This window comes from Microbulbifer maximicatervae (SeqCode) (genome assembly GCF_052467815.1).
In genome coordinates, this window is the sequence record NZ_CP174326.1 from 4,858,969 (window position 1) to 4,916,639 (window position 57,671).

Annotated in this window: 46 protein-coding genes and 3 tRNA genes (2 of these 49 only partly in view); 17 read left to right on the top strand and 32 right to left on the bottom strand. The window is 51.7% G+C overall.

Features of this window, described 5'->3' with window-relative positions; translation table 11 throughout:
• From thrS to uvrB, 3 genes are all read right to left on the bottom strand, one after another.
• Positions 1-1,851, bottom strand: the 5' portion of a protein-coding gene (thrS, locus tag ACJJIW_RS21035) for a threonine--tRNA ligase (RefSeq protein ID WP_108733842.1). 78 nt of this gene lie to the left of the window's left edge; 1,851 of the gene's 1,929 nt are visible here — the first part of the coding sequence; its start codon is at positions 1,849-1,851; its stop codon lies off the left edge, out of view.
• Positions 1,852-1,961: 110 nt separating this feature from the next.
• Positions 1,962-2,038: transfer RNA gene (locus ACJJIW_RS21040), tRNA-Val, on the bottom strand.
• Positions 2,039-2,214: 176 nt separating this feature from the next.
• Positions 2,215-4,224: an excinuclease ABC subunit UvrB gene (gene uvrB, locus ACJJIW_RS21045; RefSeq protein WP_444936270.1), complete on the bottom strand. Its 2,010-nt coding sequence runs from the start codon at positions 4,222-4,224 to the stop codon at positions 2,215-2,217.
• A 241-nt stretch (positions 4,225-4,465) separates the two neighbouring features.
• Between uvrB and ACJJIW_RS21050 the strand changes: the two genes are divergently transcribed.
• Positions 4,466-4,541, top strand: a tRNA-Asn gene (locus tag ACJJIW_RS21050).
• A 46-nt stretch (positions 4,542-4,587) separates the two neighbouring features.
• A tRNA-Asn gene (locus tag ACJJIW_RS21055) sits at positions 4,588-4,663 on the top strand.
• A gap of 121 nt (positions 4,664-4,784) precedes the next feature.
• On the opposite strand, the gene ACJJIW_RS21060 is transcribed toward ACJJIW_RS21055, so the two are convergent.
• From ACJJIW_RS21060 to gyrA, 13 genes are all read right to left on the bottom strand, one after another.
• Positions 4,785-6,737, bottom strand: a complete 1,953-nt coding sequence (locus tag ACJJIW_RS21060) for a polysaccharide biosynthesis protein (protein ID WP_444936271.1) — start codon at positions 6,735-6,737, stop codon at positions 4,785-4,787.
• Positions 6,738-6,790: 53 nt separating this feature from the next.
• Complete coding sequence (locus tag ACJJIW_RS21065) at positions 6,791-7,672, bottom strand: MraY family glycosyltransferase (protein ID WP_444937378.1); 882 nt, start codon at positions 7,670-7,672, stop codon at positions 6,791-6,793.
• A 357-nt stretch (positions 7,673-8,029) separates the two neighbouring features.
• Positions 8,030-8,338 (bottom strand): ComEA family DNA-binding protein, encoded by a 309-nt coding sequence (locus tag ACJJIW_RS21070; RefSeq protein WP_444907759.1) that lies wholly within the window; start codon positions 8,336-8,338, stop codon positions 8,030-8,032.
• Positions 8,339-8,479: 141 nt separating this feature from the next.
• A complete protein-coding gene (gene pyrF / locus ACJJIW_RS21075; RefSeq protein WP_444936272.1) occupies positions 8,480-9,187 on the bottom strand; it encodes an orotidine-5'-phosphate decarboxylase in 708 nt (235 codons plus the stop codon).
• Between the two features lie 70 nt (positions 9,188-9,257).
• Positions 9,258-10,451, bottom strand: a complete 1,194-nt coding sequence (lapB, locus tag ACJJIW_RS21080) for a lipopolysaccharide assembly protein LapB (RefSeq protein ID WP_282932046.1) — start codon at positions 10,449-10,451, stop codon at positions 9,258-9,260.
• Position 10,452: 1 nt separating this feature from the next.
• The gene (locus ACJJIW_RS21085) at positions 10,453-10,761 is read right to left on the bottom strand and encodes a lipopolysaccharide assembly protein LapA domain-containing protein (RefSeq protein WP_282932045.1); all 309 of its coding nucleotides are present in this window, start codon (positions 10,759-10,761) and stop codon (positions 10,453-10,455) included.
• 92 nt (positions 10,762-10,853) lie between these two features.
• Positions 10,854-11,162 carry an integration host factor subunit beta gene (ihfB, locus tag ACJJIW_RS21090; protein WP_282932044.1) on the bottom strand — a complete coding sequence of 103 codons (309 nt, stop codon included), beginning with the start codon at positions 11,160-11,162 and terminating at the stop codon, positions 10,854-10,856.
• A 141-nt stretch (positions 11,163-11,303) separates the two neighbouring features.
• On the bottom strand, positions 11,304-12,983 hold the full coding sequence (gene rpsA, locus ACJJIW_RS21095; RefSeq protein WP_108733850.1) for a 30S ribosomal protein S1: 1,680 nt from the start codon (positions 12,981-12,983) through the stop codon (positions 11,304-11,306).
• A gap of 168 nt (positions 12,984-13,151) precedes the next feature.
• Positions 13,152-13,841, bottom strand: coding sequence for a (d)CMP kinase (cmk, locus tag ACJJIW_RS21100; protein ID WP_444936273.1), 690 nt, complete (start codon positions 13,839-13,841; stop codon positions 13,152-13,154).
• Between the two features lie 74 nt (positions 13,842-13,915).
• A complete protein-coding gene (locus tag ACJJIW_RS21105; protein ID WP_444936274.1) occupies positions 13,916-16,147 on the bottom strand; it encodes a bifunctional prephenate dehydrogenase/3-phosphoshikimate 1-carboxyvinyltransferase in 2,232 nt (743 codons plus the stop codon).
• On the bottom strand, positions 16,147-17,250 hold the full coding sequence (gene pheA, locus ACJJIW_RS21110) for a prephenate dehydratase (protein ID WP_444936275.1): 1,104 nt from the start codon (positions 17,248-17,250) through the stop codon (positions 16,147-16,149). The genes ACJJIW_RS21105 and pheA overlap by 1 nt, the downstream gene beginning before the upstream one ends.
• A gap of 46 nt (positions 17,251-17,296) precedes the next feature.
• Positions 17,297-18,376: a 3-phosphoserine/phosphohydroxythreonine transaminase gene (gene serC / locus ACJJIW_RS21115; protein WP_444893288.1), complete on the bottom strand. Its 1,080-nt coding sequence runs from the start codon at positions 18,374-18,376 to the stop codon at positions 17,297-17,299.
• A 167-nt stretch (positions 18,377-18,543) separates the two neighbouring features.
• Entirely contained in the window at positions 18,544-21,105 is a 2,562-nt protein-coding gene (gyrA, locus tag ACJJIW_RS21120; RefSeq protein WP_444936276.1) for a DNA gyrase subunit A, read from the bottom strand.
• A 192-nt stretch (positions 21,106-21,297) separates the two neighbouring features.
• On the opposite strand from gyrA, the gene ACJJIW_RS21125 reads away from it, so the two are divergent.
• From ACJJIW_RS21125 to ACJJIW_RS21140, 4 genes are all read left to right on the top strand, one after another.
• Positions 21,298-22,623, top strand: a complete 1,326-nt coding sequence (locus ACJJIW_RS21125) for a TRZ/ATZ family hydrolase (protein ID WP_444936277.1) — start codon at positions 21,298-21,300, stop codon at positions 22,621-22,623.
• Between the two features lie 66 nt (positions 22,624-22,689).
• Complete coding sequence (ubiG, locus tag ACJJIW_RS21130) at positions 22,690-23,391, top strand: bifunctional 2-polyprenyl-6-hydroxyphenol methylase/3-demethylubiquinol 3-O-methyltransferase UbiG (protein ID WP_444893285.1); 702 nt, start codon at positions 22,690-22,692, stop codon at positions 23,389-23,391.
• A gap of 12 nt (positions 23,392-23,403) precedes the next feature.
• Positions 23,404-24,063: an HAD family hydrolase gene (locus tag ACJJIW_RS21135; RefSeq protein WP_413662676.1), complete on the top strand. Its 660-nt coding sequence runs from the start codon at positions 23,404-23,406 to the stop codon at positions 24,061-24,063.
• Positions 24,064-24,115: 52 nt separating this feature from the next.
• Positions 24,116-24,874 carry a YciK family oxidoreductase gene (locus ACJJIW_RS21140; protein WP_444936278.1) on the top strand — a complete coding sequence of 253 codons (759 nt, stop codon included), beginning with the start codon at positions 24,116-24,118 and terminating at the stop codon, positions 24,872-24,874.
• Positions 24,875-24,965: 91 nt separating this feature from the next.
• Here the strand turns inward: ACJJIW_RS21140 and ACJJIW_RS21145 are convergent, their stop codons facing one another.
• The gene (locus ACJJIW_RS21145) at positions 24,966-25,274 is read right to left on the bottom strand and encodes a hypothetical protein (RefSeq protein WP_282932038.1); all 309 of its coding nucleotides are present in this window, start codon (positions 25,272-25,274) and stop codon (positions 24,966-24,968) included.
• Between the two features lie 280 nt (positions 25,275-25,554).
• Here ACJJIW_RS21145 and ACJJIW_RS21150 point away from each other — a divergent pair, with 280 nt between their 5' ends.
• The 3 genes from ACJJIW_RS21150 to ACJJIW_RS21160 all read left to right on the top strand — a co-directional run bounded on the left by ACJJIW_RS21150 (position 25,555) and on the right by ACJJIW_RS21160 (position 28,003).
• The gene (locus ACJJIW_RS21150; protein WP_282932037.1) at positions 25,555-25,977 is read left to right on the top strand and encodes a hypothetical protein; all 423 of its coding nucleotides are present in this window, start codon (positions 25,555-25,557) and stop codon (positions 25,975-25,977) included.
• A gap of 193 nt (positions 25,978-26,170) precedes the next feature.
• Positions 26,171-27,319, top strand: a complete 1,149-nt coding sequence (locus ACJJIW_RS21155; RefSeq protein WP_282932036.1) for a sigma-70 family RNA polymerase sigma factor — start codon at positions 26,171-26,173, stop codon at positions 27,317-27,319.
• Between the two features lie 111 nt (positions 27,320-27,430).
• The gene (locus tag ACJJIW_RS21160; protein ID WP_444936279.1) at positions 27,431-28,003 is read left to right on the top strand and encodes an acyloxyacyl hydrolase; all 573 of its coding nucleotides are present in this window, start codon (positions 27,431-27,433) and stop codon (positions 28,001-28,003) included.
• Between the two features lie 48 nt (positions 28,004-28,051).
• Here ACJJIW_RS21160 and ACJJIW_RS21165 read toward each other — a convergent pair whose 3' ends face one another.
• On the bottom strand, positions 28,052-29,149 hold the full coding sequence (locus tag ACJJIW_RS21165; protein WP_282932035.1) for a glycosyltransferase: 1,098 nt from the start codon (positions 29,147-29,149) through the stop codon (positions 28,052-28,054).
• A gap of 171 nt (positions 29,150-29,320) precedes the next feature.
• Here ACJJIW_RS21165 and ACJJIW_RS21170 point away from each other — a divergent pair, with 171 nt between their 5' ends.
• Both ACJJIW_RS21170 and ACJJIW_RS21175 read left to right on the top strand, forming a co-directional pair.
• Entirely contained in the window at positions 29,321-30,211 is an 891-nt protein-coding gene (locus ACJJIW_RS21170) for a TraB/GumN family protein (RefSeq protein ID WP_444936280.1), read from the top strand.
• 139 nt (positions 30,212-30,350) lie between these two features.
• On the top strand, positions 30,351-31,625 hold the full coding sequence (locus ACJJIW_RS21175) for an OprO/OprP family phosphate-selective porin (RefSeq protein WP_444936281.1): 1,275 nt from the start codon (positions 30,351-30,353) through the stop codon (positions 31,623-31,625).
• 54 nt (positions 31,626-31,679) lie between these two features.
• Here the strand turns inward: ACJJIW_RS21175 and ACJJIW_RS21180 are convergent, their stop codons facing one another.
• Entirely contained in the window at positions 31,680-35,237 is a 3,558-nt protein-coding gene (locus ACJJIW_RS21180; RefSeq protein ID WP_444936282.1) for an indolepyruvate ferredoxin oxidoreductase family protein, read from the bottom strand.
• Positions 35,238-35,514: 277 nt separating this feature from the next.
• On the opposite strand from ACJJIW_RS21180, the gene ACJJIW_RS21185 reads away from it, so the two are divergent.
• Positions 35,515-35,985, top strand: a complete 471-nt coding sequence (locus ACJJIW_RS21185; protein ID WP_020413378.1) for an Lrp/AsnC family transcriptional regulator — start codon at positions 35,515-35,517, stop codon at positions 35,983-35,985.
• Between the two features lie 63 nt (positions 35,986-36,048).
• Here the strand turns inward: ACJJIW_RS21185 and ACJJIW_RS21190 are convergent, their stop codons facing one another.
• Positions 36,049-36,564, bottom strand: coding sequence for a shikimate kinase (locus ACJJIW_RS21190; protein ID WP_444936283.1), 516 nt, complete (start codon positions 36,562-36,564; stop codon positions 36,049-36,051).
• 19 nt (positions 36,565-36,583) lie between these two features.
• The gene (locus tag ACJJIW_RS21195) at positions 36,584-37,306 is read right to left on the bottom strand and encodes an acyltransferase (protein ID WP_444936284.1); all 723 of its coding nucleotides are present in this window, start codon (positions 37,304-37,306) and stop codon (positions 36,584-36,586) included.
• A gap of 116 nt (positions 37,307-37,422) precedes the next feature.
• Here ACJJIW_RS21195 and ACJJIW_RS21200 point away from each other — a divergent pair, with 116 nt between their 5' ends.
• A complete protein-coding gene (locus ACJJIW_RS21200) occupies positions 37,423-38,040 on the top strand; it encodes a class I SAM-dependent methyltransferase (RefSeq protein ID WP_282932028.1) in 618 nt (205 codons plus the stop codon).
• Here the strand turns inward: ACJJIW_RS21200 and ACJJIW_RS21205 are convergent.
• The 8 genes from ACJJIW_RS21205 to ACJJIW_RS21240 all read right to left on the bottom strand — a co-directional run bounded on the left by ACJJIW_RS21205 (position 37,969) and on the right by ACJJIW_RS21240 (position 47,009).
• Positions 37,969-39,081 (bottom strand): prenyltransferase/squalene oxidase repeat-containing protein, encoded by a 1,113-nt coding sequence (locus tag ACJJIW_RS21205; protein WP_444936285.1) that lies wholly within the window; start codon positions 39,079-39,081, stop codon positions 37,969-37,971. The genes ACJJIW_RS21200 and ACJJIW_RS21205 overlap by 72 nt on opposite strands.
• Positions 39,078-39,839, bottom strand: coding sequence for a class I SAM-dependent methyltransferase (locus ACJJIW_RS21210; RefSeq protein ID WP_444936286.1), 762 nt, complete (start codon positions 39,837-39,839; stop codon positions 39,078-39,080). The genes ACJJIW_RS21205 and ACJJIW_RS21210 overlap by 4 nt, the downstream gene beginning before the upstream one ends.
• Complete coding sequence (locus ACJJIW_RS21215; RefSeq protein WP_444936287.1) at positions 39,839-41,215, bottom strand: glycosyltransferase family 4 protein; 1,377 nt, start codon at positions 41,213-41,215, stop codon at positions 39,839-39,841. Before ACJJIW_RS21215 ends, ACJJIW_RS21210 begins: the two co-directional genes overlap by 1 nt.
• Positions 41,216-41,678: 463 nt before the next feature.
• Positions 41,679-43,064 carry a glutamine synthetase family protein gene (locus ACJJIW_RS21220; RefSeq protein WP_444936288.1) on the bottom strand — a complete coding sequence of 462 codons (1,386 nt, stop codon included), beginning with the start codon at positions 43,062-43,064 and terminating at the stop codon, positions 41,679-41,681.
• 116 nt (positions 43,065-43,180) lie between these two features.
• Complete coding sequence (locus ACJJIW_RS21225) at positions 43,181-44,530, bottom strand: aspartate aminotransferase family protein (RefSeq protein WP_282932024.1); 1,350 nt, start codon at positions 44,528-44,530, stop codon at positions 43,181-43,183.
• A gap of 210 nt (positions 44,531-44,740) precedes the next feature.
• Entirely contained in the window at positions 44,741-45,406 is a 666-nt protein-coding gene (locus ACJJIW_RS21230) for a GntR family transcriptional regulator (protein WP_282932023.1), read from the bottom strand.
• Between the two features lie 2 nt (positions 45,407-45,408).
• Entirely contained in the window at positions 45,409-46,512 is a 1,104-nt protein-coding gene (locus ACJJIW_RS21235; protein WP_444936289.1) for a hypothetical protein, read from the bottom strand.
• Positions 46,513-46,568: 56 nt separating this feature from the next.
• The gene (locus tag ACJJIW_RS21240; RefSeq protein WP_444893272.1) at positions 46,569-47,009 is read right to left on the bottom strand and encodes a VOC family protein; all 441 of its coding nucleotides are present in this window, start codon (positions 47,007-47,009) and stop codon (positions 46,569-46,571) included.
• A gap of 75 nt (positions 47,010-47,084) precedes the next feature.
• Between ACJJIW_RS21240 and ACJJIW_RS21245 the strand changes: the two genes are divergently transcribed.
• Entirely contained in the window at positions 47,085-48,251 is a 1,167-nt protein-coding gene (locus tag ACJJIW_RS21245) for an aminotransferase class V-fold PLP-dependent enzyme (protein ID WP_444936290.1), read from the top strand.
• A gap of 161 nt (positions 48,252-48,412) precedes the next feature.
• Positions 48,413-49,123, top strand: coding sequence for an SIMPL domain-containing protein (locus ACJJIW_RS21250; protein ID WP_444936291.1), 711 nt, complete (start codon positions 48,413-48,415; stop codon positions 49,121-49,123).
• Positions 49,124-49,307: 184 nt separating this feature from the next.
• On the opposite strand, the gene ACJJIW_RS21255 is transcribed toward ACJJIW_RS21250, so the two are convergent.
• Positions 49,308-50,672 (bottom strand): metal-dependent hydrolase family protein, encoded by a 1,365-nt coding sequence (locus tag ACJJIW_RS21255; protein WP_282932018.1) that lies wholly within the window; start codon positions 50,670-50,672, stop codon positions 49,308-49,310.
• 90 nt (positions 50,673-50,762) lie between these two features.
• Between ACJJIW_RS21255 and ACJJIW_RS21260 the strand changes: the two genes are divergently transcribed.
• A complete protein-coding gene (locus tag ACJJIW_RS21260; protein ID WP_282932017.1) occupies positions 50,763-51,374 on the top strand; it encodes a glutathione S-transferase family protein in 612 nt (203 codons plus the stop codon).
• Between the two features lie 42 nt (positions 51,375-51,416).
• Here ACJJIW_RS21260 and ACJJIW_RS21265 read toward each other — a convergent pair whose 3' ends face one another.
• Together ACJJIW_RS21265 and ACJJIW_RS21270 are read right to left on the bottom strand one after the other, a co-directional pair.
• A complete protein-coding gene (locus ACJJIW_RS21265) occupies positions 51,417-54,233 on the bottom strand; it encodes a M16 family metallopeptidase (protein ID WP_444936292.1) in 2,817 nt (938 codons plus the stop codon).
• A gap of 218 nt (positions 54,234-54,451) precedes the next feature.
• Positions 54,452-55,540, bottom strand: a complete 1,089-nt coding sequence (locus ACJJIW_RS21270) for a Glu/Leu/Phe/Val dehydrogenase dimerization domain-containing protein (protein ID WP_444936293.1) — start codon at positions 55,538-55,540, stop codon at positions 54,452-54,454.
• A gap of 519 nt (positions 55,541-56,059) precedes the next feature.
• Between ACJJIW_RS21270 and ACJJIW_RS21275 the strand changes: the two genes are divergently transcribed.
• Positions 56,060-57,671: the 5' portion of a VacB/RNase II family 3'-5' exoribonuclease gene (locus ACJJIW_RS21275; protein WP_444936294.1), read on the top strand. Its footprint extends 356 nt past the window's final position; 1,612 of the gene's 1,968 nt are visible here — the first part of the coding sequence; it begins with the start codon at positions 56,060-56,062; its stop codon lies beyond the right edge, outside the window.

The window sequence follows — 57,671 nt, forward strand, 5'->3', positions numbered from 1 at the left end:
TGTACCAAGATCTTCACCGCTACGGGTACGTACTGCCACGGTTTGACTTTCTACTTCCTTATCGCCAATTACCAATAGATAAGGAACACGCTGAAGCGTGTGCTCGCGGATTTTAAAGCCGATCTTCTCGTTTCTCAAGTCAGCTGTGGCGCGGTATTGCAGCTCACCCAAACGATCTTGCAAATTGCGACAATATTCAGCCTGGCGATCGGTGATATTCATGATCGCCACCTGCTGCGGCGCGAGCCAGGTGGGGAACGCGCCTTCGTAGTGCTCGATCAGGATTCCGATAAAGCGCTCGAAGGAACCCAGGGCTGCGCGGTGCAGCATTACCGGGGACTGGCGCGAGCCATCTTCTGCCACAAATTGGGCATCCAGGCGGCCCGGCATGGAGAAATCCACCTGAATGGTACCGCACTGCCATACGCGGCCGAGACAGTCTTTCAGGGAGAATTCGATCTTCGGTCCGTAGAAGGCGCCTTCACCCGGCAGCTCTTCCCACGGCAGGCCAGCGGCATCCAGAGCGTCGGCCAGGGCTTTTTCAGCCTTATCCCAGCTCTCATCGGAACCTACGCGCTTCTCCGGGCGAGTGGAGAGACGGTAGATAACGTCCTGGAAGCCGAAATCCTTATAAACGGAGTGCAGCAGATCCATAAAGTCAGAAACCTCTGACTGGATCTGATCTTCGCTACAGAAGATATGGCCGTCATCCTGCACAAAGCCGCGCACGCGCATCAGGCCGTGCAGGGAACCGGAGGGCTCGCTGCGGTGACAGGAGCCAAACTCCGCCAGACGCAACGGCAGGTCGCGGTAGCTGCGCAGGCCCTGATTGAATACCTGTACGTGACAAGGACAGTTCATAGGTTTAATGGCGAACTGACGTTCTTCACTGGTCAGGGTGAACATGTCATCGCCGAACTTATCGGCGTGACCGGACTTGCGCCACAGGCTGAAATCTACCAGCTGTGGAGTCTTGATTTCTTTGTAGCCGAATTCGCGCTGGCGGCGACGCATGTACTGCTCGATAGTGCTGTAAATGGTCCAGCCGTTCGGGTGCCAGAACACCATACCGGGCGCCTCTTCCTGAATATGGAAAAGGTCAAATTTCTTCGCCAGCTTGCGGTGATCGCGCTTCTCTGCCTCTTCGATGCGACGCAGGTAAGCTTTCAGTTCTTTTTTGTTGGCCCAGGCAGTGCCGTAAACACGGGTCAACATTTCATTGTTGGAGTCACCGCGCCAGTAGGCACCGGCCACTTTAGTCAGCTTGAACGCTTTCAATCTGCCGGTGGAAGGTACGTGGGGACCGCGACACAGGTCTTCAAAGTCGCCCTGGCGGTAGAGAGAAATATCTTCATCGCTGGGGATGCTGTCGATAATCTCAGCCTTGTACTCTTCGCCCATTTCGCGGAAGTACTTAACCGCTTCTTTGCGCGGCATCAGGCGGCGACTGACAGTGATGTCTTCTTTGGCCAGCACTTCCATACGCTCTTCGATCTTCTCGAGATCTTCTGGCGTAAACTGGCGCTCGTAGGCGAAATCGTAATAGAAGCCGTTTTCTATAACCGGGCCAATGGTGACCTGGGCTGTCGGGTACAGCTGCTTAACTGCTTGTGCCAGCAAGTGCGCTGTGGAGTGACGGATCACTTCCAAGCCTTCGGGCTGACGATCAGTAATAATTGCCAGATTTACGTCGGTATCAATAACGTAACTGGTATCGACTTCCTTGCCGTCTACAACGCCAGCAAGTGCGGCTTTTGCCAAACCTGGGCCGATATCAGCGGCTACATCGTGTACAGAAACCGGAGCAGAAAATTCTCGACGGGAACCATCGGGGAGAGTAACAACGGGCATTGTTTATCCTTTGTTCTCAGTGGCGATCCCTACCAAAGACCGCATGAAACTATCCATGAATTTTTTCATGGAACTCTTGATCGGGATGGGCAATCCATCCTTTTGAAAGGTGGTAGACCCGGGCGGATTTGAACCGCCGACCTCTGCCATGTCAAGGCAGCGCTCTAACCAACTGAGCTACGGGTCTAAAGCTCTACAGCGGGGGAACCCTGTGCTGTGAAGAGCGCGAACTTTAGCACCGCTTTTCAGTGTTTTCAACAACTTACTGAACTTTTGTGTGAATTTTTTTAAGAGCGACCAAGCACCAACAAGGCAGTGCGGGACTATCAAAATGTAGATCCAAGTCCCGCCCTTCAGCAAGGATTATTCCACACCTTTTAAGTGGGTAATCTCATCGCGCAATTTTGCTGCCGCTTCAAATTCCAGGTTCTTCGCATGCTGGTACATTTGCTCTTCCAGCTCGGCAATTCGGGCCCAGCGCTGCTTATCGGTAAGGGCCTCAACATCTACCTTATATTCACCCTTGCCCTCGGCAATCTTGCGGCGCCCTTTCTTCGGCACGCCTGGAGCCACTGCTCCTTCCAGAATATCCGCCACACTCTTGCGGATACCTTTGGGAGTAATACCGTGCTCCTCATTAAAGGCCATTTGTTTCTCGCGGCGACGACGGGTTTCTTCGAGTGCGCGCTCCATAGAACCGGTAACTTTATCCGCATAGAGAATCGCCCTCCCCTCCAGGTTTCGCGCAGCCCGTCCGATGGTCTGGATCAGCGAGCGATCGGAGCGGAGGAAGCCTTCTTTATCGGCATCAAAAATTGCAACCAGGGCAACTTCAGGCATATCCAGGCCTTCTCGAAGCAAGTTAATACCAACTAGCACGTCAAACTCACCGATACGGAGATCCCGGATAATCTCTACCCGCTCAACGGTATCAATATCGGAGTGCAGGTAGCGGACACGAACACCACTCTCGGAGAGGTATTCAGTAAGATCCTCTGCCATCCGCTTAGTCAATACGGTAATCAGTACTCGCTGGTCTGCATCCACGCACTGGTGAATTTCAGATAAGGCATCATCCACCTGGGTCAATGCCGGGCGAACTTCAACTTCCGGGTCCACCAGGCCGGTCGGGCGAACCACCTGCTCAACCACCTGCCCCGCATTCTCCTGCTCGTAAGGGCCAGGCGTTGCAGAGACAAAGACCGTCTGGGGCGCCAAGCCTTCCCACTCCTCAAATTTGAGGGGGCGATTATCCAGGGCCGATGGAAGGCGGAAGCCATACTCCACCAGGGTTTCCTTGCGCGATCGGTCTCCGCGATACATTCCGCCGATTTGCGGCACCGTTACATGGCTTTCATCGATAAACAGCAACGCATCGCTGGGCAAGTAATCGAATAGCGTGGGCGGCGGCTGGCCAGATTCACGACCAGAGAGATAGCGGGAATAGTTCTCCACCCCGTTGCAGTAACCCAACTCCTGCATCATTTCCACATCGTAGCGGGTGCGCTGATCCAACCTTTGCGCTTCGACCAGCTTGTTGTTGCCACGCAGTTGCTCGAGTCGCCCTCGCAGCTCATCTTTGATTTCATCGATGGCACTGACGATGGTCTCTCGCGGCGTCACATAGTGGCTCTTGGGGAAGATGGTCACCCGGGGCACCTTCCTGAGCTGCTCTCCGGTGAGCGGGTCAAATATGGTGATCTCTTCGATCTCTTCATCAAAAAGAGACAAGCGCACCGCTTCCAAATCGGAGTCTGCCGGGTAGATATCGATAATATCGCCGCGCACCCGGTAAGTAGCGCGACGGAAATCTGCATCATTGCGGGTGTATTGCAGTTCAGCCAGGCGCCTGAGGATAGTGCGTTGGTCAACGAGATCGCCGCGATCCAGATGCAGGACCATCTTCAAATATTTGTCGGGGTCACCCAAACCGTAAATTGCCGAAACTGTGGCGACCACAACCACATCGCGCCGCTCAATAAGTGCCTTGGTGGCCGAGAGGCGCATCTGCTCGATATGCTCGTTTACGGATGCATCCTTTTCGATAAAGGTGTCCGAAGAGGGAACGTAAGCTTCTGGCTGGTAGTAGTCGTAGTAAGAGACAAAATACTCCACCGAATTCTTCGGGAAAAACTCTTTAAATTCCCCGTAGAGCTGGGCCGCCAGCGTCTTATTGTGAGCCATCACAATGGCCGGCCGCTGCAAGCGCTCAATAATATTCGCCATAGTAAAGGTCTTACCCGAGCCGGTAACACCCAGCAGTGTTTGATGACTCAGGCCATCATCAATTCCCTCTGACAGCTGCTCTATCGCCAGCGGCTGATCGCCCGCTGGCTGATACTTGGATTCCACCTTAAAAGGTCGCGACTCCATACACTTCCCCCAACCGCTTAATCATTCATGCAACACAGGATTGTAGGCTGTCGTCATACGACCCACAATTACAAGAGAATAGCGTCCTACCCTTCCCAACTCTGACCTGCGGCATTTTGCGCATGACCCCAAAAAATAATTTCCTGACAAATCAATTAGTTAAAGATGAAAAAAGGGGTTGACCTGTTCGGAAGTGCTCTATAATATACGCGCCATCTCAACGGCACAGCCGAAAAGATATTCCGCCTTAGCTCAGTTGGTAGAGCAAATGACTGTTAATCATTGGGTCGCTGGTTCGAGCCCAGCAGGCGGAGCCAAATTTCAAAGCGCAGCTTAATTTGCGCTCTATAAATTAGATTAAATTCCGCCTTAGCTCAGTTGGTAGAGCAAATGACTGTTAATCATTGGGTCGCTGGTTCGAGCCCAGCAGGCGGAGCCAAACAAAAGCCCGGATAGATTCCATCTATCCGGGCTTTTTCTTTTCTGCTCAATTTTATTAATCCACATAGGGACCGGGAAATAGCGACCAACCCGTATTGGTTAGCCGCCCAAAACATGCACTAGCGGGAGCCAACCTCCCCAGCTAAAGGCAACCTCTCCACAGTCGCCCCTCCACTCGCTTTACGTACCTGCCCCTGCCTCGACCAGACAACATCGACCAATCCCTGCTTGGGTGAGTAGCCTTTTACAGCCCTACATAGAATCCTGCGGACCTGCTCGCAATCATGAGAGCCGCACGCATCCCTGAGCTCCGAAACCAGAAGTTGCAAAGCCTCACTGTCGAGACGCTCCTCTTCGGCGCGCATAATCATTGGGTGGTCCGTGCCTAGCACGTTATCCCCCAACAACAATTCTTCGTACAATTTCTCCCCAGGGCGCAATCCAGTGAGCTGGATTTCAATATCGCCATCAGGGTTTTCTTCATCCCTTACTGTGTGCCCCATCAAGCGAATCAAGCGCTCAGCCAGATCGTAGATGCGTACAGGCTCACCCATATCGAGAACAAATACATCCCCATTGCGCCCCATACTCCCAGCCTGCAATACCAGCTGAGCCGCCTCGGGGATAGTCATAAAATAACGGGTTACTTTTGAGTGGGTTACAGTTACCGGACCACCGGCATTGATCTGATCCGTGAACAGGGGAATTACTGAACCGGAAGAGCCGATAACATTGCCAAACCTGACCATGCATACGCGCATTTTATTAAAACGGCGACCAAAATCCTGGCAAATCAGCTCAGCAAATCTTTTGGTGGCACCCATAACATTGGTTGGCCGGACAGCCTTATCGGTAGAGATAAGCACAAACTGCTCAACTCTATGCTGCTCTGCGGCCTCAAGTACGGAAAGGGTGCCCAGGACATTATTCTCGGCACCAATAACAACATTCTGCTCAACCAAAGGCACATGCTTGTATGCGGCCGCATGGTAAATTGTATGCACGGAGAAACCCTGGATGATTTCCGCCATACGCTCAGTGTTACGCACATCGCCTAGCAGCGCGGTTACTTCAAACTGGACCCCATCATCCTGGTGCTGCTGTCGCAGCTCGCGCTCTATCTGATAAAGGGCATATTCAGAGGACTCAACAACAACCAGCCTGGCAGGCTTCCATTGCGATATCTGCCTGCACAATTCTGATCCTATGGACCCGCCAGCACCAGTAACCAAAACCACCTTGCCGCTGATGGAGCCAGAAACGAGCTCCTTCTGCGGCTCAACAGGAGCACGCCCCAGGATATTTTCATAGGTCTGTGAAACATCCTCTGCCCGCCCCACACCGTCGAGCAGCTCCTCCACTCCAGGAATCGCCTTTACCACCAGACCTCGTTCTCTGAGTGCCTTGGTTATCTCCCTGCGGCGACGCCTAGGTACTCCGGGCATAGCCAAAATAACTTCTGCTATATCTTTACCTGCAACCACTTCAAGAATATCTGCAGGGTTATACACCAACAACCCATCGATAAATGTCTTTTGCTTGGAGGCGTTATCATCAAAAAAAGCAACGGGCTTATATAGCTGCCCGTGAACCAACGCCTTATACATTTGCAAACCCGCAGTACCAGCACCATAAATGGCCACCCGGGTTTTATGAATTTCAAGCGCTGTCTGATAGTAAAGGCGGACCAACCAGCGGGACCCACCCACGGCAATAAATGCAAAGCACCAATAGATCACAGGGACAGAACGAGGAACCCCTGCAGTAGTCAAGTAGGAAAAGAGTGCCAGCATCACTGCAGAAAGGGTTACCCCTTGCAGAACCGCAATAATAGCTTTTTGCCCCATGTACCGGATAATTGTCCGGTACAAACCTAGCCGAAGAAAAATAAAACTAGTAGCGACTAACGTTAACCCCAGGCAGGCAAACATTCGCCACTCAAGAAATTGTGCGACACCATTGAGCCGGATTGCCATAGCCAGCAGAAAGGCCAAACTTAACATCAGCATATCAAATGCCAACATCAATACAGGCTTTTGGATTCTCTTTACGCCTCGCCAAACCCTTGTCACATGACTCCCCGGAATCTACCTACAAACAAAAAACCATCCTCTACAGAGGCTACTCAGACCTTCTCAAATACAGCAACTGCTAATGCCGCTGAAGAGAAGAGCAACATCACGCCCAACTGCACAACGAGCGCTTTTTTTGCTCCAACCCGAATCGCATATCTTTGGTAAAAGTGCTCGCGATGGGCCTCCCACCAACGCTGACCGCCCAACATTCGCTTTAATAACGTGTAAGTAGCATCCAGCCAAAAAGGTGCAAATATTAGCACCGGCATCCAAAGCTCAAACGCTCCCCGTTGCCAGCCATACAAACTGACAGCAACCACCGCCAAACCTATACCTGTTGAACCGGCATCACCCAAAAAAATCTTCGCCGAAGGCCAATTGAAGACCAAAAAAACAGACGCACATACAGCCAGCAGTGCACAGAGCCAAGCTAGCTCAGCGTCCCCATTTAAAGCGCAAACTAACCCCAGAGAAGAAAAGCCGATAAGCGTCATTGACCCCGCCAAGCCATCCATCCCATCCATAAAGTTATAGAGGTTGATAGCCCAGGCTCCAGCCAAAATGAATATTGGGTAGAGCCACCAGTCCAACCCTCCCGGTAGCGCAATTAACAGCAAGGCTACCGCCAGAAGATGAGCTGAAAAGCGAAAATGTATAGCCACACTCCTCAAGTCATCCAGGGCGGACACAGCTAACAGTAACGCAAACGCCCCCAAAACCAGCGGGGACAAATCAAGTGGGCTAGCAACTACCGCGACCAAGCAGCCAAGCAGGAAAGCCCACCCACCTGTACGAGGAACCGGCACCGAGTGCATCGAGCGATTATTTGGTATGTCGAGCGCAAAATTGCGCATTCTTACAATAAACACCGATGTAGCGCCATAGCTTGTAACCACAGCAAGCAACAGTGGAATTACCCACTCCCAAGCCACACTACTCAACCAACCAACCCCTTATCACTTTCACGCAAGCCAATCCCTCCAGCCACTCTTAACACAGACAAATATTTGCACCGCAAGCAATTACAACTTTCTACACACCCCTAAAGGAAAACCCTAGAGGTCGTCCAAGCAGAGAACATTCGCTAATGATTAAAGGAAGATCAGAGCGGGGGACAGAACACAATAAATTACGAAGCTTTGTGACTAATGTAATCCAAGAATTACATCTTACCGGGGGAAGCAGTTGAACGGTACCAAGGGGGCTCATCTATCGCGACTCTCTTGTCTATCAACTCAAAACCCCGACCGGAGGCAACTATGGACCTACCAGTCGGGACCCGTAAATCTTCAGAGCCGAATTATACCCCTGTTCTTGTCCAGGGTTGCTGCACCTACACCTTTAACATTCAACAACTGCTCTACAGATGTGAACGGGCCGTGCTCTTCTCGATACTCAACAATCAGTTGCGCTCGCGCCTCGCCAATACCATCCAATTTCTCAGCAAGCTCAATGGCTGAAGCACTATTAACATTGACTGACAGCACAACTTCCTTGGCATCAACACTCTCCAACTCCTCCGCATATGTAGAGGGGTTTAGAAAGAGCGAAACAGCTAGTGCAAAAACAACAGAAAACAATCGGTAGGTCAATTTCATGGTCAACTCCCAGTGAATTATCAGTTTCACTTTGGGACTGCAATTACCTCCCCTAAGCAACGCCATGATATCAACAGGCGACTTTCTGTCGGCTCAGGCCTAATTACACATCATTACAAGCTGCGAAGCAAGATAACCATCCTAATCTGCCACTTCAGCCAGTACTGACTTTAGGGCCGCTAGGGGTTCAGAAGCCGCGGTGATGGGACGACCCACAACCAAATAGTCAGAACCTTGCGCCAAAGCTTCAGCAGGCGTCAAAGTGCGTCGCTGATCCCCGGCATCAGAGCCCGCGGGACGAATTCCTGGCGTCACCAGGGAGAAATCGGCTCCGCATTCACTTCGCAGCAGTTGGGCCTCCCGTGCGGAGCAGACTACACCGTCGAGACCGCAGGATTTAGCTTGAGAGGCCAGGTGCAACACCTGCTTTTCCAGCGGAGCAGCCACACCAACTGCAGCCAGCTCCTCTTCAGTTGTGCTGGTAAGTACGGTAACCGCAATTAATAGAGGCCTATCTTCGCCAAATTCCCGCAGAGCCTCGGCAGCAGCCGACATCATCCGCTCACCACCACTTGCGTGAACATTAACCATCCATACACCCAATTTCGCAGAAGCTTTAACAGCCTTCGCAACAGTATTGGGGATATCGTGAAATTTAAGATCCAGAAATACCTGGAAGCCCCGGTCAACCAGCGTTTTCACCAGGTCTGGACCAGCAGCAGTAAACAGCTCCTTACCAACTTTGACCCGACACAGTGACGGATCGAGCTGATCTGCCATTGCCAGTGCAGACTCAGCATTGTCGTAATCCAGAGCAACGATAACCGGAGAAGAAACTTTAGACTGCAAGAAAAACCTCATTTATTTCAAAAGCCGTCCCGACCAGGCCGCCAGCCCGGTGAATAGGACAGTCATTACTTTACTCGCCCTCAATCCCCTTAACGGAGCGCACTGAATCCCAGTGCTTGCAGCTCGGGCATAACCAGTGCAACTGGTTGCCCGAAAACCCGCAATTGCTGCAGCGGTAGTGAGGGCGACTTGCTATTAGTTGATCAATTAATGTTTTGAGTAAGGCTAGGTTCTCTCTCGCCCTACCCTCTGTACTGTCTATATGAAGATCGAGAAAACGTCCCAACCCCCTCAATGATGGGCGCAGCGCCAACTGCTTCCCCATAAATGCCGCCGCTGCGGCCTCGCTATCTTGCTTTTGAATACGCTCGGTCAGGGCAATTAATACGCTATTCGATGGGTGCTCCCTCAACAAGGATTCAAGATAGCGATCCAATCCTTTGCCATCCCCCAAATCCCCGTAACAAGTGATCAACAACTCGAGGATTTCAGGAATATAGTCCGGACTTTGCTTGGGAATTCGCTGCAATACCTTAATAGCCTCTTTTGGTTTGCCAAGCAGGTATTCAAGGCGCCCCCACAGCAAATTTGCCCGTACCGAGCTGCGCTCATAACTCAGGGCGGAGTCGATATGCTTCCGCGCACTGAGGTAATCCTTTGCCGCTATAGACTCCTCTGCCAATTCACAGCAAAAATGAGCTTGAACCGGCGCCCAGTCAGCTGAGAGGCGCTTGAACCGTCGACCGTGCAACAGGTTTACTGCATGGATTGCTTTAGCCCACTCTCTTTCATCCCGATAGACCTCAATCAGGCGCTCCAGACTAACAGCCTTCAGTTCCTGGGAAGTTTCAACCAACTCTTGCAGCAAGCGCTCAGCCCTATCCAACCAGCCCGCAGAAATATAATCGCACGCGAGTTCAAGCTGGGCCTTATTTTGACTAACTCTGGACAAACTGGGACGACCAAGTAGATTTTGATGGACTCGAATCGCTTGGTCGTATTCACCTCTTCGGCGCAATAAGCTCCCAAGGGCCAGATGGGTATCAAAAGTAGCCTGACTGACCTCTAGGGAGTCAATAAATTTATCGATGGTGTCGTCGTGGCGCTCGCTCAACAAATAATTCAGGCCCTGCGCGTATGAACGCACTAAGGCATGTTCTTGCTCACTGTAATCTTCTACTTTCTTTTTGGCACTGCCTCGCCCCAGCACCCAGCCGATCGCGATTGCCGCAAGCAGGAAAAAGAAATAGGTAAAATCGAGCAAATCAGTCTCCAGAGGCCTTGCGGTGGGCGGAGTGTAGCTCCCGCTCCATTTTCTTCAACTGCTTCTCGAGCGCCCGTACTTGGCGACGCTTGATAAAAATAGGCTGCAGACTGACAACAAAACCCAGAAGCAACCCCAATAACAAGAAACCGATAAGCCAGAAGCCCACGCTTCCCGACGGCAGTTGATAGCCCACAATATTTGGCGCGACAGTCTCCGGATTGGCAACTGCGAAATAGACCCCCAAAGCAATACACAGCAGGGCGACGACCCCATAGACGATGCGTGTCAGCCAACGCAAAAATGACAAGGGAACCTCCACGTTCCACAAAATAACTTTATCGAATAACGACGAAGCTCATCCCTGTTAATAGCAGTACATATACTGCTGCCAGGGAGCAATCATACTTCGATACTCGCCTCATCATGCATACTTCGATTCACTCTGTCGCGTAATTCTTTGCCAGGCTTGAAATGCGGGACATATTTCCCGGCGAGATCAACCGCATCCCCAGTTTTGGGATTCCGGCCCGTACGCGGGGCTCGATAGTGAAGAGAAAAGCTACCAAAGCCGCGTATCTCTATACGCTCACCCTGGGACAGGGCATCTGACATGGTGTCGAGCACCACTTTTACCGCCAGCTCTACATCCTTAACTGGCAGCTGATCCAACCTCAACGCAATCCTTTCGATCAGTTCGGACTTGGTCATGCGCTCCGCAACCTTTGTAAGTCATTGATTATTCTGGAGTAGAGCACCAATCATCTAATAGAAAGCCGGACTGGGCAACCCCAGTCCGGCTTTCGGGTCGCTCCAAATGATCCATTTGGAGCTATGAACACTCAAAGACGATTAGTCTTTGTTATTCATTTGAGCCTTAATCAGGTCACCGATAGTAGCGGGCTGAACTTGTTCAGACTGCTTCTTGCTGTGATCCTTGATAGCTTGCTTCTCGTCGTCCTGGTCTTTGGCTTTGATAGACAGGCTGATCACGCGGTTCTTGCGATCCACGCTGGTGATCTTAGCTTCTACTTCTTCGCCTTCTTTCAGAACGTTGCGAGCATCTTCAACCTTGTCGCGGCTGATTTCAGAAGCGCGCAGTACGCCTTCTACTTCGTCCGCCAGGGTGATTACTGCTTGCTTAGCGTCAACTTCCTTAACAGTACCTACAACGATGCTGCCGCGATCGCTGGTGGTAACGTAGTCGGAGAATGGATCGGACTCCAACTGCTTGACACCCAGGGAGATACGCTCACGCTCGGAATCGATGCCCAGGATAACAGTCTCGATTTCGTCGCCTTTCTTGAACTTGCGAACAGCTTCTTCGCCAGCTTCGTTCCAGGAGATGTCGGACAGGTGAACCAGACCGTCGATGCTGCCATCGAGACCAATGAAGATACCAAAGTCAGTGATGGACTTGATCTTACCGGAGATCTTGTCGCCCTTAGCGAATTTACGCGCGAAGGCATCCCACGGATTTTCCTGGCACTGCTTGATACCCAGGGAGATACGACGACGCTCTTCGTCGATATCCAGGATCATCACCTCTACCTCGTCGCCAACCTGGACAACTTTGGATGGGTGAATGTTCTTGTTGGTCCAATCCATTTCGGAAACGTGTACCAGACCTTCCACACCTTCTTCCAGCTCGGCAAAGCAGCCGTAGTCGGTCAGGTTGGTTACAACAGCCTTCACGCGGCTGTTCTCTGGGTAACGCTGCTTGATGGATACCCAAGGATCTTCGCCCAACTGCTTCAGGCCCAGGGATACACGGCTGCGCTCGCGGTCGAACTTCAGTACTTTTACTTCGATCTCGTCGCCAACGTTCACGATCTCGCTCGGGTGCTTGATGCGCTTCCAAGCCATATCGGTGATGTGCAGCAGGCCGTCGATGCCGCCCAGGTCTACGAAAGCACCGTAGTCGGTCAGGTTCTTCACGATACCCTTGACGCTCATGCCTTCCTGCAGGCTTTCCAGTAGAGCTTCACGCTCTTCGGAGGTGGCAGCTTCCATAACGGCGCGGCGGGAAACAACTACGTTGTTGCGCTTGGAGTCCAGCTTGATAACTTTGAACTCGAGCTCTTTACCTTCCAGGTGCGCGGTGTCGCGAACCGGACGAACGTCAACCAGAGAGCCGGGCAGGAACGCACGGATATTGGCAACATCAACAGTAAAGCCACCTTTAACCTTACCGCTGATAACGCCTTTAACCACTTCGTCAGCTGCGTGAGCTGCGTCGAGGATTTTCCAGGCTTCAGCGCGCTTGGCTTTTTCGCGGGACAGACGGGTTTCACCGAAACCGTCTTCTACAGCTTCCAGGGCAACCTGTACTTCGTCGCCCACCTGCAGCTCAACTTCACCTTTATCGTTGGCGAATTGTGCAGCAGGGATAACGCCTTCAGACTTCAGGCCCGCGTGAACGGTAACCCAGTCTTTATCTACGTCGATTACAACACCAGTAACAATTGCGCCCGGTGCCATTTCAACGCTTTTCAGGCTCTCTTCAAATAGATCAGCAAAGCTCTCGCTCATTACATTACCTATAGTGCTGGGTCCAGCCGTTGGTAACTGTTAAGTCTAGTCAACCGCCAGCCGCGACCCCAACCGCGCTGCCAGCACGCGGGTCGGATTACGATAACGGCCGGGCGATTCTGGCTGATCCCGGCCGCTGTCGTTAGAAAACTATTTACTGCCCGAACTTCAGGATAAAATGCGGTCCTGAACCAAATCGAGCACTTTTCCGAGGACTTCATCGATACTCACCCCCGTACTATCCAGCTCAACCGCATCCTCAGCGGGAGCCAGGGGGGAGGCTTTTCTATTCATATCCTGCGCATCTCGGGCACGGATGTCCTCCAGCAGGTCGCGGAGGCTAACAGAAACCCCCTTCTCCTGCAACTGAGCGAAACGCCTGTTAGCGCGCTCCTCAGCGCTGGCGGTTAGGTAAACCTTGACCGGCGCGTCGGGAAACACGGTAGTGCCCATATCCCGACCATCGGCAACCAAGCCGGGGGCTTGACGGAAGTCCCGCTGGCGCTGCAGCAGCGCTGCCCGCACTCCGGGAATTGCCGCGACCTTGGACGCGGCCATGCTTACCCGCTCCATACGGATATCTGCGGTGACATCACTCTCTTCCAGCCACACCTGCAACTGACCGGCACTCACGGTAAAGCGTACATCGAGGTCTTTCGCCAATTCAGTCAGCAACTTGTCATTGGAGAGGTCAACCTCCTTATTAAGTGCGGCCAAAGCGGCAGCCCGATAAAGGGCCCCGGAGTCCAGCAAGGAAAAGCTCAAGCGATCAGCCAAAAGCTTTGCAATGGTTCCCTTACCCGAACCACTGGGACCATCAATGGTAACTACTGGTGGCAACCCGTTTGTATCACTCATATTTTCTTTACAACTCAACATCTCTGGCGGATGCACTCAAGCGAACCACAACCGCCCAAACCTGAATGCCCGTGTCACGCCAACTGCAACTTGAGACCCGCGCCCGTTGCCAGTTCGGCAAAGTTCGGGAATGAGGTCGCCACATTGGCGCAGTGAAGGATGCGGATTGTATCCTTTGCGCGCAGCGATGACACTGCAAACGCCATAGCAATACGGTGATCCCCCAAGCTATCGACGGTGCCTCCAGAAAATACCACACCCTCTTTGCAGCCCTGGATCACGATACCGTCCGGTGTTGGCTCAGCTTTTACCCCAAGTGCAATCAAGCCATTTGCCATCGCCTGAATCCGGTCACTTTCCTTGACCCGCAACTCCTCCGCACCAGTCAGGACGGTCTCACCTTCTGCACAAGCTGCCGCAACAAACAATGCGGGAAACTCATCAATCGCCAGGGGCACCTGATCCTCAGGGATGCGAATTCCCTTCAAGGGCGCATAGCGAACATGAATATCCGCCACCGGCTCACCGCCCACTTCGCGCATATTCAGCAATTCAACATTGCCGCCCATTGCACGGAGGATATTGATAACCCCATCGCGGGTGGGATTGATCCCCACATGCTCCAGCACAACATCGGAACCGGGAGAGATAGCGGCAGCAACCATAAAGAATGCAGCTGAAGAAATATCGGCAGGCACATCGATGCGACAGGATTTCAGTGAGCCACCGCCCACCAACTTAGCCTGAGCACCATCCCGCTCCACCTTATAACCAAAGCCCTGCAACATGCGCTCGGTATGATCTCTAGTGGGCGCCGGCTCAACGGTAGACGTTTGACCCTCACTATAGAGCCCAGCCAGCAATACCGCTGATTTCACCTGGGCACTGGCCATCGGCAGCGGGTAATCGATCCCTTTCAACGCACTACCACCCTTAATCAAAAGCGGCGGACGGCCTTCCGGGCCAGTCTCAATATTTGCACCCATCTCACGCAGGGGGTTAGCCACGCGATTCATCGGGCGCTTTGACAGGGACTCATCACCAGTGAGTGTTACGTCGAAATCCTGCCCGGCAAGCAATCCAGCCAACAGGCGCATGGAGGTCCCGGAGTTACCGAGATATAGCGGTCCGGGCGGTGCCTGCAAGCCATTAAGACCCACGCCATGAATTACAACCCGACCATTATCCGGCCCCTCAATTACCACCCCCATATCGCGGAAAGCCTGCAGGGTTGCCAGTGCATCCTCGCCCTCCAGGAAGCCCTCAACTTCTGTAACTCCCTCGGCCAGGGAGCCCAGCATAATTGAGCGGTGCGACATGGATTTGTCCCCCGGCACCCTGAGCTTGCCATTTACAGCCTCGCCCGGCTGCACGATAAAAGTAATCTCTTGTTCTTGCATAGGTTCCGAATACGCTTGTTTTGCCAACATTTTGGTAAAGTGATCCCGTGCCGCTTTGGCGCGAGTAAAAACCCCCATCAGGGCAGCGCTATCACCGGAGGCAATAGCGTCGCGCAGGGAAGAAAGGTTGAGGCTGTATAGGTCGATGGCCTTTAAGATGGCATCCCGATTGGCGAGCATAATATCTCGCCACATAACCGGGTCACTGGAAGCGATACGAGTAAAGTCACGGAAGCCTCCCGCCGCATAACGGAAGATATTTTCGTTTTCCGCATCGTGGGCCAAAGTGTCCACAAGGCTAAAAGCGATGACATGGGGAAGATGGCTCGTAGCAGCCAGAACCTCGTCGTGCTCCTCCACTGACATTGTCAGGGGCTCAGCTCCCACGGCCTGCCATGCTCGCTCCACGAGCTGCAAATGAGCAGCCCCTGTATTCGCAAGCGGCGTCAGGATAATGCGGTGATCCCTATAGAGGTCATCTCTCGCCGCGGTAACACCACTTTTTTCAGAGCCAGCGATTGGATGCCCTGGCACCAAAAAATCTGGAGCACTTCCCCACACTTTTTCTGCCGCTGCCACCACGCTACCTTTTACGCTGGCGCCATCTGTCACAGTGACTCCCGCCGGCAGGTGTTCTTTAAGCTGCGCGAATACAGACTCAATCGCCAGTGTCGGCACAGCCACAAACACCAAATCGCCCGGCTCCAGCTGCGGCAATACCAGCTCTAGACTGGTGCTGGCCCGATCAACAATACCGAGCGCCCTGGCTTCATCGCAGACACTCTCTTCCAGAGCGACCCCGATAACCTCTCGGCAAGCCCTAGCAGCTTTCAGTGCAAGGGCAAAACTCCCCCCAATTAAACCGATCCCAACAACCAGCAGTCGGCCAATTTGAGCTTGCGCCATCACAGCACTCCGCGAGGGTAGGAACCCAGCACTTTCAGATCTGAGGCACAGCCTCCAACCTCTTTTAGCGCCTCGGCAATCCCCTGGGTATCGCGGTGGCCGCTAAAATCGATAAAGAACACATAGGTCCAATTGCCAGACTGCGATGGCCGGGTCTCTACCCGAGTCAAATCGACACTGTAGCGACGAAACGGCTCCAGGAGATCGTGCAGAGCACCTGGCTCATTGCGCATTGATACCATCAATGAGGTTTTATCATCCCCGCTCGCAGGCACTTGCTGGGTACCAATAATCAAGAAGCGGGTGGAATTATCCGGGCGATCTTCTATTTTCTCCGACAGCACCTTCAGCCCGTAGAGTTCCGCTGCCATATCGCCAGCTATCGCCGCAGCATTCCACTCACCCTTAACGCGCTTGGCCGCATCCGCATTGCTGGAAACTGCAACACGTTCCACATTGGGATAATGGGCATCAAGCCACTTGCGGCACTGCGCCAGGCTCTGCGCATGGGAATAAATACGAGTGATTGACTCTGGGCGCGTTACATCTGAGATCATCAAGTGATGATGGATACGCAGCTCCACCTCACCGCAGATACTCAGGTTGGAGTGCATAAAGTTGTCCAGGGTGTGATTGATCACCCCTTCGGTAGAGTTTTCTACCGGCACAACACCGTAACTGACGGCCCCTGCTTCTACCTCACGGAAAACTTCATCAATTGCCGCCAGCGGCCGGCTCTGGGCAGAGTTGCCGAAGTGCTTTAATGCCGCCTGCTGGGTAAAGGTACCTTCAGGGCCCAGGTAGGCCACTTTGACGGGCTCTTCCAAGGCCAGGCAGGCCGACATAATTTCGCGAAACAGTCGCGCCATTTCTTCATCAGTCAGCGGGCCATTATTGCGCTCCATAGCCTTGCGCAGCACTTGTGCTTCACGCTCCGGCCGATAATAGAGAGCATCCTCGCCAGTAGCTTTCTTAACCTCTGCAACCTCCAGGGCACAGCGAGCCCGCTCACTAATTAAGCGAGCAATCTCTCCATCAATACTGTCGATCTGATTGCGCAGCTCCAGCAGTCGCTGGTCGCCACTCACAGTTTCCTCTGCCATTCGTCTATCTACTTTCTCTAGAAATCATCAAGATTGAATTAACCACCTAAGCCTTGCGCGCTTCAAAATCCGCCATAAATGCCACAAGCGCTTCCACTGCCTCCATGGGAACGGCGTTATATAGCGACGCACGCATACCACCCACAGAGCGGTGCCCCTTTAAGCTCAACAAACCCGCTTCTTCTGACTCAATCAAAAACTGCTTATCCAGGCGATCGTCAGCCAATACAAAGGGCACATTCATGCGGGAGCGACTTCCCTCCTCAACCGGACTGGAGAAAAAGTCACTGCTATCGAGGAAGTCGTACAGCATTTTGGATTTAGCATCGGCCTGCTTAGCCATCGCATCAACTCCCCCCTGATCTTTCAACCACTGGAAGACAAGACCAGATAAGTACCAAGCGAAAGTAGGCGGCGTGTTATCCATAGAGCCCGCTTCTGCAGCCACCTTCCAGCTCAAACTGCGAGGAATATTTTCCAGTGAGCGATCGAGTAAATCATCCCGAACCAAGGCTACAGCGATACCTGAGGGGCCAATGTTTTTCTGCGCGCCGGCATAGATAACGCCGAACTTTTCCACCTCAATCGGTTGAGACAAAATAGTTGAGGACATATCCGCCACCAGCGGGCACTCCACTTCCGGCACATAGCCAAACTCAACACCGCCAATTGTCTCGTTGGGGGTATAGTGGAAATAAGCCGCATCACCACTCGACTGCCAGCTGTCTGCCGCAGGTGCATAGCTGAAGTTGCGATCCTCACTGGATGCAACCACATTTACCTCACCATAGCGACGAGCCTCTTTGATCGCCTTGGCCGCCCAACTACCGGAGTGTATAAATTCAGCTTTGGATGAGCCGGCACCGAGAAGATTCCAGGGCACGGCACTGAATTGCCCAGTTGCCCCGCCCTGAAGAAACAACACTTTGTAGTTGCTCGGCACACTGAGCAGATCGCGGAGGTCCTGTTCGGCCCGCTCAGCTACTTCAACAAACTCTGGAGAGCGGTGGCTGACCTCCATTACAGAGCAACCGAGCCCTTGCCAATTGAGCAACTCCCTTTGCGCCCGCTCCAGTACGGGCTGCGGTAAAGCGGCAGGGCCTGCACAGAAATTAAACTTCCTCATGAGCTGATTTCCACAATACAAAAAAGGTTTCAAATACAACTAGATGTGTCTACGCACAAATTGCCATTCAGGGGGATAGATATCGCGCCTTTAGCGTTTTTCGTGAGAGCCAAAGGCAAGAAAGGCCGCGATAAACGCAGCCTTTCTTAGTGGTCTGGAGCGGTGGGTCACTCTTCCCCACCGTTTTCTTCACCATCATCTTCGGTCTCTTCAATGCGACCGAGACCAACCAGCTTCTCGCCAGTCTTCAGGCGAATCACTCGCACCCCCTGCGTGTTGCGCCCAAGTACAGACACTTCATCAACACGGGTACGCACCAGAGTGCCCTGGTCGGAGATCAACATCATCTCCTCACCTGGGTGCACCTGACAGGCCCCAACCAAGGCACCGTTACGTTCACTTTCCGCGATCGCAATAACACCCTGGGTACCGCGTCCCTTGGTGGGGAATTCGCTGATAGCTGTGCGCTTACCGTAACCATTCTCAGTAGCCATCATCACAGAGCCACCCTCTTCAGGGATAACCATAGCGATAACCTGCTGACCTTCCTGCATACGAATACCGCGAACACCACGGGAAACACGACCCATAGAGCGCACATTGGACTCGGAGAAGCGCGCTGCCTTACCGGCGCTGGTAAACAGCGCTACATCGCGCTCACCATCGGTAATCGCAGTGGCTACCAGGCGATCGCCCTCCTCCAGCTCAATTGCACGCAAACCAACACTGCGGGGGCGGGCAAAAGCGGTGAGGGGGGTTTTCTTCACGGTGCCATTGGCAGTGGTGAAGAAGATAAAGTGATTTTCGTCGTACTCAGACACCGGCATCATGCTACTGATACGCTCGCCCTCTTCCAGGGGCAGCATATTAACCATTGGGCGACCACGGGAGGCTCGGCCAGCGGTAGGCACTTCGTAGACTTTCAACCAGTACACCTTGCCCTTATTGGAGAAGCACAAAAGGGTGTCATGGGAGTTGGCGATCAATAGATGCTCAACGAAGTCCTCGTCTTTTACCTGGGTCGCGGATTTACCCATACCGCCACGGCGCTGGGCCTGGTAATCGGCCAGAGGCTGGCTCTTGGCGTAACCACCGTGGGAGATAGTTACTACCTTGTCTTCCGGGGTAATCAGATCTTCAACAGTCAGATCCTGGCGAGACGCAACGATATCGGTACGACGTTCATCGTTAAAGTCCTTTGACAGCTGCTCTAACTCTTCGCGGATCACTTCCATCAGACGCTCGAAGCTACCGAGGATATGCAGGTATTCAGCAATCTGCTCCAGTCGCTCCTGGTATTCTGCCAGCAGCTTGTCATGCTCCATACCGGTCAGACGGTGCAGGCGTAACTCGAGGATAGCCTGGACCTGGGCCGGAGACAGGTAGTAAACACCATCACGCAAACCAAACTCTTGCGGCAGATCGTCCGGTCGGCAGGCATCGGCGCCAGCGCGCTCCAGGAACTGCTGTACATTCCCTATCTTCCAACCCTTGGCCAGCAGCGCCTCGCGGGCATCTGCCGGCGTGGCGGAAGATTTGATCAGCTCAATAACCGGGTCGATATTGGCGATGGCAATTGCCTGACCTTCCAGGATATGACCGCGCTCGCGGGCTTTGCGCAACAGGTAGACCGTGCGACGGGTAACGACTTCCTGACGGTGGCGAATAAAGTGCTCGAGCAGCTCTTTGAGATTCAATACCTTCGGCTGGCCATCGACCAGGGCCACCATATTGATACCGAAGACGCTTTCCAGCTGGGTCTGGGAATAGAGGTTATTCAGAACCACATCACCCAGCTCTCCCCGCTTAAGCTCAATCACTACGCGCAAGCCGTCTTTGTCGGACTCATCGCGCAGCTCAGAGATACCCTCGATCTTTTTCTCTTTCACCAGCTCAGCAATACGCTCGATCAAGCGTGCCTTATTCAACTGGAAGGGGATCTCAGTAATGATGATGGTTTCGCGATTGGTCTTGTCATCGCGGACCACATCCGCTTTGGCACGCACATAAATGCGCCCACGGCCAGTGCGGTAGGCCAACAGGATACCGGCGCGGCCATTGATGATGGCGCCCGTGGGGAAGTCCGGCCCGGGGATGTACTCCATCAGGTCGTCGACGGTCAACTCGGAATTATTGATCAGAGCCAGGCAAGCCTTGATCACCTCACCCAGGTTATGGGGAGGGATATTGGTGGCCATGCCCACCGCAATACCGGAGGAACCATTGACCAATAGGTTCGGCACACGCGAAGGCAATACCTCCGGCATTTGCTCAGAACCATCGTAGTTATCGACAAAATTAACAGTTTCTTTATCGAGGTCGGACAGCAGCTCGTGGGCCAACTTGTCCATACGAATCTCGGTGTATCGCATGGCAGCTGGACTGTCACCATCGATAGAACCGAAGTTACCCTGGCCATCTACCAAGGTGTAACGCATAGAAAACGGCTGCGCCATACGCACAATAGTGTCGTAGACCGCAGTGTCTCCGTGCGGGTGATATTTACCGATTACATCACCAACGACACGCGCTGATTTCTTGTAAGGTTTATTCCAGTCGTTTTTAAGCTCGCTCATCGCGTAGAGCACGCGGCGGTGTACCGGCTTGAGGCCATCGCGTACATCCGGCAGTGCGCGCCCGACAATCACGCTCATGGCATAGTCGAGATAAGACTGCTTGAGTTCTTCTTCGATATTAATCGGAGAGATTTCTTTGGCTAATTCGCCCATGGCTTACGGCGTTCCTTTTATAGCGCGGGCGTACGTACTGTGCCCGGGATAAGCGGGCGATTCTACCATAGTTTGAGATGTTTGGAGTCGTGGGACTCGGAGATATACAACTGCGGCACAAACCACAGTTGTGGCCCCCATTGACTGCGGCTACAGTAAAACACCCCCACAGCAGCCACCAGATAAGTCCTCATGCAACAAGCTGTCGATACCCTGATCCACGCACGCTGGATCATACCCGTCGTACCCGAGAAAAAAGTGTACGAAAATTGTTCGCTCGCAATAGAAAAGGGCAAAATCTCTGCCCTGGTACCCACAGCTGAGGCCTCAATTCGCTTTAAGGCAAAAGATGAAGTCGACCTGGGGCAACACGCACTAATTCCAGGGTTAATCAATACTCACAACCATGCACCCATGACGCTATTGCGCGGCTACGCTGATGACCGCCCCCTTAAAGAGTGGCTGGAGCAACACATCTGGCCGACAGAGCAACGCTGGGTAGGTCCGCAATTTGTAGCTGACGGCAGCCGGCAAGCGATTGCCGAGATGCTGCGCTCTGGTACTACCACTTTTTCTGATCAGTACTTCTTCCCGGAAGCCGTCGCCATTGCTGCGCGGGAGAGCGGAATCAGGGCCCATATCGCCTTCCCCGTACTGGATGCCCCAACCCCCTGGAGCCGCAATAGCGATGAGGCCCTACACAAAGGATTGGCGTTACGCGATGATTACCGTGCGCACGATCGAATTGAGGTGGTATTTGCACCCCACGCCCCCTATACCGTGGGGGATAAAACACTGGAAAAAATTGCAGTCTGCTCTGCCGAAGCGCAGATCCCCATGCAAATGCACCTCCACGAGACCCACGCTGAAGTTGAAAGCGCCCTGAATGCTACTGGAGAGCGACCCACCGAGCGGCTATTCCGCCTCGGACTGCTAGGGCCGCAGACACTTTGTGTACATATGGTGGCCACCAACCAGCGAGATATTGAGCTAGTGAGCTCAAGTGGCGCCCATGTTTCTCACTGCCCATCATCCAATCTCAAGCTCGCCTCAGGCTTTTGCCCGACCTATGACATGCTGGAAGCCGGCATCAACGTTTCCCTGGGCACCGATGGCGCCGCGAGCAATAACACCCAAGACCTGTTCTCCGAAGCCAACACAGCCGCACTACTGGCAAAAGCTGTTAGCGGGAACGCAACAGCCCTACCCGCGCATAAGACACTGAGTATGGCGACCATCAACGGAGCCAAAGCACTGGGAATTGAAGATATAACCGGAAGCCTGGAGGTAGGTAAAAGCGCAGACATTGCTGCTATCAACCTCGGCGGTCTAGAGCAGCAGCCTTTGCATGACCCCGTGTCCCAGTTGATTTATGCCAACGGAGGACACAATGTCAGCGATATCTGGGTTGCAGGGCGACAACTTTTAAAGGAGCGCCAGCTACAAACCTTAAACGAAACTGAGGTTATCCAGCGGGCGCAAATATGGCGTGATAGAATCAGCGGAAATTTACGCTAGATAACTGATTCCGGCCCAATCACTGAAAAGTGCCGGTTACGAGCGACGGAGTTTGCAAAGAAGTTCATGAGCAATGTAGATCCCTCAGAAATCGCCAAATTTGAGCAACTTGCCAGCCGCTGGTGGGACAAGGAAGGCGAGTTCAAACCACTACACGAAATCAATCCACTGCGTGCAAATTACATTGATGGGTATGCTCCGGTTGCCGGTAAGAAGCTCCTCGATGTGGGCTGCGGTGGCGGTATCCTGGCTGAAGCCATGGCACAGAGGGGAGCCGATGTTACCGGTATCGATCTAGGGGAAGCCCCACTCAATGTCGCCAAACTCCACGCCCTCGAAAGTGGCGTCAGCGTCAACTATCGCAAAGTGGCAGTAGAGGAACTGGCAGAAGAAGCGCCCGAGAGCTTTGACATTGTTACCTGCCTGGAGATGCTTGAGCATGTACCAGACCCCTCTTCTGTCATTCGCGCCTGCGCGAAACTTGTAAAACCCGGCGGTAAACTATTCTTCTCTACGATCAACCGCACCCCTAAAGGGTGGCTGTTTGCCGTAGTCGGAGCGGAATATGTCCTACGCTTACTGCCCAAGGGCACTCATGAATACAGTAAGTTTATCCGCCCCTCAGAAATGGGCGCCTGGCTGCGCGATGAGTCCCTGGAAGCGCACGATATAACCGGTATGACTTATAACCCGGTTACCCGAAGCTACAAATTGAACCCCCGGGATGTCGACGTCAATTATTTGATGTATGCCAGCAAACCAGAATAAGTGAACTGCAAAATGAAAGCCGTTTTATTTGACCTGGATGGTACCCTGCTTGATACAGCGCCAGATTTTATTGTTGTATTAAATCAACTGCGCCAACAGGAACAATTACCTCCACTGCCTGACGAGACGATCCGGGGAACCGTATCCAATGGTTCCAGGGCGCTGGTCACATTGGGGTTTAACAAAGAAGAAGGTGACCCTGCCTTCCCAGGATTACTACAAAGGTTACTGGACCTCTACCTCGCACACCTTGCAGAGAAGACGACCACCTTCCCTGGCATCGACAATCTGCTCGACAACCTGGTTGAAAAAAACCTTCCCTGGGGGATTGTCACCAATAAACCGGAGGCCTACACCACTCCTCTGATGGAAGCCTTTACCCATCTACCGCCAGCCTCTGCAATTGTTTGCCCTGACCACGTCAGCAAATCCAAGCCGGACCCCGAGCCCCTATTTTTAGCCTGCAGCCAGATTGGCTGCGCTCCCGCTGAAGCAATTTATATCGGCGACCACAAGCGCGATATCATCGCCGGCCAAAAGGCTGGTATGCCAACTATCGCTTGCGGATATGGTTATATTGACTCAACAGATAACCCCGCCAATTGGGGGGCAGACCACCTGGTAAATTCCGCCAATGAAATTTGGCCCCTTCTAGAACAACACTATTTTTGAAACTTGAAGTAATACCGGGCACCCAAGCCCGGTGACAGTATCGGGATATTTCATGTCAGACTTTGTTGGCGACTATCAAGCGCCCTCCGACTTATTAAATAGCAAGATTATTCTTATCACCGGTGCCGGAGACGGCATAGGTAAAACTGCAGCAAAGACTTTTGCCGCTCACGGGGCGACGGTAATTTTGCTAGGGCGTACAACTCCCAAGTTAGAAGCAGTCTATGACGAAATCGAGGCTGCCGGTGGGCCAAAACCGGCTATTTTCCCCATGGACCTGGGTGCGGCAAAAATAGAGGATTTCGAGAGCCTTGCAGAAGCTATTCGCAACGAGTTTGGCCGCCTGGATGGACTCCTGCACAATGCCGGCCTACTCGGGCAACGCACCCCTATCGGCAATTACAATTTCAATACTTGGCAACAAGTAATGCAGGTCAATGTTAATGCAGCATTTGGGCTAACAAAGGCAATGCTGCCCCTGCTAGAGGAATCAGAAGCCGGCTCTGTTATTTTTACAAGCTCCAGCGTTGGAGTTAAAGGGAGAGCCTATTGGGGAGCCTATTCAGTATCGAAATTTGCCACCGAAGGGCTAATGCAGGTACTCGCCGATGAACTGGAAGGGGTTTCCAATACCCGGGTCAACTCCCTAAACCCTGGGGCAACCCGTACAACAATGCGAGCAACTGCCTACCCAGCAGAAAACCCCCAGTCGGTAACCTCTGCAGAAGATATTATGCCCACCTACCTCTACTTAATGGGTAGAGACAGCAACGGCATAAGCGGGAAGCATTTTAGCGCCCAGAAGAAATAGAGACCCTGCCCCATGGACAAGAATCCGAACTTCGGTCTCGGGCGCTTGTCCATGAAACTCTTGATTGAAATTGTACTCGGTAGCTAATTAACTATTCACCGAAGCCCTTTTCATCACCATCTTTTGCACCTGAGCCTTCCCCAACTGGCGGCATATGCTCCGGAGCATCGGCAAATACATCACCCTCAAACTCCATCATATGCGAGCCATCAAACAGCTCTATATCTTGAGCGTCTCCCGAGTATTGGTTGTAGTCAACAGACTGATCATCACTCTCACTAAGCACGATCCCCACAGCATAAGCTGCAGACCGGTCAGACACTGCGAGACTTATTCCTTCGCAAGACACATACCCAATCACAACAGCAAACAGTGCTGCAGGTGTTAGCAACCCCTTCATCTTTCCGCCCCTGGATAGTTAACTTTTATGATTTTTTGCTTATTGATAGCTTGCCAGACTTTTAGAGGCATAGTTAGTCACCCCCTGACTTCAAACCTAACCCAACATCTCAAATAAATTAGCCATTAAGGCCGCTTCTCAGGTCATCTGTGCTATTGCGCAAATTCTTTCATGTTGGCAAGCTGAAAAGTGTGAGCCTTTTCCCAAATCTATTTGTTCATGCCGACCATGTCAGGCAGAATAAAAGTCATAATTAGCAAATAAGTCGACACCCTGAACTATGAAAGCCCTCATCATTTTTGCCCTGCTAGCACTTTCCTCCTCGCCAATATTTGCGGACTCGTTAAAGAACCAAGTCAAATCCTGCTCTGAAATTAAACCCCAAGAAGGTCGTCTCAGATGCTATGACCGGATCGCCAACTCCCTTGATCAGCAAGCAGTTAAAGAGTTTGGCCAAGAACAAAAACGGATAGCTGAAGAGGCCCCCAAACATATTGAGGCGAAAATAGTCGCAATCCAAATGGCAGCGCACCAGAAGCGTCTAATTTCCCTCAATAATGGCCAAACGTGGAAACAAAATGACTCAAAGGGAGTAAATTGGAAAATCGGCGACCTTGTGGTTGTAGAGCGAGCCATGTTCGGCTCCTTTTTTATGAAACCTGCCGACGGTGGACCAAAGCTTCGCGTAAAACGCGTTAAGTAGTATCCGCGCCCCTCTTGGTGGGTGCCTGCACCCACCCCAATCATTTCCCGTCAATAATCCACCCTCCTAATTTCAACCAACCCAGGCACTTTCAGCAACACTCTTCTATAGTGAGAAAGGAATAGGCGCCAAAAGCGCCTTGAGAGGCTAAACAGCGTGTAGTACTTACACAGCCAACAGAAGGTTTAAGCACTTGTCCCGAGAACATTTTTACTCAAGGGATGAAGAATGGCTGAAGGATACAGGCGAACCACTCTCTGACTCCTGCCAGGGCGCTAGCGAGCCCGACCCCCAGGTCGAGCAAGGCCCAGGCGTGGAAGAGATCCACGCAACGGGTGAATCCCTCTCCGAGAGTGGCACCACCCCAATGCAAAGCTATCTCAAGCATCTATATAGGCTTGAACTACTGACCCCGGAGGAAGAACACAGCACCACCTGCCTACTACGTGACCTGGAGGAAAAGCTAATATTCAACCTCCAGGAAAGCGGCACCGAACTGGTCCAGCTGCGAAGTGAGGGAGTGGAACAACGAGGAAGCACCGGTGCCTACGACCATGGATTAATCATTGCTCACACGGAAATCCTCCTCACAAGTGAACATTTGGATCGGCGCAGTCGCAGCAGGATAATCGGGCTATTACAACGCTTTCAAAAACAGCGGAAAAAACTGATCCAATGTAATCTGCGCTTGGTTATTGCTATCGCAAAACGCTTTCGCAACCCATCTGTGCCCTTTATCGATTTAATTCAAGAAGGCAATGTTGGATTAATGAAAGCCATTGAGCGATTCAAACCACAAATGGGATATCGATTTTCCACCTATGCCTACTGGTGGATTCAGCAAGAAATTCAATTAGCCTTAAGGCGCAACGAAGATCTAGTCCGACAACCGGCTAATGTTCAGGATGATTTAAGAGCAATCTACAGGGCCATTGGCGAAGTCCGTGCTCAGGGGCAGCCCGCATCTGATGACAACCTAGCCCGCCACACCGGACTGGACATTGAGAGAATTCAGAGCCTGTTAAAGCTACCTGGGCCCACCGGCTCTCTGGATGACCCGGTTGCAGATGACCAAAGCAGCACCAGACTGGACTATGCGCCAGCTGACGAGCTGTACAATACCGATGAACTGGTAACCAACCAGGAGCTAGCTCAGCGCCTCCGTGAAGCTGTTGCCCGTCTCCCCGCACGACAAAGGACAGTCCTCAACTTGAGGTACGGGTTAATTTCTGACAAGGACTGTTCTTTTCGGGTTATTGGTGAGCAGTTAGGGCTTAGCCAGGAGCGCGCGAGGCAACTACATTCTGACGCACTTCGACAACTGAAACGGCAGTGGCGCTAGAAAAGGAAGAAGCCGGTGGCAAGCCTCTTTAGGGAGCTTGCCATCGAACCCTTTCCCACTAGTCTTTAAAACAGCCCTATCAGTTAGTACCGCGAAGCTATGCGTAAATCAGTGGCCTTTAACGATAAGTGCAGTGCTTTTAAATACTGCGCCTATATTTTTTCCTGCGGACTCTTCCTTACTCCGCCAATCCACGCGGAATCTGAATTCATTGTAAGTGCAGGCAAAGGACTTGGGAATGAATTGATGCAGTATCGCTCTATCTCGGCTTCAGAAATGGCTGGATTTAGCTACTCACATTTACTGTCTTCATTTAGCCTTGGCAATAATTCATTACAATGGTGGGGCCAAGGCAGTTACTCCCATATGCGAATTGAGCATCGAAGCGAGAAACAGCAGCAAAATATTCTCGAAATTAAACCAATTCTCCGCTGGTACCCTCGAAATGAATTTCAGGGCGGATTTGCTGAAGCAGGTGCAGGCGCGTCCTACTTAAGCCAAAAGAACTTCGGTGATATCGGATTGAGCACCAAACTAAATTTTGCCCTGCACTTTGCTCTTGGGTACCGCTTTTCCAGAGGCTACATCCTTTCATTAAGATACAGTCACTTTTCAAACGCCAGAACCAATACACCCAACCCCGGCTTTGATTTTGCCTCTTTAAATGGACATCTTAGTTTTTAAAGACTCAATGCTATAGCCCAGCTACTAGCGACTCGCGTGCCCACCAAATTAACTTATAAGATTCTGAAAAAAATCTATGGTTTTTCCAGCTGAAGCTGCATAACTAAACTCTTGAGGGTTCGAGTTGTTTGGCTTGTTCAGCAAATTCAAACTTGTTTGTATTAAAGATTTAATATCACCTCGCTCCACCAACCCTTCGGGGAAATAATTTTGCAAAACCTCACCCGTACAGCCTCCAGAATAAGCGACTACCGGGCGCCCCATTGCCATTGCCTCCTTGGAATACTTTGCATTCTCATCCTTCTCACTGGCGAGTTGAAATACTAACTGGGAAGTTGCATACAACTCACGCATATCACGGCGTTCACCGAGAAAAGTTACCTTGCCGCCGAGATCCAATTCTTGCGCGAGCCCTTCCAGTTTTTTCAAATAGCGTAAATCATCATCCATCAAAGCCCCTACAATCACTCCATGAATATCTTCGTTGTGTGCAGCAGCTTGGGCCAACATATGTAAAAACTCTTCTTGCCCCCCACTTGCAGAGATCTCTCCCGGCATCAGCCACCAGTTTTTCCCTTCCAGCTGAGGATAACTATTCAAAAGCTTCAATTGCCACTGGCTCGCCACTGGTTTCTCTCGATCAAACTCGCGAATATTGATACCGCGATAAATAACCTCTACGGAGTTTTCAACAATTTTGGCAGAGGAATTCCTCAGGTTCTCTGCAACCCCATGCGAGGTTGCGATAATTCCATCTCCCGACAGAAAACCTTTATTTAAGTAACTTTTGGGAAAAGGTTTATCCACAAGAGGTACCAGCTTGGGCCGACTTGTAGCCGGCTCACTCTTTAAGGCGCGCCAAGCTAGAAAAGCTGTTAAACGGCCATAGGTATGGACAATATCCGGGTTCAACCCCGTAAGAATCTTACGCAGGCGGGATTTATGCCGCAAAGACCATATTGACTCAGTGGTTTTTGGAAAGCTGATAAAGTCACTACCGTGCAGACGAAACCGCGCCTCCAATGGCCCACCAGCAGAAATCACCAGAGACTCGTGGCCGTTTTTGACCAGTTCACTTGCAAACTCAAGCGCAAGAGTTGCTGTGATTCCGGGCTCTAGATTGGGCAAAAATTGTACAACTTTCAATTTGACTTCCGTGGCAACAAACCAAAAGGTCTATTTTGACTTCCAATAAGATAATTTCCCAGTAAATCATCACTAATTTGCAAGCCAGTGACTCCATACGCAAAAGCTCCCCTGGCACCCGAAAGTGTTAGTGATAGTATTTGCAATGGCAAACCACTCAGGGACCTGAAAATGCTTCACCGACAAATAAGTTACTTTCTCGCCTTTACGCTGCTTCTGCTAACAATAGGTGCTTCAGCTGCTGAGAGCGACAAAGGTGTCTTCTGGAAAGCGACCAAAGATAGTAAAACCATTTACTTATTAGGCTCTGTTCACTTGGCAACTGAGGATTTTTACCCCCTTAGATCAAAAATCGAGCAAGCCTATACCAAAAGTGACGCCATTGCCGTCGAGGCCGATATTCTAGCTGCAGAAGGCGATAGCCTGTTGCAGCAGCGAATCAAGATGGAGTCTGTATACCAGGGAAAACGCACCTTAAAAGACGAATTACCACCGGAGCTTTATAGCCAACTAAAATCTTGGATGCGAAAGCGGAATATGCCCGAAGCTATGTTTATCCAGCAGCGTCCCGCCATTGCCATGATTTCCATAAGCATGATTGAGATGCAAGCCCACGGCCTCAATCCAGAGCTCGGCATTGATCGCCATTTTCTGTTGAAAGCTAAAAAAGATGGGAAATCTATTCTGGAACTGGAAGGAGTTCTCCAACAGTTCCAAATGTTAAATGGCCTGGACAACCCTGCATTATTATTTCAACAAACCCTCGAGCAAATTGGGGATATTTCATCCTTTTTGCCCAAGCTGACCGGCGCATGGAAAAGAGGTGATGAGGATGAATTAAACCGCCTAATCATCCTGGATGGTCTAACAGAGAACCCTGAATATAAACCTCTTTATGACACTTTGTTCTTTGAACGCAATGAAAAGATGGCAGAAAAAATTGCCCTAAAGGGGCCAAATTACAAATCTCTTTTCGTTATTGTCGGCGCTGGCCACCTAGTAGGCGATCGTAGCGTTATCAAGTTTTTGAGTGACAGTGGTTACAAGCTAGAGCGCCTTTAATATGTCACCCTGAGCATTTTCGGCGCAGGCTTTCTGCGCCCCTCTTCTCATCACACCGCCACGCCCCAACCTTTTCTATTGCTAAACTCGAATAGCACTTCTTCCGTGACCAATGACAACTCTCAAATAGAGGCGCTCAATGAAATATTGGGGAGCATGCTGTGCCACTTCAATATTTTTATTTTACTTCCCAGCCATCGCTGATGAAGCCGAAACAAAAGGTGGACTGAAAATTGTCTCTGACGATGGGAACTTCTCCGCACAACTAGGCGGAAGAATTCACTTCGATACATATATTTTTGATAAAGATCTGGAAGACCCGGTTAACACCACAGACTTTCGCCGCGTAAGGTTGTCAATGAAAGGCAAAATCTGGAAGTGGAACTACAAACTTGAGAGAGACTTTGCATCCGATGGGACTGGAGGATTGCGAGACGTCTATTTAGCAACAAAGTTCTATACGGGAAAACTAACCATCGGCAACTTTAAACCCAGCCGCTCAATCAATGAGCTGACAAGCTCCAATGACCTAGTGCTCATGGAGCGGGCATTTACCAGCGCTGCAGGTATTTATTCTGGGCGTGGGCGTCAGCAAGGTATCGACTGGCATAAGCATTGGTGCTGTCATACATTTGGTTTTACGTTATTCAACTTACGGGACCCAGGCGATCCCAGGAACTCGGGGGTTGGCGCAGCAACTCGACTGACCTGGGCTCCAATTAACGATGTTTTATCAACAGTTCATCTGGGTGTATACCGTAGCTACGAAAAAGCGAATCAGGACAGTCCCGATATCACTGCTGAAGTTGCCTATGCGGGCCGACGAGGGCCGGAGCAGCTGATAGCAATCACACCTGGCGGATCAGATAATTTTTTTGGCGAGTTTGGTGACGATGAGTTTTTCCTTGGAGATGGCGGAGGCCGGGTCAATACTACCGGTTTCGAGCTAGCTGCGACTTACGGCCCTCTATTCGGCCAAGCGGAGTATGCGTATGGTCATTTCACAGGGAAGATATACCTTTCTGAATTGACCTATGAGGAATTCTTCGGTCTTCCTCCAAGTTTTTTTTGCGACCCCATAAGCGGATGCTTTATTGGCGGACAGGATGTTCACGCCTGGTACATTATGGGAAGCTGGGCAATTACCGGCCAACATAAACCCTACGACTCCAAGTTGGGGGTATTTAAATCTATCAAGCCATCTCCTCCAGAGGGTGCCTGGGAAGTTGCCGCAAGATATACCGCTATAGAGAATCGGGATTTTCGCCAGCTGCGAGCGAGTAATTTTACATTTGGGGTCAATTACTATTTCAACCCCAAAGTCCGCGTAATGATGAACATCACCCTCGGTGACGATGATTTTACTGGAGATAAAACCAACCAATTTGCCATACGACTACAAGGGGTTTGGTAGGGGAGGTATAAAGTGGCTCAAGACAGTCCTCAAGCCACTTTACCAAACGGAAATTTAACCTACTTGCTGCGCCTTAGCTGGGTCAAAAACCTCAACCTCTGCAGAAAGTTTTATATCCCGAACCGGATTTTCAAATCGATTTAATGCGATATTTCGCTGCTCTTTCGCTTTCTCAATATTGGCCTCTTTCACCGGGCCGTAGCCCCGGATGATATCCGGATATTGAAGTAGCTCAACTGCAGCAGCGTGATTCTGCGAATTTAATTGGCCCAGAACTTTCTTAACCAATTCTTCATATTCACTGATCAGTGCCCTCTCCATTTTTCGCTCAGCAGTATAACCAAATATATCAAGCGCCGATCCGCGCAAGAACTTCAGCTTCGCCAAAACACCAAATGCCTTGTACATCCAACCGCCAAATTTCATTTTGCGGGGACGCCCCAAGCCTTTATCGAAGCGCGCCAATAACGGGGGAGCCAAATTGAACTCCAGTGTAAAGTCACCACTGAAGTTCTCTTTTAGCGATTCGGTAAAGCGGCTATCGGTGTATAGGCGGGCCACCTCGTACTCATCCTTATAGGCAAGCAATTTAGCATAATTGCGCGCAACCACCTCGGCCAACTGCACATTCCCGGGCACTTTTAAAATCTCAGCAGATTTCACCGTATCGACCAAACTGCGGTAACGCTCGGCGAGGTCCGCATTTTGATAACCGGTGAGGTGCTCCACCCGGTGAGCCACAATCGCTTCAAGAGTTTGTGGTACCTCTACTGCAACTTTTTCGTGGGTTAACAGTTTGTCCAGAGCGTTGCGATTTTCTGCCGCCAACCGCCCTGCAGCAAATCCCTGCAGATTTCCTTCCACAGCGACACCGTTTAAGCGGATTGCTTCCAGCAGGGAGGCTTCAGTTAGCGGAATCAACCCTTTCTGCCAGGCGTAGCCGAGCATAAAAATGTTGGCGGCGAGCGTATCACCCAGAGCTGCCTTGGTCAGGCGATGCGCCTCTACTGAGCTGAGCTCATTAACCGCACCACTCACCGTATCCAATACCGCTTGCGGTGAATGGACATCCTCACGCCCGAGAACCGTTGCCGCCGTTGGACTCAAGTGGGTATTCACTACCGCGCGACTGTGCGATTTATCCAGTTTAACCAAACAAGCTGCCACATTGCCGGCTGCAATCAGGTCGCAGGCCATTAGGGCATCGGCACGACCGTCGGAAATACGTACCGCCTGCAAAGCCTCGGGCGCAACCGCAAAGCGAATATGGGAATAAACCGCACCGCCCTTCTGAGCCAATCCGGTCTGATCAAGGGTACTGCACGCCTTGTCTTCGATATGTGCCGCCATCGCTAACAAGGCACCAATGGTCACCACACCCGTACCGCCAACGCCGGTAACCAGGAAGTTATAGGGCTGCTGTAAGCCCGGAAGCTGCGGCGAGGGCAACTTGGCCGCTTCAGTTCGCAACACTTCGCCTACCCCGGCGCCCTTGGCAATATTGCCACCTTTCACCGTGACAAATGAGGGGCAGAAGCCGTTAACGCAGGACATATCCTGATTACAGCCGGTTTGGTTTACCCTGCGTTTGTCGCCCAGAGCTGTTTCCACTTTCTCAACAGCGATACAGCTCGACTGCTGGACGCAGTCCCCACAGCCTTCACACACCAGCTCGTTGATAAAGGGGCGCCCCTCGGCTTTAGGCAGTAGCCCGCGCTTGCGCTTACGGCGCAGTTCGGTGGCACAGGTCTGGTCATAAATAATAACGGTACAACCTTCAACCTCACGCAGCTCATCCATTACAACGGGCAAGTAATCCCGGTGACGAATTTCAACTTCACTGGGGAAGGACAGCGCACCCTTGTATTTATCCGGGTTATCCATCACCAGGATAACTTTCTGCACCCCTTCTGCCAAAACTTGGCGACAGATCATATCCGGAGCCAACTCACCATCGTGGGGCTGGCCGCCGGTCATGGCGACCGCATCATTAAACAGGATCTTGTAAGTGATATTGACCTTGGCAGCCACGGAAGCGCGAATCGCCAAAATACCGGAGTGGAAATAGGTACCATCACCCAGGTTTACAAAGACATGCTTTTCAGTGGTAAACGGCGCCTGCCCTACCCAGTTGACCCCTTCGGCACCCATTTGGGTGAAGGTATAAGTCTCCCGGTCGAGCCACTGGGCCATATAGTGACAACCAATACCTGCCAGGGCACGGCTTCCCTCCGGCACCTTGGTAGAACGATTGTGGGGGCAGCCGGCACAGAACATAGGCAAGCGAGACACACTTGAGCCCGTCTGCTGGGAAATACGCTCAGCCAGGGCATTGAGGCGCATCAAGCGGTGCTTGCCGCCTTCATCCAACTTGTCCTCACCCAAAACAAAACCCAATACCTGGGCAATAATCGCTGGCGACAGCTCGCCATAAGCAGGCATCAGCGGCTGATCACTATCGTCCACTTTGCCGAGAATACGCGGGAAATTCGGGTCCTTCACGTGGACGTTGTACAGCTCCTCTTTCAGCTGCACTTCCATCAAACTGCGTTTTTCCTCAAGCACCAGCAGCGTATCCAAGCCACGGGCAAACTCCTGGATACCCGGCACATCCAACGGGTAGGTCATACCCACTTTAAGGATTCGAATACCGAGCTGCTTGGCCTTCTGCTCATCGATACCCATATCTTCGAAGGCCTGCATCAAGTCCAGATGGGCCTTACCGGTAGTGATGATGCCGAGGCTCGCCTCAGGGTTTTCCAATACAACCTTGTTGAGCTTATTGGCGCGGGCAAAAGCCAGCGCAGCAGGGCGCTTGTAGCGCCACAGGCGCTCTTCCTGCTCGAGAGGGTTATCCTGCTTGCGAATATTCAGGCCGCCCTCGGGACGTTCAATATCCGGGTAGTGGAATTTAACCCGCTCAGGGTCCACTTCCACGGTCGCAGAGCTATCCATATTTTCTGCCAGGGTGATCATTGCCACCCAGCAGCCGCTAAAGCGAGACAGCTCCAGCCCGTAGTGACCATAATCCAACACTTCCTGCACGGTGGCGGGGTTAAGTACTGGAATATGCATATCCACAAAGGCAAATTCAGACTGCCCGGGATAGGAGGATGACTTACAGCCGTGGTCATCGCCGGCAACGATCAGCGCGCCACCTTTGGGAGAGGAGCCAGCGGCGTTGGCATGGCGAAATGCATCGCAGGAGCGGTCGACACCCGGTGTCTTGCCATACCAAATCCCACAGACGCCATCCACTTCTGCCCCCTGGAACAAGCCCACCTGCTGGGATCCCCAAACTGCCGTAGCCGCCAACTCTTCATTGACGCCAGGTTGGAAACGGATGTTGTACTCTCCCAGCAGTTTTTTCGCCCTTGATAACTGCAGATCGTAGCCACCCAAGGGCGACCCCCGATAACCGGAGATAAAAGTCGCGGTATTGAGATCGCGATCCCGGTCCATTCGCATCTGGTCTATGGGTAAGCGCACAAGGGCCTGGATACCTGAAAGGAGCACACGGCCCTTGAGCATGGTGTAGCGGTCGTCCAATGAAACCTGTTTTTTTACTTGGGAATCCGCCGTACTTTGAGGACTGGTTACTTTTTCAGTCATACACCTACTTCCGGTTAATTATTCTTCTCGAAACCCGGTTCGAGTTATTAGTCATTATTCTTCCGAATAGTCCGTTTTCTGTGGTCAGATGCGCCTGTTTTTATATTTGCCGCAAAGTCCCAGAGCGGCTGAGGGCACACTGCACCTATCCCGAAACGGTTTAGTCAGGTCATACTAGTTCGTTAAGCGCAATAGAGCATTGCTTTATTCACGCAAATATGCGTAAATTTGTGATAGAAGTTTCGATTTAGATAATTTTTATAGGATAGGAGTCTTTATGAAGCGTTCGACAGACCTGGATGATTTTGACCGTAAGATTCTGCGAGCGCTGCAGGAGAACGCAGATTACTCCATGGCAGAGCTGGGCGATAAAGTCGGTCTTTCGCACACTCCCTGCTGGCGCAGAATCAAGCGGTTGGAAGCCGAAGGCATTATCCGTGGCCGTGTTACCCTGCTGGACCCACGCAAACTGGATCTGGGTGTCACCGTATACTGCTACGTTACCATCCACAATCACGATGAGGAATCCCTGAACAACTTTGAATCAGCAGTTCAGGATGTCCAGGAGGTGGTCGAGTGCTACTCCACCAGCGGAGACAAAGACTATGTCCTGCGTGTTGTAGTAGATAGCGTGGAGCACTATGAGCAATTACTGAAGCGCTCCCTGGTACACCTGCCAAACGTGGCCTCAGTCAACTCCACCTTTGCCCTAAAGCAGGTGAAGTACACTACCCAGCTGCCACTTTAAGCCAAAAGTGTGAAAAGTAAAGCCCCTTGTTTTAACGCATGGGGCTTACTGAGAAAATTTCGGTTACTCTGCCATCTCCCGCAGCGCATTAAGTAAATGATCAAGCGTTTCCTGCAGTGACTTTCTGTCACAATCCACCGTTATTTCTGCATATTGCCGGTAAAGGGCCTGTCGCTCTTCAAATAAGTCCGCAAAAGACTGCCCTGGCGCCTTCGCAATGCCACGGCTTTCATAATTATGGATACGCCGGCGTAACTCCTTAGCTGAACACTGAAGAAACACTACCACACCCTGACTGCGTAGATTCTCCATGCCCTCTTCGCTGTAGACGGCGCTTCCTCCAGTGGCAATAACATCACTGGGGAGGGTGGCCTCGGCTAATACCTCCCCTTCAATGGCACGGAGATTAAGATAGTCACTTTCGGCCATAATTTGCTGCAAAGTCTTGCCCTCCCTGGACTGGATCAGAACATCAGTATCTGTAAACCCCAGTGCCAGCTCCTTTGCCAACAACACCCCCAGCGTACTTTTACCGGCGCCGGGCATTCCAATCAGGACAATACTTTTTCTTTTTTTCATTTTATTAATACTTGCACATTCAATCGCTACGACGGGGAAAGAATACCGAGCGCAACCAGCCCAATAAGGTGTTCCCACCCAACATCATCTTATCCAATTCATCCAGATTATGCGCTTGGCGAAAGGCATCGGCAAATAATGCCTCCCGGGTAATCATTCGTCGCTTGGGATTAATTGATTTAATGGGTTTTGCCGGATTACCTGCAACAACCGTATTTGCGGGGACATCTTTAGTGACGATACTGCCGGCTCCTACTACAGAATTATCACCGATAGTGACACCTTTGCAGATGGTTGCACTATCTCCAATCCAAACATTGTTACCCAGCCGCACCGGGGAAGTACAACGGAAGGGCCGCGTGCGATTGTAGAGCCCGTGCCAATCAGAATCGGAAATATACACATTGGCTGCGATCATACAGGCATCGCCAATCTCAATAGATTGAGCCGCAGAAATACGCACCCCTGGAGAGATCAATACGAAATCCCCAATAGTAATAAATGCCTTTCCCCCCTTGTGTCCAAAAGTGGTAAAGCGAATACATTTCTCGTTGTTGGAGATTAAGTGAGGGTAATTTCCGAGCCGAACATTTCCGCCAAAAACATGGACAGAACCCGGGTCCATCACTTCCGGCTCAACCCCAACCGCATCGAATTGTGGCAGAAGGAAATACTCTGTTCGCCATTTGCGCCAACGCAGCTGCAGTCGCTTGAGCCAATAGGGCCTGTGATCCTTACGCATATTTTAATTTCTACTTATATTTTATGGGATTTACGGAGCCCTGAATAAAAACCCAATTGCTTTTGTATTAGTGGCAGTTTAGTGTTTCGGCCACGAAAAATAGCAAGCGTTTACCCATGTCCCTAAATCTACCTATTGATATTCGAGCAATTAAAGGTTTCCTCGCCGCCCATGAAGGGGAAGCTCTCTACCACCTGGCAGCTGAAGCCAGCTCACTGGGTCCCTGTCTTGAAGTGGGCAGCTACTGCGGCAAATCATCAATTTACCTGGCCAGTGCCTGTAAGCTGACCGATAACGTCCTGTTCGCCGTAGACCACCATCGTGGATCTGAAGAGCACCAGCCAGGAGAGGAGTATCACGATCCCGAACTGTTTGATGGCCAGGCCAATTTAATGGACAGTTTTCGCACTTTCCGCGCGAATATTCGCGCGGCTGAATTGGATGACTGGGTTGTTCCCGTCGTCGCCCCCTCCGCAACAGCTGCACGCTGCTGGAATACTCCTTTGGGTCTCGTTTTTATTGACGGCGGCCACTCCCTGGAAGCGGCCATGACCGATTATCGCAGCTGGTCCCGCCATATCGTGCCCGGCGGCTACCTGGCTATCCACGATATTTTCCCGGACCCCGCCGATGGCGGCCAGGCGCCCTACGATATTTACAAGCTAGCCCTGGCTTCCGCTCAGTTCGAGCTCGTCGAAACTGTCGACACCCTGGGAATCCTGCGCCGCATTTGAGGGCAGGCACACCGATGTAAACAGCTCGCTCGCTGGCGTTAATCCGGCGAGCGCATCGGCAGCCAGAAGCATGGCCCCTACAGTCCAGGTGGTTTTTTCCTCCGGCCAGATGGCCTCATCCCGGTAGACATAACCGGTCCAGTAGCCCCCATCTTTATCCTGCCAGCGGTGCAAGCCGCGATACAAAATTTCCGCCCGCGAACGCTGGCCAGCAGCGATTAGGGACATGGTGAGTTCGCAGGACTCAGCCACCGTCACCCAGGGCTCATCGCTGACGCAACGACATCCCAACCCGGCCACGACAAACTCATCCCAGCGCTGCTGAAGCCGCAACTGCGCTGCCTCACCAGAAAAGGCACCGGTTAATACGGGATAAAACCAGTCCATTGAAAAGCGCGCTTTGCTTTCCCAGGTGCGATCAAAGCGCTCCGGTTTATTGCGCAGCGCATCGCCCAGAGCTTCCCGGGCAAGTATCCATTGCGGGCGAGCAACCCCTAGCTGGTAGGCAATATTAATTGCGCATTCCAGACTTTTATAAATGGAAGAACAACCGGTGATCAGGGCATCTTCCATAGGGGCGCCCTCTGAATCTACCGCCCAATGAATTTCGCCAAATTCCGTTTGCAAGCGCAATACAAACTCAATTGCACGCTCCACCATCGGCCAATAGCGCTGTAAAAACAGTATGTCTCTACTGATCAGGAAGTACTGCCAAATTCCTGTTGCCACATAGGCAACAAAATTGGTTTCACGGCGCTCCCGGTTGTCAATATCGCCATCTTTATAAGCGGCCCACCAGCTGCCGTCCTCCAGCTGAATCTCAGCCAACCAGCAATAGGCGTTTTCAGCAGCTCTGAACTCCCCGGCAATGGCGAGCCCCATAGCGGCCTCAACATGATCCCAGGGGTCGGCATAGCCCCCTTTAAACCAGGGAATTGAGCCATCGGGGAGTTGCTGGGAGAGAATATAGGCGGCGCTATCCTGGATAAATCCTTCAGGGAAAAAACCAGAAGCTTTTGCCGGCACAGAAACTTTACTCATGCTTCAGCTCCCTCTGGCAGGGAGAGAGGCGTATCTACTCGTTGTGTCGAACCAGCAGGTTTCACAAAATAGAGAGCGATACTTTTTCCCAACAGCGGGTTCAATAGTTTTTCGAGAATCCGGGTAAAGGCTGGTTTCTTCATCAGATCCCACACCAACAGGCGGTGATAGGCAGAGACCAAACGGGAATCGGGCTTGTCCCAAAACAAACACTTTAACCACCAATAAGGTGCATGCAACGCATGGGCCTTATGCCGGGCAAAATAGTGGTGTCCCAGCCTTTCAATATCCTCTCGCAGCTCGCGCTCGCGGAATATCCGGATATGCCCACCCTCAACCTGATGGTATTCATCGCTGAGTTTCCAGCACACCCATTCGGGAAAAAATGCCGGTACTGTCGCGGCAAAAATACCGGAGGGTTTTAATACCCGGTTAATCTCAGCCAGAACAGACTTGTAATCGGGGATATGCTCAAGTACCTCTGAGCAGATAACCACATCAAAACTCCCATCGGCAAATGGCAGTTGCAGGCCATTGGCAACTCCGAACTGCAAGCGACCTTTTGAATGCTCGGGAGAGCGAAAAGGCTCCGCTCGTTCACTGGCAGTGCGCACATCATCAAAACACAGATCAATGCCGTAAACATCGACATCATCGGTGATCATCAAGTGAATGGAATGGCGCCCTTCACCGCACCCCAAGTCGAGGACTTTTTGGCCAGGACAAAGATTTAAGTGCTGGGGATCTACAGTAATCATCAAGCCGCCTCCGCACTGCGCATATTCGGAGTTTCTATTTCATGACTACTGGATTGTTCCGCCAGTGTATGTCCGAGAATTTCCCGGTAATATTTCACCAAACTCTCTGCAGCGATTTTCCAGGAAAATTTATTTTCAATGCGCTGGCGACCTTTCTCACTGAGTTCTTTTCGCAGCGCTTCGCTGGATAAAACCTGGCGCAGGGCATTGGCCAAAGCTTCGTGATTTCCTGCAGGGACCACGATTCCGGCATCCCCAACCACCTCAGGCAAAGCACCCCCGTCACTGGATACTACCGGAGCACCACATGCCATTGCCTCCCCGGCAGGTAAACCAAATCCTTCGTAGAGCGATGGGCAAACTACCGCTGTAGCCTTGCGGTAATTATCGACCAGTTCTTCGTTAGAAATACCGGAGACAAACTGAACCCTATCCTGAAGATCCAGATCGTGAAGCAAGCGTTCCGTGGCGCCACCTTCGCGTAATTTGCCAACCACCAACAACTCTATGTTTTCATATTCCTGGCGCAATTCCGCCAGCGCCTGCAATAAAAAGCGCAGACCTTTGAGCGGCTGGTCTGCCGATGCGGTGGTCATAATTCGCAGAGGCAAGCGCTTATTCTCTGCCCCTGGGTTGAATAATTCGGTATCAATACCGTTGTAAATCAGGTGAATCTGCTCGGGAGCCACGCCAAACTGCTCGATAATATCCCGCTCAGATTGCCTGGAAACGGTCACGATATGGCGAAGTTTCCGCGACACCTTGATCTGCATATTCAAAAAATTATGCCAGCGACGTACCAGCAAACGAAAACGCCAATCGGGGGCGGCATCTAATGCCAGTTGACGATCCCGGGTAATGGGGTGATGAATTGTCGCGACAACAGGCAATCCATTTTTTTCGATATCCAGCAAGCCGTAACACAGTGATTGGTTATCGTGAACAATGTCGTATTGTTTGCCGTGCTTGCGCAGGTATTTATTTACCCGACGGCCAAACGTATAAGGCTCGGCAAAACCGCCGGTAAGCTTACTCCACCATTCAAAAAAATCCGCCCACGACAGCAGGTGGCGAGGTTTCAAGGCCCGCGCTGGACGCTCAACTTCATAGAGATTCAACCCTGGCATTTTGATGAGCTTTACGCGCTCATCGAGTTCTGGGTAGGGCTGGCCAGAAATAACATCCACGGAGTGACCAGCATCTACCAGTGCTTTACTCAGGTAGCGCAGGTAGATGCCCTGACCACCACTGTGTGGATTGCTGCGATACCCCAAAAGGCATATTTTTAGTGGCTGCGTCTCGCCAGCCGTTGGACCGTCTGCACAATTTCCCAAGGCGGTCATAGTTTCCCCATCTGCAATATTCTTATACCCCATAACATTATCCGCTCTCGCACAGACATTCTGCGAATGCCAACGTCTAAAAGCCGACTGTCTGGGGTGCCTCGCTGGTAAAGCGGAAGAATACACTGGCGGAGAAATGACTGCTAGGCGGAAGCGGTCCACACTCTTGGTATCCTGGCCCAAGGATGTGTGCTCGCAAGCCAAAATAGCAACAAAAGCCCAGCAACCGCACACCGTGTCAATCGATGCACTCAAGCCATGGCAACTTTAAAAGAAGGGATTAATGCGAACAGGAAGTGGAAATAAGTCAATCAAAAATAAAAAAATGCCCGCCAAAAGGCGGGCCAGATTTCTCGAACACACTTTCAGGAGGAGAGTTTCAAGTACATTACGCACTTAAATTTAGGTATAGCAGAGGAAATACCCCCCACTAACTCTCCTGTCGTGAAAGCCGTTCACTAAAACGGCAATCGGCGCTAAAGCACACCGCCAATGTTTATACCCGATGCAGATAACTCTGGTATTCAACATCGGTAACGCGGGCAGCTATCTCTGCTTGCTCCTGTCTTTTCAACAGAGAGAACAATTCCACAAAGCGCGGATCAAGGTACTCGCGCCACAAAGGGCTCTGCTCAAAGCGCTCCAGTGCACCACTCCAGGTATTGATCAACTTCTCACTCTCCACCTGATAGGCATCGCCTTCCACAGGTGCAGGCGCTTCCATTTGGTTCTCAATGCCATGACACACACCAGTGAGAATCGCAGCTAACACCAGATAGGGGTTAACATCCGCCCCCGCAATGCGGTGCTCGATACGCCGCGCCACAGGATCGCTGGCAGGCACGCGCAAAGTTGTAGTGCGATTATCGTAGCCCCAGCAGAGGTTCAGCGGTGCGTGAGAACTCTCTTGGAAGCGGCGATAGGAGTTGCTGTGAGGTGCGAAAAACGCCATCGCATCGTTGGCAGTCGCCAGCATTCCTGCTGCGGCATAACGCAGTAAATCGGAGCCAGTGTCAGAACCGTCATCAAAAACGTTCTTCCCATTGGCGTCGATCAAACTCATATGCACGTGCATTCCGTTACCCGCCTGATCCCCGAAAGGCTTGGCCATGGTACTCACGCGGAAGCCGTGACTGCGCGCCACCCCTTTTAACAAGCGCTTAAACAGTAATGTTTGGTCGGCCACTTTAACGGGATCGGCACTGTGCAACAGGTTGATTTCAAACTGTCCCGGCGCACACTCCGACAATACTGAATCTGCGGGAATACCCTGTGCCTCGCAGGCAGCTCGCACATCGGCAAAGAAGTGTCGCTGTGCATTGAGCTCGGACAGATCGTAAACGTCGGTGGAAGGCACCAGCTCGGCGTCGTTATCGCTAACCGGGCGCGGACGCGCCAGATGATCCACCTCATCGCGGAGCAGATAGAATTCCAGCTCGGTCGCACACACGGCGGAATAACCCAGCTTGCCGAGACGCTCTACCACGCGTTGCAACTGGCTGCGGGGATCGGCATAGAGAGAGGAGCCATCTGCCTCATGCAACTGCATATGCAGCTGGGCAGTGGACTCGCGATGCCAGGGCGCCAGGCTAATAGGCGAAACCGGCAGACAAACGCCGTCGCTGTCTCCACTGGCAAATACCAGCGGGCTGTCTTCGATATCCCGCCCCCAGATATCGAGACTGACCGCGCTACGCGGCATTTGCAGACTGCCCTTGAGCAATTTCTCCGCAGCTTCTGCCGGCAACCACTTCCCTCGCGGCACGCCATTGATATCGAACATAAAGCCTTCGATCCACTTTAGGTCCGAGTGCTCTGCCAGGAATTTTTGCGACTGCTCCAGCAGATCGGGCTGGGCAGTGAATTCTTTTTCTTGAGACATAAGGTGCCTGGGGTGATCCAATCTAAACGCAGAGACGGCCCAACACCGCTTTTCCATTAAAGCTATGGAAAACGGGGTATCAGACCGCCTCTGCAACAGAGTATCTTGCCGCTATGTTACGCCAGTGCTTTAGCAGTGTCGTCCAGGGCGCGGTGCGCTTTTTCTACCAGCTCATCGACCTGTTCAGTGGTCATAATCAGCGGTGGTGCGATAACCATGGCATCGCCAACGGCGCGCATCACCAAACCGTGCTTGATACTCAGGTCACGACATACCGCACCAGCGGTGCAGTCATCATCAAAACGAGCGCGGCTGGCCTTATCTTTTACCAGCTCCAAGGCACCGACCATACCCAAACTGCGGGTTTCGCCAACGATCGGATGCTCCGCCAGTTCAGCCCAACGCTTGGACAGGTAAGGGCCGGTTACATCGCGGACATTCTCGATAATCTTCTCGTTGCGCAGAATATTGATAGTTGCCAGACCTGCCATACAGGCAGCCGGATGCGCGGAGTAGGTGTAACCGTGGGTAAACTCGCCACCTTTGGTTTTGATCACCTCAGCGACACGATCACTCACCATGGTACCGCCCAGGGGGAAGTAACCATTGGTTACCGCTTTGGCAAAAGTCATCAGGTCGGGCTTCATGCCGTAATAGTCGGCACCGAACCACTCACCGGTACGGCCGAAACCAAAAATCACTTCATCCATCACCAGCAGGATGTCGTACTGGTCCAGCACCTTCTTGACTTCCGGCCAGTAGGTTTCCGGCGGGATAATTACGCCGCCAGCACCCTGGATTGGCTCAGCGATAAACGCCGCAACATTATCCGGGCCCAGCTCCTGTATTTTCTCATCCAGGCTGCGAGCCGCTTGGATACCAAACTCCTCTGGAGACATATCGCCGCCCTCACCGAACCAGTAGGGCTGCTGTACGTACTCAATGTAGTCGAGCGGCTGGAATTGCTTGTGCATACCGCTCATGCCACCCAGGCTGGCACCGGCAATGGTAGAGCCGTGATAGCCATTCTTACGGGAAATAACGATGCGCTTCTCCGGCTTTTCCTGGATATCCCAGAAACGGCGGATCAGGCGCAGGTTAGTATCATTTGCCTCGGAACCGGAACCCGTGAAGAACACATTGTTCATATGCGCCGGGGTCACTTCAGCCAGGGCATCGGCGAGTTCAATCGAGGGCACCGTAGTGCACTGGAAGAAGCTGTTATAGAAAGGCAGGGTATTCAGCTGCTCGTAGATCGCATTGCTGATTTCTTTACGGCTGTAGCCGAGATTGCAACACCAGAGGCCTGACATGCCATCAAGCATTTTGTTGCCATCAATATCGGTGATGTAAGCGCCCTCGGCGCTGGTAATCACACGGGTCCCCTGCTGGCCCAAGTCATGGAAGTCAGTAAATGGGTGTAGCAGGTGCTCACGGTCGTGTTGCTGCAGCTCAGTCTTGTTCATATTTCTCTCCTGGCTTTCACAGGCCTTGCTCAGCGCCCACCAATCGGGCTCAAAAGGCCAAATCGTTACCACTAATTTGTGATCACATTCTAGTGGGGCCATCGACAGAAGCGCAAGGTCTATCTGCCCTTACCGAAAACATAAGGTCGAATTGCGCCAGTGCGAGGAGAAAAATTGGAAACTAAATGGTCAACTGGGGGGGAGGAGCCGCTACAGCAGCTCCTCTGCAGAGATAGAGCCGAGCCCCTCTTCAATATCCTGCTGAATGGCTTTGCGCACCTTCAACTCATCTTTACTGGCAATAGCTTCGAGCAGATCTTGATGCCGGTCTGGCAACTCCTGCACGCCAAAGCGCTGGAAAACCAAGTGCTGGAGGGGAGCTGTCTGTAGCCACAGGCTCTCGATCAGGGACAGGATGATATGGGGCTGCCCCAGGCGATAAAGGGTAAAGTGAAATTCCAGATTAGTGGTCACATAGCGCTCGATGTCTTTCTGAGCGAGAGCTTCTGTTACACGCTCATCCAGCTCCCGAAGTTGCGCTAATTCAGCATCCCCGACCAATGGCAGTGCCTGTTCAGCGGCCTGACACTCCAGGGCCACGCGAGCGGCACAAATCTCTGCCAGTTTTTCCGGGGTCATTGTCGGCACCCTGACCCGGCGGGTATCTGACAGCTCAAGGGCCCGCTCCGAGGTCAGGCGACGCAACGCTTCGCGAACCGGCATTGGACTGCAATTAAGCTCCGAGGCCAAGCCCCGAATAGTAATCGCCCTACCCGGCAAAAACTTTCCCCGCAGAATGGCATCCCGCACCTGAAAATAAACCCTCTCCTGAGTTGTGCGGTACTCTTCCTGGGGACTGTTAAATTCCTGCACCATACCTATGCTGCCCTGACCTGCTCCAACATATGAGGGACATCCTCCGCACCCACCTCAATTAAATGTTCAGCTGCCCGGCCACTTTGCCAAATTTCATAAAAATCATCTGCCACCCGGCGACTGAGATCAACCACCCGCCCCCAGTACTTCAAACGGTCTTCACGGTCGAGCTTGTAGAAATCATTGCGGTCTGGAATTTTTCTATAGGGCAAGGAGGCAACAAATTTGGGCGAAGGAGCCACAACCAGAGTGGATTGCATGGCATCTCCGCGAACCCGTCGCCAAGAGAGCCCTTTATCAAACCAACCGGGCACCATATAGGGGAAAAAGTGCGGATAGAGCACTAGGCCCTGGGGGTGGCGGAAGCGCAGATCAAAGTGGTAATCGGTGATACCGCCATCGCGATAATTACCCTGTGGAGCTCCCTCTGGTGTCTGCACCCCTGTCATTACCAAAGGGATACAGCCACTGGCCAGTACAGCAGCACAGGTATTCTGCTCGGTCAGCGGAATATTTTCGGTGCTCAGGTTCTGGAAGTGAATGCCTGCCGACTCTTGCGAATGAAAAACCACCCGCTCCCAAAAAGCGCTCAGGCTGTTGCGAGATACAGCATTTGCCAGTGCCGAGGCGAGTAATGCCGGCGCCAACAGTGCCTTGTTTTCACTGGCCAGTGGCCCCCTGCCCCTGACCGCCACAAAGTGACTGTGCCAAATGGGATTTTCCACTACCTCGCGAGCACCTTCAGCACCCAACACTGCCTGTAGCATCTTGCGACCGCCGGCAGTAATCTCCTCAGGGGAAGGTTTGTCTGAATAGGTTTGGTAAATGTAGTGATGCTCTAATCGCTCAAGTGCTGACAGCGGCTCTGCCATTGCGTAACACATGTTGCGAAAACTACCGATAGATGATCCCAAGGTGACAATTGGTTCGCCCCGCCCTTTGAAGAACTCCCCCATCAATACCCGATCCAACTGGCTAATCACCAGCCACTTGGGACCGCCGGAAGCGCCGACCAGCGTCGAAAATTGCCTCTGGGACAATCCCTCTTCACGTATGCGCCGCGCAGCCGTCTCTCCGGCCAGTAGAATACAACTGGTATTTTTCACTCACTTTCTCTTTTTCTTGGCCGTCAGAATTTATCTCAGGTTTCAACTATCCCGGACTACCACTCACCCTGATTTTCCATAGACATCCAGGGCTCCTGTGGTGGGAGAGGCTCTCCACTTTGCAGCAACTCAATGGAAATCCCATCTGGGGAGCGAAGAAATGCCATATGGCCGTCTCTCGGGGGTCTGTTGATAACCACTCCCTGATCCATCATACGCTGGCACACCCCGTAAATATCATTTACCCGATATGCCAGGTGTCCAAAATTCCGCCCGCCAGTGTAGCTTTCCGGGTCCCAATTGTAAGTGAGTTCCAATGTCGGGGCCTTATTCTCCCTGGCCGCTTCAAGATCCTCGGGGGCTGCGAGATACACTAGGGTAAAACGCCCTTTATCATAATCATTTCGACTAACGACCTGCAGGCCCAGCTTTTCACAGTAAAACGCCAGAGATTCATCCAGATTGGTTACGCGAACCATGGTATGTAAGTACTTCACCCTCTACTCCTTCTTGTTGCCAAGCTCTACAATCAGCCCATAACAAATAAATCGGCTTTTTAAAGCTAAACGCATATGTATAAAAAATTCTATCGCGAGTTCCTTCAGGCGCCCAGTGGCAGTCCCTCTTCCATGCTGCACATGGCTTGCCACTCCCACCACTACTGGCCCGATGTTACCCTTGATGCAGTACAGCAGTACTGGCGCGATTCAGCACTTCTGGCCGATGAAAAATGGGGGCCAATTTTTGAGGAGAAGATACCCTCATGGCAAGCGGCGATCGCAAAATCCCTCAACCTACCCAGGGCAGACTTGATCGCTATAGCCCCAAATACCCATGAACTAGTGTATCGGCTACTGAGTTCATTCGATCCCAGTAAACCATTGCGCATTCTCACTACAGACGGAGAGTTCTACAGTTTTACTCGCCAATTACAACGTCTGGAAGAGCTTCCTCAAGTAGAGGTAACGAGAGTTGCTAAAGAACCCTACGCCACCCTGGCAGAAAGATTTGAGACCGAGCTACATAAAAATGAATACCATCTGGCCTATGCCAGCCTGGTATTTTTTGACTCCGGTGTGGTATTTCCTCGGCTGCTGGAGGTTGCGGCACAGAAACCGCATGACACACAATTCGTTATCGATGGATATCACGGTTTTTTTGCTCGCCCAATCGATCTTTCAACCGTTGCAGACAAGGTTTTTTTTACAGCAGGATCATACAAGTACCTAGGCGCCGGCGAAGGCCTGTGCTTTATGACAATTCCTGCGAACTGCACACTGCGCCCCCTTAATACTGGCTGGTTCGCAGAAATGGCGGAGCTGGAGAATCGCTCTGGCGAAGTCGGATATAGCGACAATTGGCTGCGCTTTGCTGGGGCGACCATGGACTATTCAACACTCTACAAAGCCCTGGCTATTTTCGATTTATTCCATCGCGAAGGCATTACCATCGAGAAAATACACAGCTATGTTCTCAATGCGCAAACCCGGTTCCTGAGTAGCATGGATAACTCAGACCATCCCATCTTGAATCGCAACAACTTGATTTGTCATGATCTGGAAGAAGGTCACGGCCACTTTTTCACATTTGACTGCTCACAACCAGAAGTCTCACAGAGGGTTCAGGAAGAGCTCAAGGCTCGAGCAGTTCTGTGTGATCGGCGACAACAGTTTCTCAGGCTGGGATTCGCCATCTATCACGATAAGGATGAAACTTACCAGCAGGTTTTTAACTCTTAAAGCTTCAGAGCTAAGAGGACAGAGTGATTTTTACCACCGCCGCTAGAGCATATTTAACACCTAAAAGGCACACCGGCTCAGCTGCGGTTCAGGATTCAATCTATAAAATAATGGCGCCATTTTCGTCGCAACAATCAGCACTCAATGGATAAGGAAGCGTTATGAAAGCAGTAAAAATTTCAGTAATTTCCCTTCTCGCCCTGCTCGCCACCGCCTGTGGTAACGAGCGGGCTCCAGAAGACCGGGGGACCATGGTATCCATCGCTGCACGGGGGGAGGCAAGTCAGGTTCCTGATATCGCAAAAATTTCTGTCGGAGTGGTGACCGAGGCAGAGGACAGCAAACAGGCAATGCGCGATAACGCCAATCAGATGGAGTCTTTAATGGCCACCATCAAAAAATCGGGTATCAACAAGAAAGATATTCAAACCACAGGCGTTAACCTATCTCCGCGCTACCAGTACCAGCAAAACAAAAAACCCCGAATCACTGGTTACACCGCGCGAAATACCGTCAGCGTGAAGGTTCGCAAACTGGATGAACTCGGCAAGGTCTTGGATAATCTTACTGCCGCTGGCGCCAACCAGATCAACGGTCCGAGCTTCGAAATTGGTGAACCTGCTCCAGTTCAAGCCAAAGCCCGGGAAAAAGCCCTTGAAGACGCCCAGGAGCGTGCAGAAATGTACGCCAAAGCGCTGGGTACAAAAGTGCGTCGCATTGTCAGTATTTCAGAAAATGGCAACGGCGGTATGCCACGCCCCATGTACCGCACTGAAATGGCGGCCATGAAAGACAGTGCTTCCACCCCCATTTCACCGGGAGAAACCACTCTTACCGTCAATCTGGATCTGGTATACGAACTCGAGGACTAATACGGAGCAATAGCTACTCACATACGGAGGCAGGAAGGATACACGGCGCTTGGGGCCATTCAGGGCTTGAATATATTCACAGCGCATTTCGATTCTTCCCTGCTGCCCCGCAGTAGCTAATGTCTTGTCAGCAGTGAAACAGCACCAACAGCCTTGCTGTTTCACTGCCGTTCTTCTCTACCGACTAACCGCTGATATCTTGCTCAAGAAACACATCACTTGGCAACTCGCTGGACTCTTTGTAAATAACGCCTTCTTTCATTACAAACAGAACCCGTTGCATTTCCGAAATATCTTCCAGGGGATTTCCAGCCACAGCGATAATATCAGCTATCTTGCCCTCGCTAATGCTGCCCAGTTCATCCTGTACTTGCAGCAACTGGGCCGCATTCCAAGTCGCTGAACGCAATGCATCGGCCGGGCTCATTCCACCCTGCACCATCAGTAAAAATTCACGGGCATTATCGCCGTGACGGGTAACACCGGTATCGGTTCCAAATGCAATTTTTACTCCGCGCTTGTGAGCGCGGCTAAAAGTATCCTGCATTAAAGGCCCCATAGTCGCGGCTTTCGGGCGCACCAGGTCTGGCAGGAAGCCTTCAATCGCCGATTTTTCTGTCACCCACTCACCAGCCATTAGAGTCGGCACAAACCAGGTGTTGTTACGGCGCATAAGGTCCATCACTTCATTATCCATATAGGTGCCGTGTTCAATGGAGTCCACTCCAGCACGAATTGCGCGAATCATTCCCTCCTTACCGTGGGCATGTACTGCAACTGTGAAACCATAGTCCTTAGCAGCCTCAACAATTGCCTCCAGCTCATCCTGCATAAATTGTGGGTTCTGGCCGCTCTTTGCCACACTCAAGACTCCACCAGTCGCGGTGATCTTGATCAGGTCAGCGCCGTCCTTATAGCGCTGACGAATCGCTTTGCGCGCGCTGATCGGCCCATCAATAACACCATCCACCGGGCCAGGGTTTCCCATCAAGTCCTGCCTGAGCCCATTGGTGGGGTCAGCGTGCCCACCGGTAGTTGCGATTGTCTTTGCCGCCGTATAAATACGCGGACCTTCCACCAGGCCTTTGTTGATTGCATTACGTAAACTCACAGTCACATTGTCGTGATCACCAAGATTTCGAATCGTGGTGAATCCAGCCTGCAGAGTGCGATGTGCAGCATCCACGCCGCGCAAGGTAAAATCGGCAGTATTCCAGCTGAAAGACTCCATATAAGCACGCGGCCCAAACTCGTAAGTGAGATGGCTGTGCATATCCATCAAACCTGGCAATACCGTATATTCTCTCAAGTCGACCAAGCGCTCTCGATCGCGCTTGGCAAACCCCTTCTGTACTGACTCAACCCGCCCATCGACAATATGAATGGTGCGGTCTTCCAATAATTTTCCATTACTGCTATCAAATAATTTGCCAGCGTAAATTGCGATGCTCTCGGCCCCAGCCTGTAAACTAAAAAGCCCGGCAAATACCGACAAAGCCACGGCGGCTGCGCGGTTGACAAAGTAGCTTCGGTTGGTCTTTGTTGTCATTGTCGTCCCCAGTAGATCTCTTTTAGATTCTTAACGTCCTTTACCAAGATCGCACAATCTACGCAATTACCCAGGCGAGAGGAAGCCTCTATGAAAATCTATGAGTTCGCAGCAGCACCAAACTGTCGACGTGTTCGCATGTTTATGGCAGAAAAAGGTGTGGATATCGAATATGTAACAGTAGATATCGCTAAAGGGGAAAACCTTACAGCAGAGTATGGGAATAAGAATATTTTGAAAAAAGTTCCTTTACTGGAGCTTGAGGACGGCACACATATTTCCGAATCAGCCGCCATTCAACGATATATTGAAGAACTACATCCAGAGCCCCCTCTATTTGGCAGAAATGCAAAAGAAAAGGCTCAGGTTGAAATGTGGAATCGTCGTGCTGATTTCAACATGATGTATCACATTGCTATGAATTTTCAGCATGTAACTGGTTTCTTTAAAGACCGGATGAACGTTTATCCAGAGTTTGGGAAGGACTGCGGCAAGGAGGCCATGAAATTTATTGGCATCCTTAACGATCATTTATCAGATCATCAATACTTGGTTGAAGACTACTTCTCCGTAGCAGATATTGCCATGGTGACCTGCATGGACTTCGGAAAGATTCAGGACTTACGACCCAATACTGAAGAGCACCCCCACGTAGTCCGCTGGCGTGAACAACTTAAAGAGCGCCCCAGTTTTAAAGCTTAAACCTTATTTCCCCGCCCAAACAGGGCGGGGAAATAATTTCAGTCAGTCCTTTGCAGGAAGCACCTCAACGGGGCCAATATCCAAGGCTTCAACCTCGCCTTTAATCTTACTTAGATCCCCAACAATCACCCAGGTGAATTGATCTGGCGCAAGATACTCCTTCGCGGAGGCCTCCACTTTTTCCTTATTCAGTGCTGAAACCCGCTGTGGGTATTCGGCAATATATTCCTCTGGAAGCCCCTTCTCCACCTGCCAATTAATACTGGAAAGCAACTGCCCTTTGGTCTGGAATCGAGCACTTTGCTTCAGGACTTCATCATTCTGGTAGTCCTCAAGCTCTTTCGCAGTAATAGGGCGCTCCCCTAAATACTCCTCATACTCTTTTACCAATTCTTTAATGGCTGGAGCTGTTTTATCAGTTTGCACAGGAGCAAAGAGAATATAGGGACGCTGCCCTTCAGTATCCAGGGAAACCGCGCGGGCACCATAGGACCAATGCTTGTTCTCACGAAGATTCATATTGACCCTGGACGTAAACTTTCCGGCAATAATATTTGTCATCGCATCAAAAGCTTCAGCTCCCTGCGGCTGCCAAGGCGGCATCAGCAGACCTGCCATGATATAACTCTGTTGTGCGCCGGGCCGGTCAAGCAAATAAACTCGAGCTTTTTCTGGGCGGGGCACCTTGGCAACTTCAATTTTGGGAAGCTCTGATTTAGGAGCAGTCCACTTTCCGAGAGTTTCATTCAGCAGAGGCTCTATTTCTTTTTCAGTAACATCCCCCACGATCGTCAGGGTTGCATTATCCGGTCGCACCCAGGTCTTTTGGAAATTAACCAGATCCTCACGGGTTATGGACTTAATTCCCTCGGGAGTACCCGATCCCGTCAAGGGAGAGCCATAAGGGTGGTTTTCTCCAAATAGCAGCGGCGGCAGTTCACGCATAGCCAAGCCCTGAGGCTGGGCTTTTTCCTGGGCTATTGCATCCAGGCGATTGGACTTAACCCGCTCCAGGTCGGACTCTGGGAAACGAGGTTCAGTAACCACCTTCTCAAATAGCTCCAGCGATGGCTCCAGCTGCGTCTTAAGGGCACTCATGCTGATATTGTTATAATCAAGGCCGCTACCACCACCAATATTCACACCAAGCTCTTCTGAGCGAGAGCTAAATTCCAGGCTATCCAGATCACCCGCACCTTCGTTCAGCATTTGCGCCGCAACTGAAGCCAGACCCGGCTTATTTTTATCTGCGGAGGCGCCACTGCGAAATTGTAGATTCATCAGTACCACGGGAGTATCGTGGCGTTCGGCCAGAACAACCTTTAATCCATTTTTGAGGGTAAATTCTTTTTGTTTTGGCAGTTCCAGCTCTACATTTTTGTCTACCTCAGGAAGTTTACTGCGGTCAGCACCCTCCGCCGCTGCCGTATACTTCTGCTTCGGCTCCATAATTAAGGTGTAGGAGTCCTCTTTCAACCACTGCTCAGCCACTTCTTGAACTTCGAGAGCGGATACTTTTGCATAATCCTCTACGCCTTCGATCAAGGCTCCGGGATCGCCAAAATAAAACTCCGACTGGGCAAGGATGTCACTCTTACCACCAAAACCACCGGTTTTTTCCAACCCCTTTACCAGCCCGGCAAACTCACTCTGTTTAACCCGGCGCAGCTCATCCGCATTCACACCATTTTTTGCGAATTGCTTTAATTCTTTATTCAGTAAGTCTTCAACTTTTTCTACAGACTGCCCGGGTTTCACATCGACGATAATCATCAACTGCCCTGCAAGCTGACGGCCGTAATAAAAAGCACTGACACTGGTGGCCACTTGCTCATCGCGAACCAAGCGGCGGTAAAGAAGAGAGTTTTTTCTATTGGCGAGAAGGGAAGTCATTAATTCCAGCGCATCTTCCACTTCGCTACCCACTGCGGGCACATTCCAAACCTTGTAAATTCGCGTTTGGGGCACCTGGTCGTAAACCACCTCCCTCTTTTTCACTTGGGTGGGTAGTTCCCAATTCTTAATGCGCGGTTGCACTCCTGTGCTCGGGATATCACCAAAATATTTGCGCACCTTGGCCATCGCATCTTTGACCGTAACATCACCCGCAATTACCAAAACTGCATTAGCGGGCTGATAATGGTCCTCAAACCATTTTTTGACATCTGCAAGACTGGCGTTGTCCAGGTCCTCCATCGAGCCAATCGGCGTCCACGAATAGGGGTGTCCTTTGGGGAAGGTGCTCTTGGCAATAATATCGAACGCTTTGCCATAAGGTGCATTCTCCCCCTGGCGCTTTTCATTCTTTACAACACCGCGCTGCTCATCCAAAACCTCCTGGGTAATTGCACCTTTAAAATGCCCCATTCGGTCGGACTCCATCCACAGCGCCATATCCAAGGCGCCTTTGGGCACAGTGACAAAATAATTGGTGCGGTCATTGCTGGTGGTGCCATTCATATCGGTGGCCCCAGAGCGCTGGAAGGGTTCGAAATATTCTCCAGGGAAGTTTTCGCTACCGTTAAACATCAAGTGCTCAAATAAATGAGCAAATCCGGTTTTACCTGGCGGCTCGTCCTTAGAGCCTACTTTGTACCAAAGATTGGTAGAAACAACGGGGGCTTTGTGGTCTTCATGTACAATCACCGTCAGGCCATTGGGTAATACTTCCTTATGGAAAGGAATCTCTAACTTGGGTGGCGGGACATACGCCTCTTTATCGGATGCAGCAGCCTTACTACTGGCTGCTGCTTCCTTATCCACCGAAAGCGCATGAGGCGTATCATCGGTAGACTTTCCGCAAGCGGTAAGGCCAGTAATAGCGATGGCAACGCTGATAAGTAGCGGACGCAAGTCCATATTGTCACTCCCTTTTAAAAAACCGCAATTTCAGGATGGCAAGTTTAGGCCAGCTTTCCTCCAGAGTGTCAGCAAAACCTTTTACCAACCGCAATTTAGCAAATATTCCAGGCAAAAAAATGGGCACCGAAGTGCCCAAATCAATACATCACAGAGAGAAGCGAGATGACAATCGCCCAAGGAATCAGGTCACCAGCTCTACTCCTGCGCTGAAAACATTACGCTGCCACAGTACCAGACTTATCTTCGGCCTCGCCTACAACCGTATGGTGACCAAAGCGCTCCTCGGCAACCCGGTCCGCTACGTGAGCAGTGGTCTGGCCGGTTTCATCGGCACGCTCGAACACTTCTTTCATCGTGCTGCCAATCTCTTCGATATGAGCGCGCACTTCTGCAGCGTCGTAATCGCCTTTCTGCTGGTAGTAAACATCGATAATACCGCCAGCATTAATGACATAGTCCGGTGCGTACAAAATACCTTTCTCGCGAAGCACTTCAGCATGGCGCTCTTCCGCCAACTGGTTGTTAGCCGCGCCAGCGATCGCCTGAACCTTCAAACGGCTGATGGTGTCATCGTTAAGAATTGCACCCATCGCACAGGGGGCAAACAGATCTACGTCCAGGTCAAAGATCTCGTCGGCAGTTACGGCTATGGCACCAAGCTCGGTAACCGCACGATCAATATTGTCTTGGAAAATATCGGTGACAAACAGTTCCGCACCGGCATCCTTCAATAGTTTACCCAGACGGAAACCGACGTTGCCCACGCCTTGAATAGAGACTTTTAAGCCGGTCAGGTCAGTCTTGCCCCAGCGATGTTCTACCGCAGCTTTCAGGCCAACAAACACACCGTAAGCAGTCGAAGGGGAAGGATCACCACCATACTCGGAGCCCGCAAACAGGCCGGAGACAAACTCGGTTGTCTCACCGATAACACTCATATCCGCCACGCTCGTGCCAGAATCTTCAGCAGTGATATAACGGCCGCCCAAGGTATTAATAAATTCACCCATAGCGCGCAGTAACTCAGGAGTCTTTTCCTTGCGCGGGTCACCAATAATTACGGACTTGCCACCACCCAGCTTGAGGCCGGCCATTGCGGACTTGTAAGTCATACCCCGGGAAAGACGGAGAACATCATTCAGGGCCTCGCCATCGTCGGCGTAGGGCCACATACGGCAGCCACCCAGTGAGGGACCCAAATTCGTATTGTGTACCGCGATAATGGCCTTCAAGCCACTCTTTGCATCTTGGTAAAACGCCACTTGTTCGTGTTTATCGTAGGCGGAATGGGAAAAAATACTCATTAACTGTTCCTCTCCGGAAGGCCGGTTCTACAGCTGGGGAACAACCACAGCCCTTATCTGTTTTTATCTGGAATAAGATTATATCCAGCTCCCACAGACAAAGTTTGCATATTTTGCACACATGAGCATTAGAATAGCTAAAACATCACACCAAAATATAATTTTTAGGATATCTGTTTGCCTTGGAATAACTTGGGCCACCCAGTCATTAATCGAGGCAGCTAGCTCTACGCTCTTATTTCTCCATCAATTAGCATTGATTACCGGGCCCTCCCCTACCGCTGGCGGCTCTCTTATAAATTTCCTATAACTGCCCCTCAAGAGAACACGATTCCTGTATAAATCTTCTGGCAAAGAACCTCCTTTTGAAGCCTTCCTTAATATGCCTACTTTTTCAAAAATTTTTGAAAATCTCACAACACTGGCAACTAAGATCATTTCCACCGCCTAAGCGCGTTACATCCTCTGCGCATGGTCTGGTAGAATCCGCGCCCAAATCGACCCATAGAGATAAACTCGATGCTGAATGCCGACGCTCTAAAACAACTTTCGCAACTGAAAACAGATATTCGCTCCAGTAAGGAGTTTGCCGAAGGCCGGGTTCGCGGCAGTAACGGCAAGTTTGGCTTCGTTGAGTTGGATGACGGGAGGGAAGCCTTCCTGCCTCCCAATGAAATGGAGCGTGTATTTCCCGGTGACCGGGTTCGAGTAAGTCTCTCCGAAGAGAACAAGGGTAAACTCGCGGCAGAGCTCGATGCATTGATCGACAGCCAGCTCGACTACCTTGTTGGCCAGTATGTACAGCGCGGCCAGGGCCACTTTATCCAGCCCACGCAAAATGGCCTGTCCCGCTGGATTTTTCTCCCTCCCAAGGCTCGCGGCAAGGCCCAGCCAGGAGAGTTTATTGCCTGCAAAGTAAACCGCCATCCATTTAAAGACGGCAGAGCCCAGGCCAAGGTGGAAACCGTTATCGGCAAGCCCGATATGCCCGGCATCGAACACGCCTATGTTGTCGCCCAATTCAAGCTTCCTGAGCAATTTGGTGCCGCTGCACAAAAGCAGGCGGACACAGTTGCGGAGAAACTGACAGCAGTTACCGGTGAGCGCACCGAACTTTCCGAGCTGGGCTTCGCAACTATCGATGCAGAAACCACTCGCGATATGGACGACGCTCTGGCCGTAAGCAGCCGTGACGGGGGCTGGACCCTGCACATTGCTATTGCAGACCCATCGTCGCTAATTGATGAGAACAGCCCCCTGGATAAAGAGGCGTTTAATCGGGCCCACAGCCAGTATTTACCGGGCGAAACCCTACCCATGCTGCCCCGCAACCTGTGTGAGGACCTGTTCTCCCTGGTTCCCGGCGAGCTGCGCCCCGCCCTGGTTATCGATATCGATATCGATAGCGATGGCACCATTGGCAATAGCCGCTATGAATTTGCCGCTATTCGCTCCCAGCACAAACTGAGCTATGAACAAGTCAGCCGCTTTATTGAGGGTGACGACTCCGCCGTGCCCCAGGAGCAACAGGACAGTCTGCGTAATTTGGCGGCGATCCACGAAGCGCGCGCCGCATACCGTGCCAGCCACTCACTGGCAATGGAAGATCGCCCGGACTATGAAATCCGCTTGAACGATCAGCGCAAGATCGAGCGTATCGAAAAGCAGGAACGCAATATCGCTCAGCGAATGGTCGAGGAAGCCATGCTCGCTACCAATATCAGCATGGGTGGCAAACTCGCCGAGATTGAGCAGGGCTGCTTCTCTGTTCACTTGGGCTTCCGCGAAGAGCGCATGGGAGAAGTTCGCAGCCTGCTGAAAGAGCTGCTGCCTGAGCATGCAGAGTCCGATCTGGGGCAACTGGAGCATTACCTTGCACTGGTTAAGCACCTGGAAAACCATGAAGAGCCGCAGATGAAGAACCTGCTCGCCGTGCTCAAGCGTATGCTGCGCCCGGGCCAGCTCGATAACAAGGTAGGGGCTCACCTGGGACTGGGCCTCAAGGCCTACGCCACCGTCACCTCTCCAATTCGCAAGTACAACGACCTGCACAACCACCGCGTTCTGCGCGCTGCTGCGCAGGGAGAGAAAGCCTCCACCCTGGCCGATGATAAAATTGAATCCCTGCAGG

Coding starts and splice junctions, on each gene's coding strand:
- ACJJIW_RS21070 (WP_444907759.1), bottom strand. CDS start 8,338: ATGAAATTGACCTACCGATTGTTTTCTGTTGTTTTTGCACTAGCTGTT.
- cmk (WP_444936273.1), bottom strand. CDS start 13,841: ATGAGTGATACAAACGGGTTGCCACCAGTAGTTACCATTGATGGTCCC.
- ACJJIW_RS21205 (WP_444936285.1), bottom strand. CDS start 39,081: ATGAGTAAAGTTTCTGTGCCGGCAAAAGCTTCTGGTTTTTTCCCTGAA.
- serC (WP_444893288.1), bottom strand. CDS start 18,376: ATGAGGAAGTTTAATTTCTGTGCAGGCCCTGCCGCTTTACCGCAGCCC.
- ACJJIW_RS21260 (WP_282932017.1), top strand. CDS start 50,763: ATGAAAATCTATGAGTTCGCAGCAGCACCAAACTGTCGACGTGTTCGC.
- ACJJIW_RS21185 (WP_020413378.1), top strand. CDS start 35,515: ATGAAGCGTTCGACAGACCTGGATGATTTTGACCGTAAGATTCTGCGA.
- ACJJIW_RS21145 (WP_282932038.1), bottom strand. CDS start 25,274: ATGAAGGGGTTGCTAACACCTGCAGCACTGTTTGCTGTTGTGATTGGG.
- ACJJIW_RS21210 (WP_444936286.1), bottom strand. CDS start 39,839: ATGATTACTGTAGATCCCCAGCACTTAAATCTTTGTCCTGGCCAAAAA.
- ACJJIW_RS21200 (WP_282932028.1), top strand. CDS start 37,423: ATGTCCCTAAATCTACCTATTGATATTCGAGCAATTAAAGGTTTCCTC.
- ACJJIW_RS21180 (WP_444936282.1), bottom strand. CDS start 35,237: ATGACTGAAAAAGTAACCAGTCCTCAAAGTACGGCGGATTCCCAAGTA.
- ACJJIW_RS21150 (WP_282932037.1), top strand. CDS start 25,555: ATGAAAGCCCTCATCATTTTTGCCCTGCTAGCACTTTCCTCCTCGCCA.
- ACJJIW_RS21215 (WP_444936287.1), bottom strand. CDS start 41,215: ATGGGGTATAAGAATATTGCAGATGGGGAAACTATGACCGCCTTGGGA.
- ACJJIW_RS21105 (WP_444936274.1), bottom strand. CDS start 16,147: ATGGCGCAAGCTCAAATTGGCCGACTGCTGGTTGTTGGGATCGGTTTA.
- gyrA (WP_444936276.1), bottom strand. CDS start 21,105: ATGGGCGAATTAGCCAAAGAAATCTCTCCGATTAATATCGAAGAAGAA.
- ubiG (WP_444893285.1), top strand. CDS start 22,690: ATGAGCAATGTAGATCCCTCAGAAATCGCCAAATTTGAGCAACTTGCC.
- ACJJIW_RS21230 (WP_282932023.1), bottom strand. CDS start 45,406: ATGGTGCAGGAATTTAACAGTCCCCAGGAAGAGTACCGCACAACTCAG.
- ACJJIW_RS21125 (WP_444936277.1), top strand. CDS start 21,298: ATGCAACAAGCTGTCGATACCCTGATCCACGCACGCTGGATCATACCC.
- ACJJIW_RS21140 (WP_444936278.1), top strand. CDS start 24,116: ATGTCAGACTTTGTTGGCGACTATCAAGCGCCCTCCGACTTATTAAAT.
- uvrB (WP_444936270.1), bottom strand. CDS start 4,224: ATGGAGTCGCGACCTTTTAAGGTGGAATCCAAGTATCAGCCAGCGGGC.
- ACJJIW_RS21270 (WP_444936293.1), bottom strand. CDS start 55,540: ATGAGTATTTTTTCCCATTCCGCCTACGATAAACACGAACAAGTGGCG.
- pheA (WP_444936275.1), bottom strand. CDS start 17,250: ATGGCAGAGGAAACTGTGAGTGGCGACCAGCGACTGCTGGAGCTGCGC.
- ACJJIW_RS21190 (WP_444936283.1), bottom strand. CDS start 36,564: ATGAAAAAAAGAAAAAGTATTGTCCTGATTGGAATGCCCGGCGCCGGT.
- ACJJIW_RS21170 (WP_444936280.1), top strand. CDS start 29,321: ATGCTTCACCGACAAATAAGTTACTTTCTCGCCTTTACGCTGCTTCTG.
- ACJJIW_RS21195 (WP_444936284.1), bottom strand. CDS start 37,306: ATGCGTAAGGATCACAGGCCCTATTGGCTCAAGCGACTGCAGCTGCGT.
- ACJJIW_RS21135 (WP_413662676.1), top strand. CDS start 23,404: ATGAAAGCCGTTTTATTTGACCTGGATGGTACCCTGCTTGATACAGCG.
- ACJJIW_RS21250 (WP_444936291.1), top strand. CDS start 48,413: ATGAAAGCAGTAAAAATTTCAGTAATTTCCCTTCTCGCCCTGCTCGCC.
- ACJJIW_RS21225 (WP_282932024.1), bottom strand. CDS start 44,530: ATGAACAAGACTGAGCTGCAGCAACACGACCGTGAGCACCTGCTACAC.
- ihfB (WP_282932044.1), bottom strand. CDS start 11,162: ATGACCAAGTCCGAACTGATCGAAAGGATTGCGTTGAGGTTGGATCAG.
- ACJJIW_RS21245 (WP_444936290.1), top strand. CDS start 47,085: ATGTATAAAAAATTCTATCGCGAGTTCCTTCAGGCGCCCAGTGGCAGT.
- ACJJIW_RS21175 (WP_444936281.1), top strand. CDS start 30,351: ATGAAATATTGGGGAGCATGCTGTGCCACTTCAATATTTTTATTTTAC.
- ACJJIW_RS21220 (WP_444936288.1), bottom strand. CDS start 43,064: ATGTCTCAAGAAAAAGAATTCACTGCCCAGCCCGATCTGCTGGAGCAG.
- ACJJIW_RS21265 (WP_444936292.1), bottom strand. CDS start 54,233: ATGGACTTGCGTCCGCTACTTATCAGCGTTGCCATCGCTATTACTGGC.
- ACJJIW_RS21255 (WP_282932018.1), bottom strand. CDS start 50,672: ATGACAACAAAGACCAACCGAAGCTACTTTGTCAACCGCGCAGCCGCC.
- rpsA (WP_108733850.1), bottom strand. CDS start 12,983: ATGAGCGAGAGCTTTGCTGATCTATTTGAAGAGAGCCTGAAAAGCGTT.